Source organism: Streptomyces sp. 8N114 (genome assembly GCF_052245835.1).
Lineage (GTDB): Bacteria > Actinomycetota > Actinomycetes > Streptomycetales > Streptomycetaceae > Streptomyces.
On the sequence record NZ_JBQQBT010000010.1, the window covers coordinates 1 to 57,671 of the forward strand.

At 70.5% G+C, this 57,671-nt stretch carries 46 protein-coding genes and 2 pseudogenes (1 of these 48 running past the window's edge); 18 read left to right on the forward strand and 30 right to left on the reverse strand.

Going from position 1 to position 57,671, the window contains the following annotated elements; genetic code table 11:
• Window positions 1–329: 329 nt before the first annotated feature.
• Window positions 330–1,215 (reverse strand): annotated as a pseudogene (locus tag ACTWQF_RS21530) (stage II sporulation protein M).
• Between the two features lie 9 nt (window positions 1,216–1,224).
• Here ACTWQF_RS21530 and ACTWQF_RS21535 point away from each other — a divergent pair.
• Window positions 1,225–1,518 (forward strand): hypothetical protein, encoded by a 294-nt coding sequence (locus tag ACTWQF_RS21535; RefSeq protein WP_443281249.1) that lies wholly within the window; start codon window positions 1,225–1,227, stop codon window positions 1,516–1,518.
• Between the two features lie 495 nt (window positions 1,519–2,013).
• Here the strand turns inward: ACTWQF_RS21535 and ACTWQF_RS21540 are convergent, their stop codons facing one another.
• The gene (locus ACTWQF_RS21540; RefSeq protein ID WP_443281250.1) at window positions 2,014–2,628 is read right to left on the reverse strand and encodes a hypothetical protein; all 615 of its coding nucleotides are present in this window, start codon (window positions 2,626–2,628) and stop codon (window positions 2,014–2,016) included.
• A 139-nt stretch (window positions 2,629–2,767) separates the two neighbouring features.
• Entirely contained in the window at window positions 2,768–4,228 is a 1,461-nt protein-coding gene (ahcY, locus tag ACTWQF_RS21545) for an adenosylhomocysteinase (RefSeq protein WP_443281251.1), read from the reverse strand.
• A gap of 396 nt (window positions 4,229–4,624) precedes the next feature.
• Between ahcY and ACTWQF_RS21550 the strand changes: the two genes are divergently transcribed.
• Complete coding sequence (locus ACTWQF_RS21550; protein ID WP_443281252.1) at window positions 4,625–6,877, forward strand: fructose-specific PTS transporter subunit EIIC; 2,253 nt, start codon at window positions 4,625–4,627, stop codon at window positions 6,875–6,877.
• A gap of 82 nt (window positions 6,878–6,959) precedes the next feature.
• On the opposite strand, the gene ACTWQF_RS21555 is transcribed toward ACTWQF_RS21550, so the two are convergent.
• From ACTWQF_RS21555 to ACTWQF_RS21580, 6 genes are all read right to left on the reverse strand, one after another.
• A complete protein-coding gene (locus ACTWQF_RS21555) occupies window positions 6,960–7,928 on the reverse strand; it encodes a cation diffusion facilitator family transporter (RefSeq protein WP_443281253.1) in 969 nt (322 codons plus the stop codon).
• A gap of 38 nt (window positions 7,929–7,966) precedes the next feature.
• On the reverse strand, window positions 7,967–9,178 hold the full coding sequence (gene manA / locus ACTWQF_RS21560) for a mannose-6-phosphate isomerase, class I (protein ID WP_443281254.1): 1,212 nt from the start codon (window positions 9,176–9,178) through the stop codon (window positions 7,967–7,969).
• Window positions 9,179–9,276: 98 nt separating this feature from the next.
• On the reverse strand, window positions 9,277–10,575 hold the full coding sequence (locus tag ACTWQF_RS21565) for an SIS domain-containing protein (protein WP_443281419.1): 1,299 nt from the start codon (window positions 10,573–10,575) through the stop codon (window positions 9,277–9,279).
• Window positions 10,576–10,669: 94 nt separating this feature from the next.
• The gene (locus ACTWQF_RS21570; protein ID WP_209237390.1) at window positions 10,670–10,843 is read right to left on the reverse strand and encodes a Trm112 family protein; all 174 of its coding nucleotides are present in this window, start codon (window positions 10,841–10,843) and stop codon (window positions 10,670–10,672) included.
• A 109-nt stretch (window positions 10,844–10,952) separates the two neighbouring features.
• The gene (locus ACTWQF_RS21575) at window positions 10,953–12,338 is read right to left on the reverse strand and encodes a phosphomannomutase/phosphoglucomutase (protein ID WP_443281255.1); all 1,386 of its coding nucleotides are present in this window, start codon (window positions 12,336–12,338) and stop codon (window positions 10,953–10,955) included.
• A gap of 85 nt (window positions 12,339–12,423) precedes the next feature.
• Window positions 12,424–12,870, reverse strand: coding sequence for a DUF3499 domain-containing protein (locus ACTWQF_RS21580; protein ID WP_443247917.1), 447 nt, complete (start codon window positions 12,868–12,870; stop codon window positions 12,424–12,426).
• A 289-nt stretch (window positions 12,871–13,159) separates the two neighbouring features.
• On the opposite strand from ACTWQF_RS21580, the gene ACTWQF_RS21585 reads away from it, so the two are divergent.
• A complete protein-coding gene (locus ACTWQF_RS21585) occupies window positions 13,160–13,609 on the forward strand; it encodes a metallopeptidase family protein (protein ID WP_443281256.1) in 450 nt (149 codons plus the stop codon).
• Window positions 13,610–13,687: 78 nt separating this feature from the next.
• Here ACTWQF_RS21585 and ACTWQF_RS21590 read toward each other — a convergent pair.
• From ACTWQF_RS21590 to ACTWQF_RS21600, 3 genes and pseudogenes are all read right to left on the reverse strand, one after another.
• A pseudogene (locus ACTWQF_RS21590) lies at window positions 13,688–15,317 on the reverse strand (DUF5719 family protein).
• On the reverse strand, window positions 15,314–19,084 hold the full coding sequence (locus ACTWQF_RS21595; protein ID WP_443281257.1) for a glycosyltransferase family 2 protein: 3,771 nt from the start codon (window positions 19,082–19,084) through the stop codon (window positions 15,314–15,316). The pseudogene ACTWQF_RS21590 and the gene ACTWQF_RS21595 overlap by 4 nt, the downstream one beginning before the upstream one ends.
• A gap of 282 nt (window positions 19,085–19,366) precedes the next feature.
• The gene (locus ACTWQF_RS21600) at window positions 19,367–19,630 is read right to left on the reverse strand and encodes a WhiB family transcriptional regulator (RefSeq protein ID WP_004952403.1); all 264 of its coding nucleotides are present in this window, start codon (window positions 19,628–19,630) and stop codon (window positions 19,367–19,369) included.
• 798 nt (window positions 19,631–20,428) lie between these two features.
• On the opposite strand from ACTWQF_RS21600, the gene ACTWQF_RS21605 reads away from it, so the two are divergent.
• From ACTWQF_RS21605 to ACTWQF_RS21615, 3 genes are all read left to right on the forward strand, one after another.
• Complete coding sequence (locus ACTWQF_RS21605) at window positions 20,429–20,926, forward strand: cysteine dioxygenase (protein ID WP_443281258.1); 498 nt, start codon at window positions 20,429–20,431, stop codon at window positions 20,924–20,926.
• 95 nt (window positions 20,927–21,021) lie between these two features.
• On the forward strand, window positions 21,022–22,026 hold the full coding sequence (gene cofD, locus ACTWQF_RS21610) for a 2-phospho-L-lactate transferase (protein WP_443281259.1): 1,005 nt from the start codon (window positions 21,022–21,024) through the stop codon (window positions 22,024–22,026).
• A gap of 56 nt (window positions 22,027–22,082) precedes the next feature.
• Window positions 22,083–23,450, forward strand: coding sequence for a coenzyme F420-0:L-glutamate ligase (locus tag ACTWQF_RS21615; RefSeq protein ID WP_443281420.1), 1,368 nt, complete (start codon window positions 22,083–22,085; stop codon window positions 23,448–23,450).
• Between the two features lie 16 nt (window positions 23,451–23,466).
• Here ACTWQF_RS21615 and ACTWQF_RS21620 read toward each other — a convergent pair whose 3' ends face one another.
• From ACTWQF_RS21620 to ACTWQF_RS21630, 3 genes are all read right to left on the reverse strand, one after another.
• Window positions 23,467–24,381: a DNA-3-methyladenine glycosylase family protein gene (locus ACTWQF_RS21620; protein ID WP_443281260.1), complete on the reverse strand. Its 915-nt coding sequence runs from the start codon at window positions 24,379–24,381 to the stop codon at window positions 23,467–23,469.
• A gap of 56 nt (window positions 24,382–24,437) precedes the next feature.
• Window positions 24,438–25,520, reverse strand: a complete 1,083-nt coding sequence (locus ACTWQF_RS21625; RefSeq protein ID WP_443281261.1) for a sugar phosphate nucleotidyltransferase — start codon at window positions 25,518–25,520, stop codon at window positions 24,438–24,440.
• A gap of 175 nt (window positions 25,521–25,695) precedes the next feature.
• Window positions 25,696–26,898 carry an N-acetylmuramoyl-L-alanine amidase gene (locus tag ACTWQF_RS21630; RefSeq protein ID WP_443281262.1) on the reverse strand — a complete coding sequence of 401 codons (1,203 nt, stop codon included), beginning with the start codon at window positions 26,896–26,898 and terminating at the stop codon, window positions 25,696–25,698.
• 31 nt (window positions 26,899–26,929) lie between these two features.
• Here ACTWQF_RS21630 and ACTWQF_RS21635 point away from each other — a divergent pair, with 31 nt between their 5' ends.
• From ACTWQF_RS21635 to ACTWQF_RS21655, 5 genes are all read left to right on the forward strand, one after another.
• The gene (locus tag ACTWQF_RS21635; RefSeq protein WP_443281263.1) at window positions 26,930–27,178 is read left to right on the forward strand and encodes a hypothetical protein; all 249 of its coding nucleotides are present in this window, start codon (window positions 26,930–26,932) and stop codon (window positions 27,176–27,178) included.
• A gap of 95 nt (window positions 27,179–27,273) precedes the next feature.
• Window positions 27,274–28,029, forward strand: coding sequence for a TIGR03089 family protein (locus ACTWQF_RS21640; RefSeq protein WP_443281264.1), 756 nt, complete (start codon window positions 27,274–27,276; stop codon window positions 28,027–28,029).
• A 158-nt stretch (window positions 28,030–28,187) separates the two neighbouring features.
• Window positions 28,188–29,339 (forward strand): LCP family protein, encoded by a 1,152-nt coding sequence (locus ACTWQF_RS21645; protein ID WP_443281265.1) that lies wholly within the window; start codon window positions 28,188–28,190, stop codon window positions 29,337–29,339.
• 147 nt (window positions 29,340–29,486) lie between these two features.
• Window positions 29,487–31,304, forward strand: coding sequence for an LCP family glycopolymer transferase (locus tag ACTWQF_RS21650; protein WP_443281266.1), 1,818 nt, complete (start codon window positions 29,487–29,489; stop codon window positions 31,302–31,304).
• A 70-nt stretch (window positions 31,305–31,374) separates the two neighbouring features.
• Window positions 31,375–33,132, forward strand: a complete 1,758-nt coding sequence (locus tag ACTWQF_RS21655; RefSeq protein ID WP_443281267.1) for an LCP family protein — start codon at window positions 31,375–31,377, stop codon at window positions 33,130–33,132.
• Between the two features lie 88 nt (window positions 33,133–33,220).
• On the opposite strand, the gene ACTWQF_RS21660 is transcribed toward ACTWQF_RS21655, so the two are convergent.
• Entirely contained in the window at window positions 33,221–34,276 is a 1,056-nt protein-coding gene (locus tag ACTWQF_RS21660; protein ID WP_443281268.1) for a glycosyltransferase family 2 protein, read from the reverse strand.
• Between the two features lie 192 nt (window positions 34,277–34,468).
• Here ACTWQF_RS21660 and ACTWQF_RS21665 point away from each other — a divergent pair, with 192 nt between their 5' ends.
• Window positions 34,469–35,887: an LCP family protein gene (locus tag ACTWQF_RS21665; protein WP_443281269.1), complete on the forward strand. Its 1,419-nt coding sequence runs from the start codon at window positions 34,469–34,471 to the stop codon at window positions 35,885–35,887.
• Between the two features lie 46 nt (window positions 35,888–35,933).
• Here ACTWQF_RS21665 and ACTWQF_RS21670 read toward each other — a convergent pair whose 3' ends face one another.
• On the reverse strand, window positions 35,934–36,470 hold the full coding sequence (locus tag ACTWQF_RS21670) for an acyl-CoA thioesterase (RefSeq protein ID WP_443281270.1): 537 nt from the start codon (window positions 36,468–36,470) through the stop codon (window positions 35,934–35,936).
• Window positions 36,471–36,599: 129 nt separating this feature from the next.
• On the opposite strand from ACTWQF_RS21670, the gene ACTWQF_RS21675 reads away from it, so the two are divergent.
• Window positions 36,600–37,871, forward strand: coding sequence for an LCP family protein (locus ACTWQF_RS21675; protein WP_443281271.1), 1,272 nt, complete (start codon window positions 36,600–36,602; stop codon window positions 37,869–37,871).
• 108 nt (window positions 37,872–37,979) lie between these two features.
• On the opposite strand, the gene ACTWQF_RS21680 is transcribed toward ACTWQF_RS21675, so the two are convergent.
• Window positions 37,980–38,363: a VOC family protein gene (locus ACTWQF_RS21680; protein WP_443281272.1), complete on the reverse strand. Its 384-nt coding sequence runs from the start codon at window positions 38,361–38,363 to the stop codon at window positions 37,980–37,982.
• 123 nt (window positions 38,364–38,486) lie between these two features.
• On the opposite strand from ACTWQF_RS21680, the gene ACTWQF_RS21685 reads away from it, so the two are divergent.
• A complete protein-coding gene (locus tag ACTWQF_RS21685) occupies window positions 38,487–39,032 on the forward strand; it encodes a CGNR zinc finger domain-containing protein (protein WP_443281273.1) in 546 nt (181 codons plus the stop codon).
• A 40-nt stretch (window positions 39,033–39,072) separates the two neighbouring features.
• Here the strand turns inward: ACTWQF_RS21685 and ACTWQF_RS21690 are convergent, their stop codons facing one another.
• Window positions 39,073–40,416, reverse strand: coding sequence for a UDP-glucose dehydrogenase family protein (locus ACTWQF_RS21690; protein WP_443281274.1), 1,344 nt, complete (start codon window positions 40,414–40,416; stop codon window positions 39,073–39,075).
• 184 nt (window positions 40,417–40,600) lie between these two features.
• On the opposite strand from ACTWQF_RS21690, the gene ACTWQF_RS21695 reads away from it, so the two are divergent.
• Window positions 40,601–41,767: an acyl-CoA dehydrogenase gene (locus tag ACTWQF_RS21695; protein WP_443281275.1), complete on the forward strand. Its 1,167-nt coding sequence runs from the start codon at window positions 40,601–40,603 to the stop codon at window positions 41,765–41,767.
• Window positions 41,768–41,827: 60 nt separating this feature from the next.
• Here the strand turns inward: ACTWQF_RS21695 and ACTWQF_RS21700 are convergent, their stop codons facing one another.
• From ACTWQF_RS21700 to ACTWQF_RS21715, 4 genes are all read right to left on the reverse strand, one after another.
• Complete coding sequence (locus ACTWQF_RS21700; protein WP_443281276.1) at window positions 41,828–45,124, reverse strand: amidohydrolase family protein; 3,297 nt, start codon at window positions 45,122–45,124, stop codon at window positions 41,828–41,830.
• Between the two features lie 134 nt (window positions 45,125–45,258).
• Window positions 45,259–46,479: a dipeptidase gene (locus tag ACTWQF_RS21705; RefSeq protein ID WP_443281277.1), complete on the reverse strand. Its 1,221-nt coding sequence runs from the start codon at window positions 46,477–46,479 to the stop codon at window positions 45,259–45,261.
• The gene (gene purE, locus ACTWQF_RS21710; protein WP_443281421.1) at window positions 46,476–46,994 is read right to left on the reverse strand and encodes a 5-(carboxyamino)imidazole ribonucleotide mutase; all 519 of its coding nucleotides are present in this window, start codon (window positions 46,992–46,994) and stop codon (window positions 46,476–46,478) included. The genes ACTWQF_RS21705 and purE overlap by 4 nt, the downstream gene beginning before the upstream one ends.
• A gap of 72 nt (window positions 46,995–47,066) precedes the next feature.
• Window positions 47,067–48,227, reverse strand: coding sequence for a 5-(carboxyamino)imidazole ribonucleotide synthase (locus ACTWQF_RS21715; protein WP_443281278.1), 1,161 nt, complete (start codon window positions 48,225–48,227; stop codon window positions 47,067–47,069).
• 362 nt (window positions 48,228–48,589) lie between these two features.
• Between ACTWQF_RS21715 and ACTWQF_RS21720 the strand changes: the two genes are divergently transcribed.
• Complete coding sequence (locus tag ACTWQF_RS21720) at window positions 48,590–49,189, forward strand: GtrA family protein (protein WP_443281279.1); 600 nt, start codon at window positions 48,590–48,592, stop codon at window positions 49,187–49,189.
• Here ACTWQF_RS21720 and ACTWQF_RS21725 read toward each other — a convergent pair.
• Window positions 49,109–50,395 (reverse strand): ATP-binding protein, encoded by a 1,287-nt coding sequence (locus ACTWQF_RS21725; RefSeq protein WP_443281280.1) that lies wholly within the window; start codon window positions 50,393–50,395, stop codon window positions 49,109–49,111. The genes ACTWQF_RS21720 and ACTWQF_RS21725 overlap by 81 nt on opposite strands.
• A 66-nt stretch (window positions 50,396–50,461) precedes the next feature.
• Entirely contained in the window at window positions 50,462–51,142 is a 681-nt protein-coding gene (locus tag ACTWQF_RS21730; RefSeq protein ID WP_243085427.1) for a response regulator transcription factor, read from the reverse strand.
• A 322-nt stretch (window positions 51,143–51,464) separates the two neighbouring features.
• On the opposite strand from ACTWQF_RS21730, the gene ACTWQF_RS21735 reads away from it, so the two are divergent.
• Window positions 51,465–52,991 (forward strand): peptide MFS transporter, encoded by a 1,527-nt coding sequence (locus tag ACTWQF_RS21735; protein WP_443281281.1) that lies wholly within the window; start codon window positions 51,465–51,467, stop codon window positions 52,989–52,991.
• Between the two features lie 72 nt (window positions 52,992–53,063).
• Here the strand turns inward: ACTWQF_RS21735 and ACTWQF_RS21740 are convergent, their stop codons facing one another.
• The 5 genes from ACTWQF_RS21740 to ACTWQF_RS21760 all read right to left on the reverse strand — a co-directional run bounded on the left by ACTWQF_RS21740 (window position 53,064) and on the right by ACTWQF_RS21760 (window position 57,376).
• Window positions 53,064–54,014, reverse strand: a complete 951-nt coding sequence (locus ACTWQF_RS21740) for a neocarzinostatin apoprotein domain-containing protein (protein ID WP_443281282.1) — start codon at window positions 54,012–54,014, stop codon at window positions 53,064–53,066.
• Window positions 54,011–54,994, reverse strand: a complete 984-nt coding sequence (locus ACTWQF_RS21745) for a COG1470 family protein (protein ID WP_443281283.1) — start codon at window positions 54,992–54,994, stop codon at window positions 54,011–54,013. Before ACTWQF_RS21745 ends, ACTWQF_RS21740 begins: the two co-directional genes overlap by 4 nt.
• 90 nt (window positions 54,995–55,084) lie before the next feature.
• Entirely contained in the window at window positions 55,085–55,852 is a 768-nt protein-coding gene (locus tag ACTWQF_RS21750) for an LPXTG cell wall anchor domain-containing protein (protein WP_443281284.1), read from the reverse strand.
• 230 nt (window positions 55,853–56,082) lie between these two features.
• Entirely contained in the window at window positions 56,083–56,559 is a 477-nt protein-coding gene (locus ACTWQF_RS21755; protein ID WP_443281285.1) for an ATP-binding protein, read from the reverse strand.
• 418 nt (window positions 56,560–56,977) lie between these two features.
• Complete coding sequence (locus tag ACTWQF_RS21760) at window positions 56,978–57,376, reverse strand: STAS domain-containing protein (protein ID WP_443281286.1); 399 nt, start codon at window positions 57,374–57,376, stop codon at window positions 56,978–56,980.
• A 260-nt stretch (window positions 57,377–57,636) separates the two neighbouring features.
• Here ACTWQF_RS21760 and ACTWQF_RS21765 point away from each other — a divergent pair, with 260 nt between their 5' ends.
• Window positions 57,637–57,671, forward strand: partial view of an RNA polymerase sigma factor SigF gene (locus ACTWQF_RS21765; protein WP_443281287.1) — the 5' end (the start) only. 955 nt of this gene lie beyond the right edge of the window; 35 of the gene's 990 nt are visible here — the first part of the coding sequence; it begins with the start codon at window positions 57,637–57,639; the stop codon falls past the right edge of the window.

Here is a 57,671-nt window from a genome sequence, read left to right on the forward strand (position 1 = left end):
TATCAACATATCTGGCGTTGACTTTTGGCACGCTGTTGAGTTCTCAAGGAACGGACGCTTCCTTCGAAACCGTCTCACCGGCTTCTCCGGACGTTTGCCCTTTCGGTGTTTCCGACTCTATCAGATCGAATCTGCTTGGAGTTCGGAGGGCTTCTTGCGCAAGAATTCCGTCGCCGAATTTCTTGGTTCGAAGCGGAGAAGAAACTAACTGCTGCTGCCGAGCTTGTCCAACTCTAGGCAACTGTTCGAATCTACTGCCCTCGGTTCACCGCGTCAACGGCTTTCCGGGGCGGAGAGGACAGTAGCAGGTTCCCTGCTGTCCGCGCACATCATGCGGCAGTCGGCAGGTCTGCGGAGCGGTCCGACACGGCGATGTCACCGGTTTCGCCCAGCTTCACCGCTCGTCGGCCGACGACATAGACGTAGGTCAGGGAGGCCAGTTCTGCCAGGAGGCCGATGAGAACGCGTGCCCAGGTTGGCAGGCCGGACGGGGTCACGAAGGCTTCGATGACCCCGGACACCAGCAGGACGGGGTCAGCCCGAGGGCCATGCCGGGGGCGGAACGGCTCCTGCGCCAGTGCTGTTTGCCGGCTTCGTGGGCCCGGGTCTTGTCCAGCCAAGGCGGAGCCCTGTCCCTGCGGCGACGAAGACGGTCGTCAGTTCGAGGAAGCCGTGCGGGAGCAGGAGGACGAGGAAGGTGTTGAGGCGGCCGGCCGACTCCATGAGGCCAATGCCGACGCCGAGGTTGAGGACGTTCTGGAAGAGGAGTCAGAGCACCGGGATACCGAGGAGTGCGCCGAAGACGAGGCAGATGGCGGCGGCCTGGGCGTTGTTCGCCCGGACCTGGGCGGCGAAGGACGTGGCCGGGTGGCGCGAGTAGTAGGTCTCGTACTGGCCGCCTGGCCGAGTCATCTCGCGCAACTCTTCCGGGGCACCGATGGTGGCGCGGACTTCTGGGTGAGTGTCCACCCACCCTGCGACGAGCCGGTCGGCACCCACCAGTTGCGGGAGCGGTAGACAGCTTCAGGAAAACTGGCGGCGAAGAAGTGTGCGACGTTGCGCCATGAGGCGGTGTGTGCCCCCCGGTGACCACGCTGCGGGCACGGGCGACAAGGCAGGTGAGACGGTCGGTGACGGCTGGGTCCGGGCACTCGACTGAACCTGGGAGAGATGCGTGGCGGCGCGGTGGGCCGAGACGAAGACATCCAGGTCCATGGAGAGAGCTTGGCAGATCGCCGTACTGGAAGACTGGGGCTGACGTGCCAGGCGGTCCAAGGCGTACGGGTCCGGGGCCGGGGGTGTGCGGCGAGTGAACTGGTGACAGAGGACGCTGTTGTGTTCGGGTTGCGCCCGGCGCGGCTGCCGAGTAGGGCGCTGGCGGTCTGCGTGGATCTCGTGCTCGACGGGGCCATCTACATTGCCTTGGCGCTCGCGCTGCTCACGGCCGTGGCTTCTCTGGACGTGGCGGCGATCGTCGTCCCGTACGCCCCGCAGACCCGCTGCCGTCTTCCCCATTGAGCGTCCCCGGTGAGCATGGGCGGCCTCGCTGGTGTCGGAGCGGGGCGGCGGCTGGGCGCGTGTTCGCCGGGACGCTGGTGGTGCGGGAACGCGTTCCTGTGGCGGAGGAGATGGCGGTGCAGCCTCCCCCGCAGTGGCTCGAGGGGAGTTCGCCGAGCTCGATCTGTCGAGCGTTCCGGACTCGCTGTGGCTCGCGGTCCGGCAGTTTCCGTTGCGGGCCGAGCAGTTGGCGAACGACGTCAGGGAATGGACCGGGGCGCCGGCACCGTACGGGATCACTGCCGCCGACTATCTGACGGGTGTTGTGGCGGAGCGTCGGCAGCGGGACAGCTTCCACTCCCCCCCTCTTCCCCTGCCCTCTTCCCCGGCTCCTCCCGCTTCCTCCGGCCCCGGTTCCCCCAGTTCGAAGGGGGACGGGAGCGGGCCGAGTCCTCCGCGTACGGGCTTCGTGCCGCCGTCGTAGGCCCGTCAGCCTCAAGGAGCGTGTCGCGGCCGTCAGTTGAACGTCGACGGCGGTGACTCGAGGTCTTCCAACTCGATGCCCGGGGCCGCGAGAACGACGTCGCCGGCGATGTGCACCGCGTGCTGCTCCCCCGTCTCCAGGTCGTTGACCTGGTAGTTCTCCACTACGAGGGGGCCGTTGTCAGTGGCGTGTGTTTCTCTGTTCAGCAGCGCCCAGGACTGGTCGAGAGTGCGGGGGGCGAGGACGGGGGGTGTGAACGCGACGAGGCGGATGCGAGTGGCCCTGTCACCGGGAGACGGGCGCAGCAGCCGTGAGGTCGCGACGAGGAATGCGGGGGATGCCCCGGTGAAGGAGTGGGCGGCGACGTTGCCCTCCTGGGCTTGCTCGCCCGCGGGGTCGGAGCGCACCCAGGTGACGCCCTCCAGTGCCGCGCCGCGGATCTGCCAGTTCGCGGCGTGGAGTTCGAGTCGGATCGGGCGGCCGAGTTCGTCGAGGGTGAGGTCGACGGAGCCCGCGTGCTCTCCCGAAGGGGTGGTGAGCTGGGAGACGTAGCGCCAGCCGGAGGGGCCGGTGGCGCAGTGGAAGTGCTCTTCGCCGAGGAAGGTGTGGTCGTGCGGGTCGTGCAGCGAATATCGGCCGCGGGGCATGGGCGGTGTCCGGGGTCGGTGCGGTGACGCCCAGGCCCCCGCCGGGGCGGGGGCCTGGGGCCGGTCTGCCTCACGGCCTGCCCGGCGGTTGTGCCGCCGGGCCCGGCGCGGGAGGGTCAGAAGCGGATCGTCGCCTGGATCAGTAGCGGTAGTGGTCCGGCTTGTACGGGCCCTCGACCGGGACGCCGATGTAGGCCGCCTGCTCCGGGCGAAGCGTGGTCAGCTTGGCGCCGAGTGCCTCGAGGTGGAGGCGGGCGACCTTCTCGTCGAGGTGCTTGGGCAGGACGTAGACGTCGGTCGGGTACGACTCCGGCTTGGTGAACAGCTCGATCTGGGCGATCGTCTGGTTCGCGAAGCTGTTGGACATCACGAACGAGGGGTGTCCGGTGGCGTTGCCCAGGTTCAGCAGACGGCCCTCGGACAGGACGATGATGGTCTTGCCGTCCGGCCAGGTCCAGGTGTGGACCTGCGGCTTGACCTCGTCCTTGACGATGCCGTCGATGGCGGCGAGACCGGCCATGTCGATTTCGTTGTCGAAGTGGCCGATGTTGCCGACGATGGCCTGGTGCTTCATCTTGGCCATGTCCGAGGCCATGATGATGTCCTTGTTGCCCGTGGTGGTGATGAAGATGTCGGCGGTCCCGACGACGTCGTCCAGGGTCACCACCTGGTAGCCGTCCATCGCCGCCTGAAGGGCACAGATGGGGTCGATCTCGGTGATCAGGACGCGGGCGCCCTGGCCGCGCAGGGACTCGGCGCAGCCCTTGCCGACGTCGCCGTAGCCGCAGACGACGGCGGTCTTGCCGCCGATGAGGACGTCAGTGGCGCGGTTGATGCCGTCGATCAGGGAGTGGCGGCAGCCGTACTTGTTGTCGAACTTCGACTTGGTGACGGCGTCGTTGACGTTGATCGCCGGGAAGAGCAGCGTGCCTGCCTGCTGCATCTCGTAGAGGCGGTGGACGCCGGTGGTGGTCTCCTCGGTGACGCCGCGGATCTCGGAGGAGAGCTGCGTCCACTTCTGCGGGTTCTCGCTCAGAGTGCGGTTGAGGAGCTGGAGGACGACGCGGTGCTCGTCGTTCTCGGCGGTGTCCACCGAGGGCGCGGCGCCGGCCTTCTCGTACTCGACGCCCTTGTGGACGAGGAGGGTGGCGTCACCGCCGTCGTCGAGGATCATGTTCGGGCCGCCGGTGGTGGCGTTCGGCCAGGTGAGGGCCTGCTCCGTGCACCACCAGTACTCCTCCAGGGTCTCGCCCTTCCAGGCGAAGACCGGGATGCCCTGCGGGTTGTCCGGGGTGCCGCCGGGACCGACGGCGACGGCTGCGGCGGCGTGGTCCTGGGTGGAGAAGATGTTGCAGGAGGCCCAGCGGACCTCGGCTCCCAGAGCGACCAGAGTTTCGATCAGCACAGCCGTCTGCACGGTCATGTGCAGGGAGCCGGTGACGCGGGCGCCTGCCAGGGGCTGGTCCGCGGCGTATTCCTTGCGGATCGCCATCAGGCCGGGCATCTCATGCTCGGCCAGCGTGATCTCCTTGCGGCCGAAGGCCGCCAGCGAGAGGTCCGCGACCTTGAAGTCCTGGCCGGTCGTGGAGGTCGTCGTCATTGCGAGCTGCTCCTCGGTGTCGAGAAATAAGGCTGGCTGGTCCGTGCTGCGGCGCGGGACGGTGTGGTGCCGGTCGCGCGGAGGCGCACATCGTCGCCGGGCACACTCGTCCCCTGCTCGCAGCTCAGTCCGTCGGAGGCCCTCTCTCCCTCGGTAGCCCGCGATGCGGGCCGCCCGACCGCCATCAGCAGCGACGTCTGGCTCTACGAATCTACACCGCCCGTCCAGGGGACCGGACGGGCGCCGCTGACAGCAAGTACGCCTCGGGGTCGGTTTTCGGCCGCTTGCTTTTTTGGCCATCCGGCTGGTTCGGTGCACCCTGCGGCCTCTGCGACTGCGACTGCAACGGCGCGAGAACGCACCCCTCCACACACTGGCCGAGCTAGGAGTTTCCACGTGACCAGTCCTGCCGATCCCCGTGACGGAGCGGCTCCCCCGGCCGGACCGGGGCTGAAACTGCTTGCCGTGACGGCGTGCCCCACCGGTATCGCTCATACGTATATGGCCGCGGAAAAACTGACCCAGGCCGCACAGGCCCGTGGTATCGCCATGCAGGTGGAGACGCAGGGCTCCATCGGGGCAGAGAACGTCTTGACCGACAACGATGTCATAGCTGCTGACGGCGTCATCGTCGCCGCTGACAAGGACGTGGACCTCAGCCGGTTCGGGGGCAAGCGCGTGCTGGTCGTCGGGGTGGCGGAAGGCATCAGCGACCCCGACGGCCTCATCGACCGCGTACACCAGGCGCCCGTCCACCAGGGCGGAGCAGCCCGGGCCGGGAGCGGAGACGGCCAGGGCGGCAACGGAGGCAGCGGAGGGTCCGGAGGAGACGGCACGGGCGGCGCGGGAGCCGACGGAGCACCGTCGGGTCCCGCGGGTGCCAGGAGCCGGGAGCGCAGCATCGGATACAAGGCGCTGATGAACGGGGTCTCGTACATGATCCCGTTCGTGGTCGTCGGCGGGTTGCTGATAGCCGTCTCGCTCGCCCTCGGCGGGCACCCGCAGGCTGACGGCGGTCTGGTGATACCGGACGGCAGCTTCTGGAAGCACGTCAACGACATCGGCACCATCGGGTTCACGCTGATGGTCCCGATCCTCTCCGGCTACATCGCCTATGCGATCGGCGACCGCCCCGCTCTGGTGCCGGGCATGATCGGCGGATGGATCGCCAATACGGGCGAGCTGTACGACTCCAAGTCCGGGGCGGGCTTCATCGGGGCGATCGTGACCGGGTTCCTGGCCGGGTATCTGGTCCGCTGGATCAAGCTGGTGCCGGTGTCCCGGTTCGTGCGGCCGATCATGCCGATCATCGTGATCCCGATCGTGGCGACGTCCGCGCTGGGGCTGTTCTTCATCTATGTCATCGGCAAGCCGATCTCCTGGGTCTTCGAGAATCTCACCGATTTCCTCGGCGGCATGACCGGCACCAGTGCCGCGCTGCTGGGCGTGGTGCTCGGGATGATGATCGCGTTCGACATGGGTGGCCCGGTCAACAAGACCGCGTTCCTGTTCGGCACCGGGCTCGTCTCCAAGAGCCCCGAGGTGATGGGTATGTGCGCGGCGGCCATTCCGGTACCGCCGCTGGGCCAGGGTCTGGCGACGCTGCTGCGCCGCAAGTTCTACTCCGACCAGGAGCGGGAGACCGGGCTGGCGGCGCTGTTCATGGGCTTCTTCGGCATCACCGAGGGCGCCATCCCGTTCGCCGCCGCCCGGCCGGCCACGGTGATCCCGGCCAACATGCTCGGTGGCGCCGTCGCGGGCTGTATCGCAGGACTGGCCGCGGTCGGGGACAACGTGCCGCACGGCGGGCCGATCGTGGCGGTGCTGGGCGCGGTCGACGGTGTGGCGATGTTCTTCGTGGCAGTGCTGATCGGTACGGCCGTCACGGCGCTGACCACGGCCGGCCTGGTGACGCTCGGGGCACGTCGTTCCCGGACCGGATCACCCCAAACGCGCGGCCCGGACGGTACGGACAGCGCCGTACGAGCAGGCGCACCAGCAACGCGCAAGCCGGACAGTGCGGACCGCGCCGGCAGCGCACAGAGCGACGGCGACGAGCGTGCGAAGGCGGAGCCTCCTGCCGCGGCGGTGCAGCAGTCCGTCGTACCGCCTCAAGGCGGTGCAGCAGTACCCCCTCGGAGCGAGGCAGCAGAGGGCGCAGCAGAAGGCACGGAAGCCGCCGGGGCGGCGGCCGAAGTGCTCTCCGGATACCTCACCGCGGAGACCGTCAGCGAGCAGCTCTCAGCTGTCGACAAGGACGCCGGTATCCGGGAGATGGCCGCACTGCTGGAGCGCAGCGGCAAGGTTGCCGACAGTGCGGCGCTCGTGCAGGCAGCGCTCGCCCGGGAGGAGCAGGGCACCACGGGGCTCGGCGAGGAGATCGCCATCCCGCACGCCAAGACGGACGCGGTCACCGCACCGGTCGTCGGGTTCGCACGGTCGGCCGAGGGCATCGAGTGGGGCGCACTGGACGGGACGAAGGCGCGGCTGGTGTTCATGATCGCGGTGCCCGAGGCGGCAGCCGGTGACGAGCATCTGCGCATCCTGGCCCTGCTGTCCCGCAAGCTGATGGACCCCGCGTTCCGCACGCGTCTGCTGGAGGCGCCCGACAAGGAGGCCGTGCTGGACGCGCTGGCCGAGATCCAATGAGGCAGCCGCACAGCTGAAGCACGTCACGAGGAGGGCCCGCCCCGAAACCCTAGGGCGGGCCCTCCTCGTGCTGTGGCTGTGGTCAGGCGCTCGGGCCCGTCACGTCAGACGGTTCGGAGACGGACTCCGCACCGGCCTCCTGGGCGCGGTAGATGTCCGGCTCCAGGTAGATGACCCGGGCGATCGGCACGGCTTCGCGGATGCGGTGCTCGGCCGCGTCGATGGCGCGGGCGATCTGTGTGGCCGTGTCGTCGTGCTGGACAGCCACCTTGGCGGCCACCAGGAGCTCTTCCGGGCCGAGGTGCAGCGTGCGCATGTGGATGACGCGGGTGACGGTCTCGCCGTCGACGAGCGCGGCGTTGATCTTCTCCCGTTCGGCCGGGTCGGCGGACTCGCCCAGCAGCAGCGACTTGGTCTCCACCGCCAGCACCAGCGCGATGACGACCAGCAGCGCACCGATGCACATGGTGCCGATGCCGTCCCAGACGCCGTTGCCCGTCAGCAGCGCGAGGCCGACACCGCCGAGGGCGAGGAAGAGGCCGACGAGCGCGCCGAGGTCCTCCAGCAGGACGACGGGGAGCTCCGGCGCCTTGGCGCGGCGGACGAACTGGCCCCAGCTGAGCTTGCCGCGGACCTGGTTGGACTCCTGGATGGCGGTACGGAAGGAGAAGGTCTCGGCGATGATGGCGAAGACGAGTACGCCGACCGGCCAGTACCAGTGCTCGACTTCGTGTGGGTGAGCAATCTTCTCGTAGCCCTCGTAGAGCGCGAAGACGCCACCGACGGTGAACAGGACGATGGAGACGAGGAAGCCGTAGATATAACGCTCACGACCGTATCCGAACGGGTGCTCCTCGCTGGCTTCCTTCTTGGCCTTCTTCCCGCCAAGCAGGAGGAGCGCCTGGTTTCCGGAGTCGGCGACGGAGTGGACGCCTTCCGCAAGCATCGAGGCCGAGCCGCTGAAGCCCGCCGCGACGAACTTGGCGACGGCGATGGCCAGGTTGGCGCCCAGCGCGGCGACGATCGCCTTTGTTCCGCCTGATGCACTCACGAGTCCCGGGTCCTTCCTACTGCTGTGCGACCGTCCGGTCAGACGGCCACGGTGGCGCGGAAGAGCGTACCGTCACCCGAGATTCGTACCGGCTCCCCTGCCGGAACGTACGCGGACTTCCCGGGGCCGAGGCTGAGTTCCTCCCCGCCGCCCGCTCTGGCGTCATCCTGCCCGTTGTCCTCACCTGCGTGCAGTACGACGGCTCCCGCGGTGCACAGCAGGATCTGCGGGGCAGGCGTGTGCAGGGTGTGCGGACGGGCGCCGGGGACGAGGAGGAAGCGGGAGAGCCGGAACTCGCCGACGGGTGTCTCGTAGACCTCCTCGCCGCCCGCGTCGTCCGCCTCGGGGCGCAGGATGCCGGGTTCCGTCGGCTCGAAGCGGACGATGCGCAGCAGTTCGGGCACATCCACATGCTTGGGCGTCAAGCCGCAGCGCAGCACGTTGTCGGAGCTGGCCATGATCTCGACGCCGAGGCCGCTGAGGTAGGCGTGCGGAACGCCGGCGGCGAGGAACAGCGCTTCGCCCGGGCGCAGGACGACGTGGTTGAGGAGCATCGCGGCGAGCACCCCGGGGTCGCCCGGGTAGTGGTGCGCGAGGTCCGCGTACACGGCGTACTCAGGGCGCTCGGAGGCCGCCTCGGCGGCTTCGGTGACCGTGGCGGCCATCGCGTCCTTGTCGGCCGTCAGAAGGGCCGTCAGGACCTCACGCAGCGCCTCGCTCTCGGGGCGGGCTCGCAGGATGTCGACGTACGGCTTCAGACCGTTCACGCCGAGGCCCTCCAGCAGCGCCGCGGCCTCCTGGGGGTGACGGAAGCCGCACAGCCCCTCGAACGGGGTGAGGGCGCAGATGAGTTCGGGCTTGTGGCTGTCGTCCTTGTAGTTGCGCTCCGGGGCGTCCAGCGGGATGCCGCGTGCCTCCTCATCGGCGTACCCCTGGACCGCCTGCGTGCTGTCGGGATGCACCTGGAGGGAGAGCGGGGCCGCGGCTGCAAGCAGCTTCAGCAGGAACGGCAGTCGGGGCCCGAACGTGCGCACTGCCGGGACGCCCAGTTCGCGCTCCGGGTCGGAGGCGATCGCCTCGGACAGCGGGAGCGGTCCGGCGCCCCGGTCGATGCGGGAGGGCGCACCTGGATGGGCACCCATCCACAGCTCGGCCTGGGGCTGACCGGTGGGCTTCTCGCCGAGCAGTTCCGGGATGGCGGTGGTGGAACCCCAGGCGTACGGCCTGACGGTGTTCTCCAGACGGTCCATGAGGTGTGCTGTTTCCTGTCGTGCTCAGAGGAGTCCGTGCGGGCTGCGGAAGTCCATTGGGGCTGCGGGATGTCGGGTAGGGGGCGGCAGGTACTCGGTCACGCCCAAGGGGAGTCGCTGTCGGCGAGCGTGAGGTAAACGGCGGAGAAATCAGCGGTGGCGATCAGCTCGGCCGCCGCCTCCAGCGGGCTGCTGCCTTCGGCCGGTTCCAGCTCACTGAGTGCCGCCTCGTGCGCGTAGGCCAGATCGCGGGCTGCCACGGTCGCGGACTCGCTGCCGGGTGCTTCCTCGCGCAGCAGGACGATACGGGCGCGGGTCGTCTCCGGCTCCTCGACCCGGTCGCGGAAGAAGTCGTCCGGGTCGGAGCCCGGCGCGAAAGGACCCGACAGCAGTGCGCCGTGCGCGGTCATGGCCTCGGGCAGTTCGGCCGCGAGGGCCGGCCGGCCGCAGAGCGCGGCGAGGACGGCGGACCAGTGGCGCGCAGCGGCGCCCGCGATGCCGCCCTCGCTCCACAGCAGCGGCACCGCACCCGACAGTTCGACAGCCAGGGTCTTGCCGGGGTTGCTGTAGGGCGGGATGGCGGGGCCGCAGCGTTCCGCGATCTCGTCCAGCCGGTCGGCGACCGCCGTAACGGCTGACGGTCCGGTCTGGGTGAGCCCGAGACGGTCGGTCAGAAGCAGCAGCGGAGTCAGCAGCGCCCAGAACGTGCCGGGGGCGCCGACGGGCTGTCCGGCCAGCGTCGCGGGGGTCCGTCGCGACCCGCGGTCGCTGTCCTGGCCGTCCCGGTCGGTCTCGCCGTTCCGGTCGCTGCCACCGTTCGGGCCGTTCCCGCCGAGCGGCCCATCGGCAACATCCGCCTCCAGCGGGTGCTCGGGGACGTCCGGCGAGGCGTACACCTCGTACGGGCCCGGCGCCAGCGGCACCGCGAGGCCCCGGGTCTCACCCAGCGCTTCGGCAAGCGGCGCGCCCTGCGGGGTGACGGCGACGACGGTGCAGCCGCGGCGGTACGCCTGGTCGACCAGGGCCATGAGGCCGGGTTCGGTGCCGTCCGGAGTGACGAGCAGCAGGAGGTCCACCGGGCCCGCCCAGCCGGGCAGCGGCCAGCGCAGTGCTCCGGTGGCCGCATGGGCGCCGGAGGGGCGCAGTCTGGTGACGGGTACGGCGCCGTTGGTGAGAGCGCCGAGCAGGTCGGTGACACACGCGGTGGCCGGCCCCGGTCCGGCGACCAGGAGCGCGCGGGGGCGGCCCTCCGGCTGGAGCTTGTCCAGACCTGCCTCGGTGGCCTGGCGCAGCCCCGTTCGAACGCGTGCTCCGGCCTGTGCGGCGCCGCGCAGCAGACCGCGTACGTCGGCGCGGGCGAGAGCCTCGGGGGCGTCGAGGAGCGTCTCGTCGAGCATCTTCCGTGGCCTCCGATCGGCTTCCGGTGCTGCGCGTACGGGCGCCTGCTGGGCGTCCCGGCCGTCGCGCACCGGAACTCAACTGTGCGCCGGGTCAGGCGGGGCGGCGGGCCTCGTCCACCAGGAGCACCGGGATGCCGTCGCGCACCGGATACACCAGGCCGCACTCCGCGTCCCCGGTGCACAGCAGTTCGTCGCCCTCCTCGCGCAGCGGCGCGTGGCACGCCGGACAGGCGAGGATCTCAAGGAGTCCGGCTTCGAGCGGCATGTGTTCCTCCAGGTGCGGTGCGCGGCAGCTGTGGGCTGACTGTGCAGCTGTGTGCTGGCTTGTGCGGTCAGGGTACCGCCGGGGGCGGCCGACGGTACCGGGGCGGCTGTCAGACCGCGGAGGTGGTTTCGCCCTCCGCCCGGACGATGGCCAGCACCTCGTCGCGGATGCGCTCGACAGTGGCGACGTCACGGGCCTCCACGTTCAGCCGCAGCAGCGGTTCGGTGTTGGAGGGGCGGAGGTTGAACCACCAGTTGACGCCGGTCACGGTGAGTCCGTCCAGCTCGTCGATGGTGACGCCCTCGCGCCCGGCGAAGACCGCCTTGACGGCTGCTGTGCGGTTGAACTGGTCCTGGACGGTGCTGTTGATCTCGCCGGAGGCGGCGTAGCGGTCGTAGCGGGCGACGAGCTGGGAAAGCGGGCCCTCCTGCCCGCCGAGCGCGGCCAGTACGTGCAGGGCCGCGAGCATGCCGGTGTCGGCGTTCCAGAAGTCGCGGAAGTAGTAGTGCGCCGAGTGCTCCCCGCCGAAGATCGCCCCGGTCCTGGCCATCTCCTGCTTGATGAAGGAGTGACCGACCCGGGTACGGACGGGCAGGCCGCCGCTCTCCCTGATGACCTCCGGGACGGACCAGGAGGTGATCAGGTTGTGGATCACGGTGGAGCCCGGCTCCTTGGCCAGCTCGCGGGAGGCGACCAGCGCTGTGATCGCGGACGGGGAGACAGGGTCGCCGTTCTCGTCCACCACGAAGCAGCGGTCGGCGTCGCCGTCGAAGGCCAGGCCGATGTCGGCGCCGACCTCGCGCACCTTGTGCTGGAGGTCGACCAGGTTCTTCGGATCGAGCGGGTTGGCCTCGTGGTTGGGGAAGCTGCCGTCCAGCTCGAAGTACATCTCGTGCAGTTCGACCGGCAGCCCGGCAAGCACGAAGGGGACGGTGAGGCCGCCCATCCCGTTGCCCGCGTCGACCACGACCTTGAGGGTGCGGATGTCCGACAGGTCGACCAGGGAGTGCAGGTGTGCCGCGTACTCCTCCAGCATGTTCCGTTCGTTGACGGTGCCTTGGGGCTTGTCGGAGGCAGGCGCGCCGCCCGCGGCGGACCACTGCTCCGCCAGGGAGCGGATCTCGGCAAGTCCGGTCTCCTCGCCCACCGGTGTCGCGCCGGCACGGCACATCTTGATGCCGTTGTACTGGGCGGGGTTGTGGCTGGCCGTGAACATCGCACCGGGCAGGCCGAGTTTGCCGCTGGCGAAATAGAGCTCGTCGGTGGAGCACAGTCCGATCTCGGTGACGTCGGCGCCCTGGCCGGCCGCGCCCTTTCCGAACGCCCGGACGAGGCCGGGAGAGGAGGGCCGCATGTCGTGTCCGACGACGATGGCGGAGGCCCGGGTGATGCGGACGAACGCGGCGCCGAAGAGCTCCGCTGTCGTCTCGTCCCACTGGTCCGGCACCACACCGCGCACGTCGTACGCCTTAACGATCTGAGACAGATCAGCCACGGCCAGCCTCTCCTGGGGTCGTCGGTCGGCAACGGCCCCAAATCTACCCGCGGGGGTGAGGGCCGCCGCCAGGCAGCACGGTGTGCTACGACTCCGGGGACCGCAGGACCCTCAGATGGCCGCGCCGGGCGACCTCCATCGGGTCGGCGTCACGTCCGTGCGGTCCGCTGAGCCGGTCCTTGGGGGCGGGGTCCTGCGGCTCGTGCCGTGGCGTCCGGGCCGCCTCGCGAACGGCGTTGGCGAGGGCTTCCAGGTCGTCACTGCTGGGGCGGGCCGCCGCCGTGTCGACGGCGAGCCTGACCACCTCCCAGCCGCGGGGTGCCGTGAGCCGCTCGGAGTGCTCGGCGCACAGGTCGTAGCAGTGCGGCTCGGCGTAGGTGGCGAGGGGGCCCAGAACGGCGGTGGAGTCCGCGTAGACGTACGTCAGCGTCGCGACGGCGGGACGACCGCAAGCGGTGCGCGAACAGCGACGTACAGGGCTCACGACGTTGGACCGTACCGCACTCTTGAGCGGGCTGCGACGACTCTCCATGACGTCACCCTGCCGTGTCGTCCGCGTTCGCCGGAAACGCCTGATCTGCTGAAAGGCGCGCACGGCGACCGGGTGAGCGCCCCCTGACCGAGAGCCCGTGATCAGGGTCACCTCGCGAAGCGTTCGCCATTCACCTGATTCCGGTCATTTCCCATGCTCAGCTCCACCAAAAAAGGCGATCAAAGCGACAGAAAGGGCGAAGAGTCTTCATGCGCTGATATGCGGGAGATGCTCCGCACGCGCCCGTCGTGCCCCGCGTGGGACCTGCGGCGGGCTAGGCTCGGAGGTGATGGACAGCCCCGTACCGCCGCGCCGGGCCGATTCCCGGCCGCGCCGCCGAGACCGCCACGGCCGTGGCATGCGCGGCCCCATCGCACCTCCCCAAGTGCCCCTCGCCATCAGCCGGGCAGAGGCGTTCGACGACCTGGTGCGTGACTCGGTGGTCCGCCTGGAGCGGCACTGGCCGCAGCTGGCCGGCGTCGAGTTCGCCGTCCAGGAGGTGCCGCGGTCGGACAACGGCGAGGTGCGCGAGGGCGACGACGCCGTGCCGCTCGGACGGGTCACCGAGGGCGTGGGCGAGCGCCCGGACCGGGTGATCGTCTTCCGGCGCCCGGTGGAGATCCGCAGCCGGACCAGGGACGAGCGGGCTCTTCTCGTGCACGAGGTCGTGGTGGAGCAGGTGGCCGAACTGCTGGGGCTCGCACCGGAGTCGGTCGACCCTCGGTACGGGCAGGACTGACGGTCCTGCCCTTCCCTGTGCCCACCGCACCTCAGGCGTGTGCCCAAGCGCGGCCAAGCGGTTCGCTGTCCGCAGGGCTCACTTGTCGTCGTTCAGTACCGACAGGTCCTGCGTCGAGCCGGGTACCGCCACCATGCTCCTGTCGTCCGGGAGCGTCTGCACGGTGAAGGCCGGAAGTCCGGACTGTTCGCGCTCCAGGGTGCGGGAGGCGTACACCGGGCCGCCGGAGAGGCACTCCACCGTCACCGCGTAGGTGCCCTTGGCGCCGGTGGGGCGGGGCGGGGTGAACGCCTTGGTGGTGTGCGCCTTGACGGAGACGGTGGTGCTCTTGGGGCTGCCGCCGCTGCCAGGTGACGCGGTCACCCGCACCCTCGCCCCGGTCTCCGGCGCGGTCAGCGCCAGGGTGGCGCCGGTCGGACTGGTGCCGGCGGCAGTGGCCTGCTTCCGCACCGGCTCCGTAGCGGGGATGAACGCCGTCTCCTGCTTGCTGCCCTTGCCGCGGAGGACCCGTGCTGCCGCCACCACGCCGGGAGCGTCCTCGCCACCCTCCGCGGAAGAGAGCACCAGCGAACCGGCCTCGCCCTTGGTGAGGTCCTTGAAGGTCGACAGTGGTCACCATGCCCGCCTTCACATGCAGGGTCTCGTACCCGGCGGGGCTGATCTGCCCGGTACGGCCCGCGAGCTTCACCTTGAGGTCGGCGTCTTCGTCCCCCGGCGCGAAGACGGCCAGCCGGACCGAGGCCGCGTCCTTGGGGATTCCCGGCAGCACCAGGCGGGGGCTCGGGTCGGTGGCGGGCGGCAGCCAGTCACCGCCCAACTTACGATCGAGGGCCTGTACTTGTGCTCCCACCCGGCCGGTCCGCGCAGTGACGTGCAGTGTCACATTGGTCACCGGTTCGGCGGTGAGAGTGGACAGCAGTACGGGGACGGTGGAGTGCGGCGGAACGGTCACGTCCTCACCGGCGCCCTCGCTCGCCTTTTCCTTGCCCTTCTTGTCGTACAGCTCCAGGTCGACGACCGCGGTGGTGCTGTCCGGGTTGACGAGGTGCACGTAGTCCTGCCGGTCCTCGGCCGTGCTGGCACCGGGGAACCAGAACGAGGTGTCCGGCACCGAGCAGGACGTGCCCTGCAGACCGCGCCCCGCACCGGCACCGATACTCGTCGTCTGCTGCACCGTCCAGCCGGGTGCGAAGGGGCCGTCAGCAGTGCCGGTGAGTGCGGGCGCTTTCGGGTCGTCCGTGTCGGCGGTCACAGGCGTGCCGGGGCTGCTGAGAGGGAGGAAGGGTTTTCCGCTTCCCTTGTCGGCCGTCCCGGCGTCCTGGTGCTGCTCGGTCTGCTCGCCCTGTTTTCCGGCGTCCCTCCTACCCTTCTCGTTCTTCTTGCCCTTCTTCCCGTCCTTGCCGCGGTCCTTGTCGTCGTCGGGGCTCTGCGGGGTGTCCGTTTCGGCGAGTTCAGCGGGGTACAGGGCCGCGCTGCCCTTCTTGCCGGGGCCGCCCTTGGGCGTGAACGCCTCGTAGGAGGTCTCCGCGACGTCGGACGCGCTCGGCTGCGGGCAGACCAGCGTGGAGCGCTCCACGGGCTTGTGAGCGGCTGCCTTGGCGCTCTCACCGCTCTGCGCCGCCTCGTCCGGTGCGGAGAGCGCGGCGACCCCGGTCACCGCGGCGAGCGCGACGGCGACGGCTCCGAAGCTGAGGACTGTGCGGTTCACTGCTGCTCGCTCCCGTTGCCGTTGCCGTACCTGCTGTCGTAGCCGGGTGCGCCCGGCCCCTCGTATCCCTGCTGGTAGCCGTAGGGGTCGGCGGGCTGCTGGGCCGGGTACTGCTGGGCCTGCCAGTCCTCGTAGGAGGCAGGCTGCTGGTACGCGTCGTATGCGGACTGCTGGTCGTAGGGCGGCTGCTCGTAGGGCTGCTGTTGCTCGTACGGCTGCTGCTCGTACGGCTGCTGCTGCGGGACCTGGCCGTAGGAGGGCTCGCCGTAGGCGTCGTAGGAGGGCTGCTCGTACGGGGCTGTCTGACCGTAGCCCGCCTGGTCCGCGTACGGGGCCTGCTGCGGCACGTAGGGCTGCTGCTGGCCGTACGGGTCGTACTCCGGCTGCCCGGGCACGGGCGGCGGACCCTGCGGCGCGGGCGGGGCCGGGGGTGCAGGCGGGGCCTCGGCCGCCTCGGCGGCGGCGCGGAGCCTGCGGGCCCTGCGGCCGTCACCGGCGGCGGACAGCTCAGGCGCCGGCGGGGCGTCCGGGAGGTCGTCGTCCACGTCGCGACGGCGGCCCGGCAGCGCGAGGACGAGAACGACGAGCAGGAGGAAGCCCTGCGTCCAGACCCAGGCCGTGTGCGTGAGCGGGGTCTCGTAGCTGAGCTCCAGCTTGCCGCCATCGGTGGGCAGTTCGAAGCCCTGCGCCCAGCCGTCGACGGTGACGCTCTTGAGCGGGCTGCCGTCGAGCGTGGCCTGCCAGCCGCTGTCGGCGCGGTCCGCGAGCCGCAGGACCCGCCCCGAGGGGCCGGACGGCAGCGTCGCGTGCGAGTCGACGGGCCCAGCCGGAACAGCCACCGGGGCGGTCACCGCGCCGGCTGAGCCGTTCTCCTGCCGGCCGGGGACGATGGAGAGACGGGAGACCTGCCGGTCGACGCGCCACAGGGCGCTGCCGTCCGCCTGGCTGAGCCGGGTCAGCCCTGGCGTGGCGTCCAGGGTGCGGCTCGTCTCGCGTGAGGCGCCGTCGCGCAGCAGGACGTACCGCACGGCGTAACCGCCCAGCTGGCTGGACTGGTCGGCGCCGGAGCCCGCGACGAGATTGGAGACCACGTGGTCCAGGCGCGTGCCCTCCCCGTCGGCTGCTGCGAGCTCGGCGTCACCCAGCCGGGCGCCGGAGCCGCGCGCCAGCGTGTATGTGATGCCTGAGGTGCCCTCGGGCTGGTCGAGCACCAGGGTGCGCGCCTGGTCACTGGTGGTGCTCTCCTCCGCGACGAAGGCGGGCACCTGCACCGGGTCGCGCCGCGAGAGGGGACCGTCGGCGCCGCGCACCATCCAGCCGATGGCGGCGCCCAGCGGGGCCAGCACACAGGCTGCAGCGATCAGGGCGGCAACCGGCTGGCGCCAGCCGAAGCTCTGCGCGGCCACCCGTTCCTTAGCCCCCTCGGCACCGACCGCGGCGGCGCACAGCAGCGCGAGCCCGTAAACGAGAGTGGCAGGCCCGGCCCAGGCCGAACGGTTGGACAGCGCTGCGGCAAGCAGCGCTGCCAGGGCTACGGCCCAGGCAGCCCGTACGGCCAGCTGCCGTTCGGTGCGCAGCAGTGCGGCGAGTCCGGCCAGCACCAGGCCGACGAGGAACAGCCCGTCAGTGGTGCCCGGTCCACCTGGCGTGAGGGTCAGCAGATCGACGGCGGAAGCCGCACCCGTGCCGTACTCCAGGCCCGCCTCGCCGAGGAACTGCCCGGGGTCGGTGAACAGCGACAGCGACCAGGGGGCCAGCAGCACCAGCGGCGTCACCAGGGCGGTGGTCAGCCGGGCGGCGAGCGCACCGAACGAGGCACCGTCCGCCCTGCGCACCCCGAGCGCCGCGACCGCGAGCACAGCGGCAAGCAGCCACACGACAGGGGTGAACGCCATCGTGAGGGTCAGCAGCAGCGCGTACGCCCACGCCGCCCGCCAGCCGCCCCTGCCGCGCAGCCCGCTGGCCGCCACAGCGGCACGGGCCATCAGGGGCAGCAGTACGGCGAGCACGGCGGTGCCGATCCGCCCCTGGGCGAGCGCGCCGGTGGCGGCGGGCAGGAACGCGTACGCGACGCTCCCCCAGGCGCGTACCAGGCGCGAGTCGACCAGTGGACGGGAGGCGAAGTAGGCGGTGACCCCGGCGAGCGGGACGGAGCACACCAGCAGCAGCGTCAGCGCGAGGCTCGTACTGCCGAACAGCAGGGTGGCGAACGCGGCGAGGACGGCCAGATAGGGCGGCGCCGACTGGGTGCCGCCCGTGCCGACGGGATGCCAGCCTTCCGCGTACCGCGCCCACAGGCCAGACACTCCGTCAGGCACCGGCAACAGCGCACCGCCGGCCAGTGCGCCACCGCCGAGCAGCGCCCGGCAGGCCACCAGCGAGACGACGAGCAGTACGGCGAAGAGGACGGGGCCCGGCTTCTGCGCGAGCCGCTTGAGGCGCGCGAACTGTTCGACCTCCAGGAAGTCCGCGTCCTCGTCCCCGGGGCCCGACTCCACGGCGCCGTGCCGGCCCCCGGCGGAGGATTCCGGCTCGGAGCGTCCGGTGAAGTTGCTGGTGACCTGTTCCACGGTCGCCCGCAGAGTGGCTCCGGGCGGCGGGAAGAGCGGGCGCAGGTCCTTGTGCGTCACCGCCGGTCTGCCCCGCCTGCGGCGTGCGGTCAGGATGCGCCCGCCGAGCAGCAGGGTGCCGGACAGTCCGGCGATCTCGTCCAGTGCTTGCCGGGGCACCTTGCCGACCAGATAGGCGAGGGTGCGCAGCAGTGTGCCGACAACGAGGCGCAGCAGTACCCACGGCAGCAGTGCGCCCGGCATGTTGGCGAGCAGTGTGTAGACGGCGCCCGCCTTGTCGACCCGGTGCGGGCTTGCACCGCCCCGGCTGGCGCGGCCGACGCAGTCGACCGGGCGGCGCTCCCGCGAGGCCGCCTCGGCATGCCGCATCACGGCGTCCGGCGCCGTCAGCACCCGGTGCCCGGCGGCCTGGGCGCGCCAGCACAGATCGACGTCGTCCCGCATCAGGGGCAGTCGGCGGTCGAACCCGCCGAGCTGGTCGAAGACGTCGCGGCGGATGAGCATTCCGGCGGAGGAGACGGCCAGCACGGGGCGCACCTGGTCGTGCTGGCCCTGGTCCTGCTCGCGCCGCTCGATACCCGTCCAGCGCCGGCCGCTGTTCGCGATGGTGACGCCCGCCTCCAGCAGCTGTCTGCGGTCGTACCAGCCGCGCAGCTTGGGCCCCGTGATGGTGACCGACGGATCGGCGTCCACGACGCGCAGCAGCTGCGCCAGGGTGTCCGGTTCGGGCGCGCAGTCGTCGTGCAGCAGCCACAGCCACTGCACGGGTTCGCCGTAGGGCAGTTCAGGCATGTCGTAGGCGTCGTCGCGCCAGGTGCGGTTGACCGGGTCCCAGCCGCTGGGCCGCTTGAGATACGGGAGGTCCTCTGGGGTGAGCCAGCGCGCGGTGCGGGCTGCCTCCTCGACGGCGGTACCGAAGCCGGTGCGTCGCGCCATGTGCAGTACGCGTTCGGCGCCGAGCGCGTCGGTCAGCAACTGGGCGGAGCTGTCCGCGCTGCCGGTGTCGGCGGCGATGATGTTCTGCACCGGGCGGCTCTGCTCCAGCAGCCCGCTCAGCGCGTCAGGAAGCCAGCGTGCGCCGTCGTGGGCGACGAGGACGGCAGTGACGACGTGCCGGGGGAACTCGGGTGGCTCCAAGGGGGCCAACCCTGCTGCGGCCGCCTCGTAGTGGGCCGCCATGTGGCTGTGCACGGACATCGAGGTAGGGGCCCTCCCCGGGTGCCGGGGCGCCTCGCGGCAGTGCCGCGGTGGCTGCAAGCCCCCGGAAGACGCGTATCGGAGCGGTGAACGCACGCCCTTGCCAGGGTGGTGCGTCGCGGACGGCCCCACACTAACGGCTAGTCCTTACGCGTCCGGCGGTCCGTCGCAACAGCCCGGGGCGGGCTCGATGATTCTCCGGGCGAGCGGTGCGAGGGGCACGGCTCGGGTTGCTGGGGTGTTGCCAGCTTCGGCTGGTCGGCAGTCCGGTACGGATCCGGGTCAGACAGCGGCTTTCTTCAGACGGCGCCGCTCACGTTCGGACAGGCCGCCCCAAATGCCGAAACGCTCGTCATTGGCGAGCGCGTATTCGAGGCATTCGGAGCGGACTTCACACGCGAGACAGACTTTCTTCGCCTCGCGGGTAGATCCGCCCTTCTCGGGGAAGAACGACTCAGGATCGGTCTGAGCGCACAAGGCGCGCTCCTGCCAGCCCAGCTCCTCGTCCGCCTCTTCGACCAGCAGTTGTTGGAACAGCTCGGTCATGTGCGCCCCTCGATCCGTCTCTTCGACCCCGTGATGCTGTCGTTATCGAACCCTCTTGAACGACACGAGTGAAATTACAAGTGTGCCGATCCGGGGCAGTCAAGCCGAGATCTGCTATTGAGCCCGTTATTCACCCGGCGGAACCAAGCCTTCGCAGTAAGTGTTCAAATCACTACGAACTATGACACTCGCGGTTGGCGCCGGGGGGTTTTGCCCGACTCCTGATTTCAGAACGTGGTGACCTGCGATCACGTTCCGCACCACCCCCCGGATGGCCCTGATCACACTCTGATCACGGAAGTGCAACGGCGTACGGGCGTGGCTGGTGCGCCATCTCTCCGGCGCCGGTGGGCACAAACCTTTCGCCACCCATAGGGGCCGGAACGGATGAAAGATTCGCCACAAACGCGACAACAGGTTGACACCTGGGGCACGGGGGCGCTGTTCTGGAGCGCATGGCAGTGACCTCTGAGACCCGTACGGCCCGTGGCGCCCTCGCCGCGCGGTCTGCCGGGGGTGCGTCCGTGCTCCCCCGCGTCGCTTCTCACGTCCTGGAGCCCCACCGCTGTCGCTGTCCGCGCGGCTGTCACGCACGCTGTTGCTGAGGCCCGGCTCGGCCTGAGCCGAGCGTCGGCCCCGCCGCCGTCGAGCATCTGCTCCGGCTGAGCGTGCCGCGTTCTTCCGCACTCCCCGCCGCGCCCTTGCGCACTTCCCGCCGCCGTGTCCGGCCTCCCGCCGGCGCCGGCATCCGATTCGTCCCGGCGTCTGGCCGGCTCTCGTACAAAGGCACTCCCGCACGTGAACAGCGACCTCGAAATCGCGGGCGACCCGCTCGCCATTCCGCACCTTCTCCCCCCTGCCCCCGCGCACCCCGCCACCGTCGCGGACTTCGCCGGGCTGATCCGTGAACTCGCCGCCGACCGCACCGCTTGGGCGCCACTGGTGCGCTACGACCCGACCCTGCGCTGGTACCACCGGCTGCGCACGGGGCCCGGATACGAGGTATGGCTGCTCAGCTGGCTGCCCGGACAGGGCAGTGGACGACACGATCACGGACGCTCGTTCGGTGTGTTCGGCGTGCTCGAGGGCGAGTTGACCGAACACGGGCGAGGTAAACGTGTGCTCGACGCCGGAACGGTGCGGGTCTTCGCTCCCGGATATGTGCACGAAGTGGTCAACGACGGGCTGGATCCGGCCGTGAGCGTGCACGTCTACGCACCCGGGCTGACCGAGATGCCGCAGCACTGCTCCGTCGGCCCCGCCGCGCGCGATGTCGCGCAGGGCGCCCTGGCCTGATGCCGTGACGTGATGCCGGATGCGGGGCGGGCCGACGCCGGTGACGCGGCGGACCTGATGTCGGGGGCGGGCGCCGGGCTGCGAGACTGGTGCCCATGCAGCGCATTGTGGTTCTGGCCGGGGGCATCGGCGGTGCCCGCTTTCTGCGCGGGCTCAGGTCCGCGGTGCCCGACGCGGAGATCACCGTCGTCGGCAACACCGGTGATGACATCCATCTGTTCGGCCTGAAGGTCTGTCCCGACCTCGACACCGTGATGTACACCCTGGGCGGGGGCATCCACGAGGAACAGGGCTGGGGACGGGCGGACGAGTCCTTCGTGGTGAAGGAGGAACTGGCCGCCTACGGCGTGGGCCCCGAGTGGTTCGGGCTGGGTGACCGGGACTTCGCCACGCACATCGTCCGCACCCAGATGATCTCCGCCGGGTATCCGCTCAGCGCCGTCACCGAGGCGCTGTGCGCGCGCTGGCAGCCCGGGGTGCGGCTGCTGCCGATGACGGACGACCGGGTCGAGACGCACGTGCTGATCGACGACCCGGACGCGGAGGACGGCGAGGGCGGCGCGGACGGCCAAGGCGGCAAGGGCGGCCGCAAGGCGGTGCACTTCCAGGAGTACTGGGTGCGGCTGCGGGCCTCCGTGGACGCACACGCCGTGGTACCGGTCGGCGCCGACGCCGCCAAGCCGGCGCCGGGTGTGCTGGAAGCCATCGCCGGGGCCGACACCATTGTCTTCCCGCCGTCCAACCCCGTCGTCAGCATCGGCACGATCCTGGCCGTACCGGGCATCCGCGAGGCCATCGCCGACGCGGGCGTGCCCGTCGTCGGGCTCTCGCCCATAGTGGGCGACGCGCCGGTGCGCGGGATGGCGGACAAGGTGCTGGCGGCCGTCGGGGTGGAGACCAGCGCCGCGGCCGTCGCCATGCACTACGGCTCGGGGCTGCTGGACGGCTGGCTCGTCGACACGGTGGACGCGGGCGCCGTCCAGGCTGTCGAAGACGCGGGCATCCGCTGCCGTGCCGTACCGCTGCTGATGCGCGACGAGCAGGCCACGGCTCAAATGGCGCGGCAGGCGCTGGAGCTGGCCGAGGAGGTACGGGCGTGACGGCGGCGGTGACCACGGAGGCGGCCGGGACGACGGACACGGCTGAGGCCGCGGAGGTGACGGAGAGGGCGGGCGCCGGCGGGAGCGTTCCCGGCACCTCGTACGAGGTGTGGGCGCTGCCCGGTATTCCGGAAGTGCACCCCGGCGACGACCTGGTCGGGCTCGTCGTGGATGCCGCCGCGACTCCCGGCGGGCGGGGGCTGGTGGACGGCGACGTGCTCGTCGTCACCTCGAAGATCGTGAGCAAGGCCGAGGGCCGCATCGTGCAGGCCGACGACCGCGAGGCCGCCATCGACGCCGAGACCGTACGCGTCGTCGCGCGGCGCGGTCCGGCACGGATCGTGGAGTCCCGGCACGGCTTCGTGATGGCCGCAGCCGGGGTCGACGCCTCCAACACGCCCAAAGGCACCGTGCTGCTGCTGCCCGAGGACCCCGATGCCACGGCCCGGCAGATACGGGACGGGGTGACGGAGGCGCTCGGCATCACCGTCGGCGTCGTCGTCACCGACACCTTCGGGCGGCCCTGGCGCGAGGGGCAGACCGACGTGGCGATCGGCGCCGCAGGGGTGCGGGTCCTGGAGGACCTGCGCGGCAGCGTCGACATGTACGGCAACCCGCTGGGGGTGACCGTCACCGCCGTCGGCGACGAGCTGGCGGCGGCGGGCGAACTGGTCAAGGGCAAGGCGAGCGGGCTGCCGGTCGCGGTGGTGCGCGGGCTGTCCCACCATGTGCTGCCCGCGGACGAGCGGAGCGGCGCCGGCCACGCGGAGACGGCGCGGGCGCTGGTGCGCGACGCCGCCAACGACATGTTCCGGCTGGGCACTTCGGAGGCCGTACGCGAAGCGGTGACGCTACGCCGGACCGTACGGGAGTTCACCGCGGAACCGGTGGACGGACAGGCCGTACGGCGCGCGGTCGCCGCCGCCGTGACCGCTCCGGCGCCGCACCACACCACTCCGTGGCGGTTCGTCCTGCTGGAGAGCGCCGAGTCCCGGACCCGGCTGCTGGACGCCATGCGGGACGCCTGGACCGCCGATCTGCGCGGCGACGGCAAGAGCGAACAGAGCATCGCCAAGCGCGTCAAGCGCGGCGACGTACTGCGCAACGCTCCCTGTCTGGCCGTGCCCTGCCTGGTGATGGACGGCTCGCACACCTATCCGGACGACCGCCGCAACGCCGCCGAGCGGGAGATGTTCGTGGTGGCGACCGGCGCGGGCATCCAGAACTTCCTTGTCGCCCTGGCCGGGGAGCGGCTGGGCTCTGCCTGGATCTCCTCCACGATGTTCTGCCGCGACGTGGTGCGCGAGGTGCTCGATCTGCCCGCGGGCTGGGACCCGATGGGCGCCGTCGCAATCGGCCACCCGGCGGCCCCGCCCCGGGAGCGCCCGGCGCGGTCAGCGGCGGACTTCGTCGTCGAGCGCTGACCCGCGCTCCTGCGCCTTACAGCGGGGCTATGTTCCCCACCGGGAAGCGGGGCTGACGGCGCGGCATGCGCGGGCCGCCCAGCAGGATGAGACGGCCGGCGCGGTGCCGCTGTCCCTCGTAGGGGGCCAGCAGCTCCAGCATGCCGTCGTCGTCGGTGCCCCGGGCGCCGGTGAGGGCGTAGCCGATCAGGCGCGGCAGATGCAGATCTCCGACCGTGATGGCGTCCGGCTCCCCGTTCGAGCGCTGCAGGACCTCGGCTGCCGTCCAGGGACCGATGCCGGGGATGGCCTGGAGTCGGGCCAGCGCGGCTTGGAGGTCCATGTGTGCCGCCTCCTCCATCCGGCCGGCCCGCTGGAGGGCGCGCAGGATCGCGGCGGAGCGCTTCTGGTCGACACCGGCGCGGTGCCACTCCCAGGAGGGGATGCGCAGCCAGTCGCGGGGGTGCGGCATCACCCAGAGATTCGGGTGCGGTCCCGGGGCGCGCTCGCCGAACCGGCGGACGAGCAGCAGCCAGGCGCGGTATGCCTCCTCGGTGGTGATCTTCTGCTCCAGGACGCTGGGGATCAGCGCCTCCAGCACCCGCCCCGTACGGATGAGCCGCAGCCCGGGGTTGCGGCGGTGCGCCTCGTAGGCGATGTCGTGGTGCGGGACGAAGGCGGCCGGGTCGTCCTCGGCGCCGAGCAGTGCGGGCAGTCCGTCCAGCAGCCACGCTGCCCCCGGCCCCCACGCCTGAGCACATACGACGCCGTGCGTGCCGCCCTGTTGCATGCCCACCCGGAGCGTCGCCGGGCCGTCCGGGGTGCGGGTGCCGCGCCAGATCGTGCCGCCCTCGGTGCGGTACGTCGGGTCGTACGGGCCCCGGCGCAGCACACGCAGGTTGCCGTACAGGTCGTACGGGCCCGGCGGGGTCCAGGTGCGGGTGAGTGACACGGGCAGCAAGCGTACGGGCCGGCACTGACAGCCCCGCCGCCCGGCCGCCGGGAGGGCTACTGGTCCGAGGAGAAGCGCACCGCGCCGGCCGGTATACGGGCGTCGCACCACACGCGGATGCCGCCGCGCAGTTCGTTGCCCTCACCGATGACGGCCCCGTCGCCGATGACAGCGCCGTCCAGCACGGTGTCGGCTCCGATACGCGCTCCTGCGCCGATCAGCGAGTCCCGGATCCGTGCTCCGGGTGCCACTACCGCACCGTCCAACAGTGCGCTGCCGTCGATCCGGGCCCCCGCTCCGACCTCGGCTCCCGCCCCGGCGACCGTTCCACCGGTGAGCTTCGCGTCCCCCGCCACTGCTGCGCTCTCCAGTATCAGCCGCTCACCGCATCTGCCCGGTACGGCGGGCGAGGGGGCGCGGCCCAGTACGAGATCGGCCGAGCCGCGTACGAACGACTCGGGGGTGCCCAGGTCGAGCCAGTAGGTCGAGTCGACCATACCGTGGAGCTGCGCTCCGGCCGCCAGCAGCCCGGGGAAGGTCTCCCGCTCCACGGAGACGGGCCGCCCCGCGGGGATGGTGTCGATGACGGAACGGGTGAAGACGTAGGCACCGGCGTTGATCTGGTCGGTGACGATCTCCTCCGGCGTCTGCGGCTTCTCCAGGAACGCCGTCACGCGGCCCGTGCTGTCCGTGGGGACGAGCCCGAAGGCGCGCGGGTCGGTCACCCGCGTCAGATGCAGCGAGACATCGGCACCGGCCTGGGTGTGCTGGTCGACCAGGGCACGGATGTCGAGGCCGGAGAGGATGTCGCCGTTGAAGACGAGCACCGGTTCGTCGGGGCGCGAGTAGAGCCGGGAAGCGACATTGCGGATGGCTCCGCCGGTGCCGAGCGGCTCCTCCTCGGTGACGTACTCCAGGTGCAGTCCCAGCTGGGACCCGTCTCCGAAGTACGGCTCGAAGACCTCGGCGAGGTAGGAGGTTGCCATCACCACGTGGTCGACGCCCGCGGCGCGGGCCCGGGCCAGCTGGTGGCTGAGGAAGGGCACACCTGCGGCGGGGACCATCGGCTTGGGGGTGTTCACCGTGAGCGGACGCAGCCGGGTGCCCTTGCCCCCGACCAGAAGGATCGCTTCTGTCACCTGTTGTCTCTGCTTCCTGCCGGGGTCCGCCGACCGCCCTTCGGGTGGCCGCCGGACAGTGTATGCAGACACGTACGGACGCGTGGGCGGCCCCTTACGCCCGTCCCCGGCAGACGCCGTCGGCGGCTCGGTGGTTCACCGGTCCAGCTGCTGAGCCGTTGGCCGGGCCGGTGACTCAGCGGCCTTGCAGGCGTGCTGCCGCGGTGCGGATCACGCCGAGCTTGCCGTAGAGACGGGCGCCGGGGCACTCGGTGACATACCCGTCCTTGTGCCCGGAGACCGTGTGGAACCTGATCTTGCTTCCCTTCTTGAACTTGCCGCCGCCGGATTTGAGCCAGGTCTTCCCGCCCGCGCTGACGCCGAAGAGGCCCAGCTTCCAGGCGCTGAGCCGGGCGATGGCTTTGACGGCGCGCTTGGGGGGCTTCTTCTTGTCGAAGGAGCCGAGGACAGCGATTCCTGTGCTGCTTCTGTTGAACCCGTAAGTGTGGGCTCCCCTCACGGCCTTGGCCACACCGCCGGCCCGGCCCTCGTAGATGGTTCCGCACTTGTCGACCAGGAAGTTGTAGCCGATGTCCCGCCACTTGCTGCTCTTGACGTGGTAGCGGTACATCGCGCGAATGATGGAGGGCACCTGACGGCACGCGTAGGCGTTCGTCATTGCGGTGTGGTGCACGAAGGCGGCCTTCACGGTCTTGGTGTAGGCGTATCCGGCCTCGCGGAGCTTCTCGTCGGCGCCCCAGCCCTTTCGGGTGACGATGCGCGGGCGGGGACCGACGAGCGACTGGGTGGTCGGGTACTGAGCCTGGGTCGCGTCCTTGGAGAGCTCAGGCAGTACGGCGCCGCTCGCGACCTGGGGGCTCGCGGCGCCGATGCCGGTGTCGGCCCCGGTGCCGGGTTCGGTTCCGGGCTCCGACTTGGGCTCGGCCGCGGGATCGGTTCCCGGTTCGGTTCCGGGGCCGGTCCCCGGTTCCGTTCCGGTTCCGGCTCCGTCGGCGCCGGAACCGGCCGCCGCGTTGTCCCGTGCCCCGTCCTTGGGTGTTCCGCCTGTGCCGGGCGCCTTGTCGGGGTCGGGGGTCTCGCCCGCTCCTGGGTCGACCAGTTCCAGCCGGAGCCCTTCCGGCAGCGGCTGGTGAGAGGCGGTTCCCTCGGGCAGGAGGCGGGCCGCGACCCCGTCGGAGGGCCCGACCCACAGCGGGGCCGTCGCGCCCCGTGCCTGACGGCCCTCTCCGGTGCCCCGTGCGTCGCCGGGGTGGACGTCCAGTTGCTGCCACCCCGACCAGCGGCCGGTGTCTGCATTGCGCGTGCGGACCTGGACGCGCCCTGGCAACAGTTCGTCCGCGCGGTCCCAGACGGCGCCCACCAGGGAGTACGGGCGCACCGTACGGGCCCCGAGCCGTACCGCTGAGCCTGTGTCACCCGGCGCACGGGCCCCGGCCGACCCCTCGGCCGACTCGCCGAAGGAGAGCGACTGGGTGTGGCCGGGGACCCCGGACGGGGCGGGTGGGGAGTTCGACGACAAGGAGGAGGACGAGGACGACAAGGCGGTAGAGGCAGCCGAGGAGGCCCGGGAGGCCGTGGAGGGGGACAGCGCGACTGCCGTGGCGAGGGGGGTGAGCGGCAGCAGGAGGGCCGCCGCACTCGCGACACCGATCGATTGAGCCAGATTCGCACGCATACCCGTGATCATGGACATATGTGATCATTCCTGTCTATTGACGCACCGCCAGCTGGGCGCCCGCGTACGCTTGCGCGGATGAACGACTCCGCTCGCACCCCCGCCGATCTACTACGGACCGCACTGTCCGATGACCCGTCACGTCCCCTGGTGACCTACTACGACGACGCCACGGGTGAGCGTGTCGAGCTGTCCGTGGCGACGTTCGCCAACTGGGTGTCGAAGACCGCGAACCTCCTTCAGGACGAGCTCTCGGCCGAGCCGGGCGACCGGCTCGCGCTGCTGCTGCCCGCGCACTGGCAGACCGCCGTCTGGCTGCTGGCCTGCTCCTCGGTGGGCGTCGTCGCCGAGCTGGGTGGCGACGCCGCCCGCGCCGACCTGGCGGTGAGCGGGCCGGACACACTGGAGGCGGCCCGCACCTGCTCCGGCGAGCGGGTGGCCCTCAGCCTGCGGCCGATGGGCGGGCGGTTTCCGCAGCCGCCGGAGGGGTTCATGGACTACGCGGTGGAGGTACCGGGACAGGGCGACCAGTTCGCCCCGTACGTTCCCGTTGATCCGGAAGCTCCCGCGCTGGTGCTGTCCGGGGGCAGTGAGCTGACGGGCGCTCAGGTGGTGGAGCGGGCGCGGGCGGATGCCGCGGCGCGCGGGCTGGGGCCTGGTGCGCGGCTGCTGTCGGCGCTGCCGTACGACGGCTGGGACGGCATCAGCGCGGGGCTGCTGGCGCCGCTGGCGGCGGGCGGGTCGGTGGTGCTCGCACCGCGGCTGGAGCGGCTGGACGCCGCTTCTCTCGAGCAGCGCAAGGAGAACGAGCGGGTGACGCACACCGCCGGGTGACGTCCCCGGCCGAGCGGGCGCCCTGGCCCGCGGGCCGGTGGCCCGTACAACCTTGCGAGCGGTTCGGGCGTCTGTCTTCGTGACCGGCGCGCCCGTACGTGTGTACGCCCTGTACTCCGTGTGCTCCGGTGTCGCCGCCACCCGAGGGATGAACAGCCGTGACCGACCCCGGCACCACCGAAGCCGATCCCGACGCGTCCAGCACGGCTTCCGCCCGCCCTCATGGGCGCCGCTGGCTGCGCTGGACCGCGCTGGGCGCCTCGGTGCTCGTACTGGCCGTCGCCGCCACCGGCTGGTCCCTCTACCGGAAGCTGGACGGGAACATCCGTACCGACTCGGGCACCGCACAGGCGCTGGCGCCGTACGAGAAGGAGCGCCCCGTGCCGGCACGGGCGGCGGGTGAGGCGCGCAACATTCTCCTCCTCGGCTCGGACAACCGCGGCAACGGCAACGGCGCCTACGGCCGTGACGAGGGCAGCCAGCGCTCGGACACCGCGATCCTGCTGCACATAGCGGCCGACGGGCGCAGCGCGACGGGAATGTCGATACCGCGCGATCTGATGGTGCACATCCCGGACTGCCGGCGGCCGGACGGTTCGCTCAGCCGCGCACAGTTCGCGCAGTTCAACTGGGCGTTCCAGACGGGCGGCGCGGCCTGCGCCATCCGTACGGTGGAAAAGATGACGGACATCCGCGTCGATCACCACCTGGTCGTGGACTTCCGCGGCTTCAAGAAGCTGGTGGACGCGGTGGGCGGGGTGGAAGTCTGTCTGGCGGAGCCGGTGCACGACCGGGAGGCGAAGCTCGATCTGCCGGCCGGGCGGCAGACGCTGGACGGTGAGGACGCACTCGGATATGTCCGGGCGCGTCACGGCCTGGGTAACGGCAGCGATACGCAGCGTATCGACCGGCAGCAACGATTCCTGGGGTCTCTGGTGAAGAAGGTGCGCAGCAAGGGAGTACTACTGAACCCGACGCGGGCCTATCCCGTACTTGATGCTGCGACCTCGTCATTGACTGCGGATTCCGGTCTTGATTCCCTCTCGGAACTGTACGAACTGGCGCGGAGCATCCGGGATATCCCGGAAGACCGCATCCGCTTTCTTACGGTGCCCAGACAGTCGTACGAACTGGACATCAACCGTGACGAGCTGGTGCAGCCCGACGCCGACGAGCTCTTCACCACACTGCGCGAGGACCGACCGGTGCGGGTGACGGACAGGGATGAGGAGAAGGAGGACGGAAAGCAGAAGCAGGACGGGTCGTACCGCGGGACGACGGCGGACCTGGACATCTGCGCGAACGAATGACGCTGGGAATGAGGCGAATTGACCGTTTCTGGTCGTACTGAATTTGTCACCGGCGTCGCTAGCCGCAGAACCTGCCGGATAGTGTGAGCGCTCCGGTCGGCCCCGGGGCGGCATCAGCAGCCGGTTCTATGGAGGACTTTCGCAATCGTGGACGCGCAAGGCCGTGGGCATGCGGGAGATGTCGACCCCGCAGATCAGTGGGTGTTCAACCCGAACACCGGCAGCTACGAGCTGCGACTGAACCCCGTCGCCGACGACTCTCAGAGTCGGTACGGCTCCCGCCACACCTCCGCCCCGCGCCAGAGAAGTACTTCCCCCGGCGAGAGCGCCACTACACCTGCCGAGCCCGGCGCCGGGGAGCGCCCGGGCGGACGGGCCGGCGATCGGGCGCGTACCCGCGCCGGGGAACGCTCCGGTGAGCGTGCCGGCGACCGCCCCGGGTCCCGCTCGGCGCGGCGCGCCGAGTCCCGGCTTCCCTCCCAGCGACGGGGCCGCGCCGCCGAACGGGCCGGCTCCGCCGATGGCAAGGGCGGCGGCCGGGGGCGCAGGAAGGCCAAGCGGCAGCTCTCGGGCAAGCAGAAGGCGCTCCGTATCGGCGGCGGCATCGTCGGCTTCGCGCTGGTGGCCGGGTGCATCAGCGGCTACGTCTGGTACCAGCGGCTGAACGGCAACATAAACAAGGTCGACGTCGGTGAGAACAACCCCGCGGTCAAGAACGGCCCGGTCAACATCCTGGTCATCGGCACCGACGCCCGTTCGGGCAAGGGCAACACCGGCTACGGGGACAAGGGCAGCGTCGGCCACGCGGACACCACGTTCCTCTTCCACGTCTCCAAGGACCGCACCAACGCCACCGCGCTGTCCATTCCGCGCGACATGATCACCGACATCCCCAACTGCGAGCTCCGGGAGCAGGGCCGCGTCAAGAAGACCATCCCCGGAGAACAGGGCGTGCGTTTCAACACCAGCCTGGGCCAGGAGGAGCGGGACCCGGGCTGCACCTGGCGCACCGTCGAGAAGCTGACCGGGGTGCAGATCGACCATTTCATGATGGCGGACTTCAACGCCGTCAAGGAGCTGTCCACGGCGGTCGGCGGCGTCGAGGTCTGCACGCGGAAGCCGATAAAGGACCCCAAGTCCCATCTGAACCTGAAGGCGGGCAAGCACACCGTCAAGGGCGAGCAGGCCCTCGCGTTCGTGCGGACCCGGCACGCGGTGGGCTTCGGCAGCGACCTGGACCGGATCAAGCTGCAGCAGCAGTTCCTCAGCTCGATGATCCGCAAGATGAAGTCCGGTGACACGCTCTCCAGCCCGTCCAAGCTCCTCGACCTGAGCGACGTGGCGACCAAGGCGCTGACGGTGGACGAGGGCATTGGCAGCGTCAAGAAGCTGATGGCCCTGGCGAACGACCTCAAGCGGGTGAACGTCAAGAACATCACGTTTGCCACGGTTCCGGTCATCGACAACCCGAACGACCCGGCCACGGTCATTCTGAACAAGCAGAAGGCAGAGCCGCTGTTCAAGATGGTCCAGCAGGACAAGTCCATGACGGGGAAGGCCAAGAAGCAGGCAGCGGCCAAGCCGAAGGCGAAGAAGGCCCCCGCGTCCAAGGTGAACGTGTCCATCCTCAACGGTGGCGGGCCCTCCGGCGCGGCGGCCACGACAGCAGACTACCTGCTGAACAAGGGCGCGGGCAGCGCGGCGTCCGGCGGCAACGCGCCGCAAGAGCTGGAGAAGACCCGGCTGGAGTTCGCCCCCTCGAAGGAGGGCGAGGCGGCCAGGCTTGCCGACATGCTGAAGCTGCCGGCCTCCGCGCTGAAGAAGTCCGACAGCCTGGGCAAGAGCATGGCGCTGACGCTGGGCAGGGACTTCACGGCGCCGGGCAAGCCGCTCGGCGCACCCGACAAGGCGCCTTCCGGAGTCGAGAAGGTCAATGCCAATGACAAGAAAGTGTGTGCGAAGTGACTCCGACCCCTCCGGTACGTCCCGCCAGGCGGCCGAGGGCAGCACAACCTGAACATCTCGGGGAGGTCCCGTGCGGCAGAACGACACCGACGGCGGCAGGGGGGCGCAGCGCGGCGCCCCCACCGCCGCCGACCGCGGCTGGGACGAGAGCCTGTACGAGGAGCACCCGGCGCAGCAGGGCCCGAACCCCGAGAACGCATCCGTATCCGCTTCCCGGCCCGGGACCGGTGGCGATCGCGGTCGCCGGCGCAGGCAGAACGGCGGGGGCACGAACGGCGCCGTGGCCGGATCCGGCAAGGCCGGCGAGAGCGCTGCGGCGGTGAGCCGGGCCAAGCGTCCGAGCCGAGGCAGGCGCCTGCTGCGCTGGTCAGCCGCCGTCCTCGCGGTACTCATACTCGGCACCGCGGGAGCGGGCTATCTCTACTACCAACACCTCAACGGCAATCTCAACAAGGACGAACTGAACCTCGGGGACAACAAGCTCCACCGGTCCGACCCCAACGCCGCGGGCCAGACCCCGATGAACATCCTGCTGCTGGGCTCCGACTCACGCGCCTCCAAGGAGAACGTGCGGCTCGGCGGCTCCCGCGCCGACCGCGACCGCCCGCCGCTGGCGGACGTACAGATGCTGCTGCACGTCTCGGCCGACCGGAGCAACATGTCGGTCCTCTCGGTGCCTCGTGACACCAGGACGACGATTCCCAAGTGCACCGACCCGGACGACGGGAAGGTCTATCCGGAGACGACCGACAGGATCAACGCCAGCCTCCAGCACGGCGGCCCGGGATGCACCGTGGCCACCTGGGAGGAGATGACGGGCATTCCGGTCGACCACTTCATGATGATCGACTTCTCGGGTGTGGTCTCCATGGCCGACGCGGTCGGCGGTGTCCCGGTCTGCGTCGACAAGAACATCCACGACCCCAAGTCGAAGCTGAAGCTGAAGAAGGGCAGCTCGGTCGTCAAGGGCGAGCAGGCGCTGCACTGGCTGCGCACCCGGCACGGCTTCGGCGACGGTACGGACATCGGCCGCGCCAAGGCGCAGCACATGTACATGAACTCGATGGTGCGCCAGCTCAAGGCGGGCACCAAGCTGACCGATCCGGGCAAGCTGCGCGGCCTGGCTGAGGCCGCCACCAAGGCGCTCACCGTCGACAAGGGCATCGGCTCGGTCAAGAAGCTCTACGACCTGGGCAACGACCTCAAGCGCGTACCCACCAAGCGCATCACCATGGCCACCATGCCGTGGGAGTACGGGTCCGGCGGCAGCTATGTGCTGCCCAAGAAGAACGACTCGGACCAGATCTTCTCCCTCATCCGCAACGATGTGGCGCTGGACGGCAAGGACAAGAAGAAGGCGGAGGCCAGCAAGTCGGCGCAGCCCACGGAGCCGTCGCAGCCGAAGGCCGAGATCCAGGTCAACGTGATGAACGGCACCGGTACCGCGCTCCAGCAGCCGGTCACCGGCCGGGCGAGCGTCGTCGCGGACGCCCTGGCCCGCAAGGGCTTCAGCCAGGCCACGGCGGACCAGACGCCGCAGTCACGGGCGGACACCACCATCAGCTACCCGCGCGAGGAGCAGCGCGGCGACGCCCTGGCCGTCGCCAAGGCGCTGGGTGTCCCCGAGCGGCTGGTCAAGCACTCCACGGGCGTGCAGAGCGTCACCCTCATCGTCGGCGCCGACTGGCGGGACGGCACGGTCTACCCCAAGAGCGACAAGGGCGGCGACGGCAAGAAGGACGACCAGAAGGCACCGGACAGCGCGGACGCGCTGCGGGGGGACAACAAGAAGGCGTGCATGGAGGTCAACCCGAACTACACGTGGTGACGCTCCACACGTGTCCGGGGATAGACGTAAGAGGACAGATGTAAGGGGCGCCCTCCCAGGGAGGGCGCCCCTTACCTTCGTTTGTCCGCTACTGAATTGCGGGAACCGGTTGGCGGCGGCTCGCGATGACCTTGCGGGCCAGCTTTTTCGGGCTCGTCAGGAAGCCCCACCCCCAGCACATGTGCATGGTGGCGAGCGCGACGGGGATCTGGGCACGGGCCTTCAGCGGCAGTCCCCGCCCCGCGGGCAGCGAACCGGCGACGATGGCCGCCAGATAACCCCCGGGCACCAGCAGCCCCCACGGGGTGACGGCGACGCCCACCACGAGGCCCGCCGCGATGGCGCACACGGCGACCGGCGGCGCCAGGTAGCGCAGGTTGATGGAGCCCGCGTGGTAGCGGGCCACCACGTGCCGCCAGCGGCCGTAGTTGCGGTACTGCTTGGCCAGGGCCCGCACGCTGGGCCGGGGCCGGTAGGAGACCCGGAGCTCGGGCGAGAACCAGACCAGCCCGCCCGCCTCGCGGATGCGGAAGTTCAGCTCCCAGTCCTGGGCGCGGATGAACTCCTCGTTGTAACCGCCCTGCTGCTCCAGCACGTCGCGGCGGAAGACGCCCAGATAGACCGTCTCGGCCTCGCCCGCTGTGCCACCGGTGTGGAAAGCGGCGTTGCCCACACCGATCTTCGAGGTCATCGCCGCCGCGACAGCGTGTTCCCAGGCGTTCTCGCCCTCGGCATGCATGATGCCGCCGACGTTGGCCGCGCCGGTCTCCTGCAGGAGCCGTACGGCCGTGGCGATGTAGTCGGCGGAGAGCATGCCGTGCCCGTCGACGCGCACCACCACCGGATGACGGGACGCCTTGATCGCGGCGTTCAGGCCGGCCGGGGTGCGGCCCGTGGGGTTGGGCACGGTGTGCACGCGGGGGTCCTCGGCGACCAGCTCGGCGGCGATCTCGTCCGTGCGGTCCGTGGAGGGCCCCAGCGCGATGACCACCTCCAGTTCACCGTCGTAGCGCTGCTCCAGGATGTGCCGCACAGAGCTGCGCAGGTGCCGCTCCTCGTTGAGGACCGGCATGATCACGGAGACGGGAGGCTGGGCTGCGTCCGGGGAGGAGTCCGGGGAAGGACGTCGGTTCTCGCGAGTCACGGCGCTCACGTTACCGCGATCGGGCGAACTGTCCGTACGTACGCGCCCCTCCGGAGGCCGGTCCGGGGACGCGACGGCGTGTACTCACGATCCGGAGATCGTACCGGCATACAGTGTGGGAACTCTAAGTGACGAAATTGTTACGCTGAGTACTGTTCTTGTTCACACTCCCTCTGTGGAAGGTGGCCACCGTTGCCTCGTCGCGCCTCCTCCCCCCACAAAGGCCCGCGCTGGGGCCTGCGGATCGCCACGGGCACCTCCGTGCTGCTGCTGGCCGCCGGCGGCATCGGGCACGCGATGGTGACGGGGCTGAGCGCGGACGTGCGCAGGGTCGACCCGTTCCATGGTCTCGACAGCCGCCCCAAGAGTGACAACGGCATCAACTTCCTCGTCGTCGGCACCGACCGGAGGGACGGACTCTCGGCGGGCCAGAAGGAGACATACAAACTCGGCGGCACGGCCTGCGACTGCACGGACACGATGCTGCTGGTACACCTCTCCGGCAACCGGCACCGCGCCACCGTCGTCAGCCTCCCCCGCGACACCTATACCCGGCTGCCCCCGCACAAGGACCGCGCAACCGGCAAACAGGTGACCGGGCGGTCCGCGAAGCTCAACGCCGCCTACACGGCCGGCGGCGCCCCACTGACCGTACGGGCCGTGGAGAAGCTGACCGATGTGCACGTCGACCACTATCTGGAGGTCGACTTCACCAGCTTCATGAGCACCGTGGACGTGCTCGGCGGCGTGCCGGTCTGTACGACCAAACCGCTCAAGGACAGCTACTCGGGTCTCGATCTGCCCAAGGGCACCAACAAGCTGAGCGGTGGACAGGCGCTCCAGTACGTACGGGCGCGGCATCTGGACGGCGGCTCGGACCTGAGCCGGATGAAGCGCCAGCAGCACTTCCTCGCCTCGTTCATCTCGCGGGCCACCGACACCGGGGTGCTGATGAACCCGGTGCGCTTCAACAAGGTCGCCGCCACCCTGCTGGAGTCCGTACGCGCCGACCAGGGCTTCGGCACCGAGCAGATGATGGCCCTGGGGCAGGCGATGCGCGGCTTCCGCCCGGCCTCCTCGGAGTTCGCCTCCGTGCCCCTGGCCGACCCGGACCACCAGGTGCCCGGCCTCGGCTCGACGGTCAAATGGGACGCGAGCAAGGCGGCCGAACTCTTCGACGCGCTGCGCGAGGACCGGCCGCTCTCCGCACCGCCGACGCCACCCGGGCGAGGCGGCCGGCCGCAGGTCGACGTCGCCCCGCGCAACATCAGCGTCGAGGTCGCCAACGCCACCGGACGGCAGGGGCTCGGGGCCCGGACCGACCGGAGACTGCGCGGCATCGGCTTCGCCACCACCGGCGTCCCCGCCAACGCCCCGCACACCGAGCGCGACCGTACGACGATCACCTACGACCCCCGCTGGGACCGCTCCGCCCGTTCCCTGGCCGCCGCCCTGCCCGGAGCAAAGCTGGTGAAGGCCGAACACCGGGGCGCGCGGATGAAGGTCACGATCGGCGACCCGTACCAGCCCGTGCGCCCCGTCCGCCCCCCGGCCGGAAACAGCAGCCCGGGCGAGGCCCCGATGCGGGGGGACGAGGTCGACTGCGACTAAGGCTTGTCCAGAGTGTCTTGCGCACCCGGCATGGGGGTGCGCCGCGTCACCCCGCGGAGCGGCTGGCGCGGAGTTCCTTGATGGCGCGGCGGCGGGCCAGCCGGTGGGTCCGCCGGATCTGCGCCTCCTGGTAGCGGCGCCGGTCCACGTCGGTCTCGGGTATCACCGGCGAGACGGACCGCGGCTTGCCGTTCTCGTCGATCGCCGCGAAGACGAGATAGGCCGAGCCGACCTGGGTGGCGGGCGTCGACTCGTTCCAGCGCTCGGCGAGCACCCGTACACCGACCTCCATGGAGGTTCGCCCGGTCCAGTTGACCTGCGCTTTCACATGCACAAGATCGCCCACCCGGACCGGTTCGAGGAAAACCATCTCGTCCATGGAGGCGGTGACGGCCGGGCCCTCCGAGTGGCGCCCCGCGACGGCACCGGCCGCGTCGTCGGCCAGCTTCATGATCACGCCGCCGTGCACGGTCCCGAGGAGGTTGGTGTCGCTCGCCGTCATGATGTGGGACAGGGTCGTGCGGGAGGCGGCCGTCGGCTTGCCCGGGAGCTCGCCGTGCGCCGTGTGCGCCTGGTGGGTCATGGCCACCACCTTATGCGCGGGGAAGAAGCCCCTCAGACCGAAGCATTTTGCATCAGAACTGCTACAGCCTTACCCCGAAGTGGTACCCACCCTGTGTTCCTCCGTCCGGGTGCAGGCACACTGCGGTGCATGAATGAGTGGCCCGATGCTTGGAACGACAGCTCGCGGGGCCGGGAAGGTCGTGGCCGCGACGCGTCCCGTCCCGACCCCACACGTGTCATGCCCCATACATCGGCCCCCGGTGTCCCTCCGCAGACCCGAGGCCCAGGTCAGGGTGGTTACGGCCAGGGAGGGCCCGGATACGACCCCGGCCACGGTCAGCCGCAGGACGGCTACGACTCCGGATACAGCGAGGGCCAGGTCTACGGCGGTGGCCGGGGCGGCGGTCGCGGCGACTACGACGACCGGCCCCGGCCGGACTGGCGCCGCCGCACCAAGTGGACGGTGATCACACTTGTGGTCGTCGTGCTCGCATGGTCGATCGGCACCTACTTCTGGGCCGACTCCAAGCTGCGCCGTGAGGTGGATCTCAGCATCGTCGAGGACCGCCCCGAGGGCGGTGACGGCACCAACTACCTCATCGTCGGCTCGGACAGCCGCGAAGGCATGAGTGACGAGGAAAAGCAGAAGCTGCACACCGGCGGGCCCACCGACGAGGGCCGTACCGACTCGATCATGATCCTGCACGTCGGCAGCAGCGGGAACACCATGATCTCGCTGCCGCGTGACTCGGACGTCGAGATTCCCTCCTTCACCGGCTCCGATTCCGGCAAGCACTACGCGGCGCAGGGCAAGCACACGAAGATCAACGCGACCTACGCGATGGACGGGCCCGAGCTCCTCGTCCGTACGGTCGAGCACAACACCGGGCTGAAGATCGACCACTACGCGGAGATCGGCTTCGGCGGCTTCGCGAAGATCGTGGACTCGGTCGGCGGCGTGGAGATGGACATTCCGCGCGACATCAAGGACGAGAAGTCCGGCGCCGACTTGAAGAAGGGCAAGCAGACCCTCAACGGTCAGGAAGCCCTCGCGTTCGTCCGCACCCGGTACGCGCTGCCCGGCAGCGACCTGGACCGCACCAAGAACCAGCAGAAGTTCCTCTCCGCGCTGGCGAACCAGACGGCGACGCCGAGCACCATCCTCAACCCGTTCAAGCTCTACCCGACGATGGGCGCCGGCCTGGACACCCTCAAGGTCGACAAGGACATGAGCCTGTGGAACGTCGCCTCGATGTTCTGGGCCATGAAGGGCGTCTCGGGCGGCGAGGGCAAGTCGATGAACATGCCGATCTCCGGTTCGGCGCCGGGCGGCAATCTCCAGTGGGACAAGGCGAAGGTCAAGCAGCTCGTCAGCCAGCTCAACAACGACGAGAAGGTCACGGTGACGTCCGACCGCTGAGGCGCGACCGCGCACCGCTGAGGCGCGGCATGTGATCCGAGCACTGTGCGGCCAGGCCCTGCATACGGGGCCTGGCCGCAGTGTTTCCGGCTGCTGCTCCCGCCCGGCTCAGCGGTCGCACAGACACAGGCAGAAGGGGTGCCCCGCCGGGTCGAGATAGACGCGCCAGTCGCGCGCACCGTCCCCGTCGCCCTGGAGCAGCCGCGCGCCCAGGGCCAGCACCTCCTGCTCGGCCTCCTCGATCCGCGCCCGCGGCACGTCCAGGTCGAGATGGAACTGCTGCGAGTGCTCCTCGCTCGGCCACTGGGGCGGGATGAACCCCGGCGCCTGCTGGAACGCCAGCCGCCTGCGGCCGTCCTCGTCGAGCACCTCCGTCCACTCGCTGTCGCCGTCCGGGTCGACCTTCCAGCCCAGCATCTGTGCGTAGAACTCAGCCAGACGCCCGGTGTCGGGGCAGTCCAGCACGACAACGCCCATCTTGGGGATGGCCATCGTGAATCCTCTCTCGGTCGCTCGCCGTCTGCGGCTGCGGGCGCGGTGGTTACCGCTATAGGACTTCTAGGGGTAACGGCTTCGGTTACCTCATGATGGCCATAGACCGGTAACGTCGCAAGAGTGGGAGACAGACAAGCGCCGGAATCACTCCTTTTGGTGCAGGAGTTGGCGAACACCCTGGACATCGAGTCCGGTACGGACCGCCTCGCCACGCCGGAGGATCTGGACCGGTTCGCCGACGACCACGAGTTGACGCGGTTCCGGCTGGGCAAACCCGATCTGGCGGGGCTGCGTGAGCTCCGCGAGGCGCTGCGTGCCGCCTGTCTGGCCCATACGGGCGCTCCGGTGCCGCCGGAAGCGGCCGAAGCGCTGGAGCGGCGCCTGCGCGCGGCACCGCTCGCCCTGCGGATCGGTGCGCAGGGCGAGGCCGTACTGGCGGCTGCTCCGGGCCTCGCGGGCCTCCCAGCGCTGACCGCCCATCTGGCCGCCCGGATCGCCACCGCGGCGGGCGACGGCACCTGGCAGCGCCTGAAGGCATGCGAAGCACACGACTGCCAATGGGTCTACTACGACCGCAGCCCGGCCGGCCGCAGCCGCTGGTGCACCATGGCCGTCTGCGGCAGCCGCGCGAAAATGCGCACCTATCGAGCGCGCCGAGCTCGATAGCACTCCGAGAGGGGGCGCCTTCAGGGGTGGGTGTGCGGGATCACAGCGTGGGCCGTCCGAGGGCGCGGAAGGTCCAGCCTTCCTTGCGCCAGAGAACGGGATCCAGGGTGTTGCGGCCGTCGAGGATGTGGCGGGTGGCGACGACCTCGCCCACCCTCGCCGGGTCGAGCTCCTTGAACTCGGACCACTCCGTCAGGTGCAGCACCACATCGGCCCCGCGGGCGGCGTCCAGGGCGCTGTCCGCGTAGCCCAGCGTGGGGAAGACGGCCCGCGCGTTCTGCATCCCCTTCGGGTCGTACACCGTCACCTGCGCGCCCTGGAGGTGCAGCTGGCCCGCGACGTTGAGCGCGGGCGAGTCGCGTACGTCGTCGGAGTCGGGCTTGAAGGTGGCGCCCAGGACGGCGATGCGCTTGCCCAGCAGCGCGCCGCCCAGCGCGTCGCGCGCCAGCTCGACCATCTGGGCGCGGCGGCGCATGTTGATGGAGTCGACCTCGCGCAGGAAGGTGAGCGCCTCGGAGGCGCCCAGCTCACCGGCGCGGGCCATGAAGGCGCGGATGTCCTTGGGCAGGCAGCCGCCGCCGAAGCCGATCCCGGCGCGGAGGAACTTGCGGCCGATGCGGTCGTCGTAGCCGATGGCCTCCGCGAGCTTCACGACGTCGCCGCCCGCGGCCTCGCAGACCTCGGCCATGGCGTTGATGAAGGAGATCTTCGTGGCCAGGAACGAATTGGCGGAGGTCTTCACCAGCTCGGCCGTCGGGAAGTCGGTGACCAGGAACGGCGTGCCCTCGCTGATGGGCCGTGCGTACACCTCTCGCAGCAGCCCCTCGCCGCGCGGCCCGCCGACTCCGACGACGAGGCGGTCGGGGTGCAGGGTGTCCTTGACGGCGAAGCCCTCCCGAAGGAACTCGGGGTTCCAGGCCAGCTCGGCCTCCTCGCCCGCGGGCGCCAGCCCGGCGATCCGGGCCGCGAGCCGCTCCGCGCTGCCGACCGGAACGGTCGACTTGCCGACGACGAGCGCGGGCCCGTGCAGATGCGGCGCGAGGGAGTCGACGGCACGCTCGACGTAGCTCATGTCGGCGGCGAACTCGCCGTGCTTCTGCGGGGTGTTGACGCATACGAAGTGGATGTCACCGAAGGCGCCGATCTCCTCCCAGGAGTCGGTGAAGCGCAGTCGCCCGGTGGACCCCTCGACGCCGGCCACGTGGGCCCGCAGCAGCTCCTCCAGGCCCGGCTCGAACATGGGCGTCTGCCCCTGCTCCAGCTTGCGCATCTTCTCCGGGACGACATCCAGGCCCAGCACCTCGAAGCCCAGCTCGGCCATGGCGGCCGCGTGGGTGGCGCCGAGATAGCCGAGGCCAATCACGGTGATCTTGGGCGAGGCCATGCGGGTAGCTCCTTGTGACGGCGGAACGCTGTCCGCGAGCATAACGGGGCCTCCGCTGTCGTGAACCTCACGTACCCCCAGGGAGCCCCAGACCACTAAAATCGGGGTTACTTAACGGTAATTAGCAATCCCCGAACAGGCACCCCCGCAGGCATTCCGCATGCTCTCAAAGGAGTGAGACACCTTGGCGTCTGATTTCGACCTCTACCGGCCGTCCGAGGAGCACGAGATGCTCCGCGACTCGGTGCGCGCGCTCGCCGAGGCGAAGATCGCGCCGTACGCCGCCGAGGTGGACGAGGAGGCACGGTTCCCGCAGGAGGCGCTGGACGCGCTGGTCGCCAACGACCTGCACGCGGTGCACGTGCCGGAGGCGTACGGGGGCGCGGGCGCCGACGCGCTGGCCACCGTGATCGTCATCGAGGAGGTCGCCCGGGTCTGCGGCTCCTCCTCCCTCATCCCGGCCGTCAACAAGCTCGGCTCGCTCCCGGTGATCCTCTCCGCCTCGGAGGAGCTCAAGAAGCGCTGTCTGACGCCGCTGGCCAAGGGCGACGCGATGTTCTCGTACTGCCTGAGCGAGCCGGACGCCGGTTCGGACGCGGGCGGTATGAAGACCAAGGCGGTACGGGACGGGGACAGCTGGGTCCTCAACGGCGTCAAGCGCTGGATCACCAACGCCGGCGTCTCCGACTACTACACGGTGATGGCCGTCACCGATCCGGACAAGCGCACCAAGGGCATCTCCGCGTTCGTCGTGGAGAAGGACGACGAAGGCGTCTCCTTCGGCGCTCCGGAGAAGAAGCTGGGCATCAAGGGCTCCCCCACGCGCGAGGTCTATCTGGACAACGTGCGGATCCCGGCCGACCGGATGATCGGCGCCGAGGGCACCGGCTTCGCCACCGCCATGAAGACCCTGGACCACACCCGCATCACCATCGCCGCGCAGGCCCTCGGTATCGCGCAGGGCGCGCTGGACTACGCGAAGGGGTATGTGCAGGAGCGCAAGCAGTTCGGCAAGCCCATCGGCGACTTCCAGGGCGTGCAGTTCATGCTCGCCGACATGGCCATGAAGATCGAGGCGGCCCGGCAGCTGACCTACGCGGCTGCCGCGCGCTCCGAGCGGGTCTCCGAAGGCAGCGACAAGGAGGATCTGACCTTCTTCGGCGCCGCCGCCAAGTGCTACGCCTCGGACGCCGCCATGGAGATCACCACGGACGCCGTCCAGCTGCTCGGCGGCTACGGCTACACCCGTGACTACCCGGTCGAGCGGATGATGCGGGACGCGAAGATCACGCAGATCTACGAGGGCACCAACCAGGTGCAGCGCATCGTGATGGCGCGCAACTTGCCGTGAGGGGTCCCGTGTGACCAGCGGTGAGGGGCCGACGTGCGGAACGTCGGCCCCTCACGCACGTCAGTGCCCCATGTCGCAGCAGCCGTCCCGGCGCAGTTGGCGGCTCACCTGCCGCCAGTGCTCCTGTTGTCCCTCCTGTGCCTCGTCTTGTCCGTCGCCGTGTGCGCGCAGTTGCTTGTCGGTGCTGTACGCGTCGATCAGATCCTGCTGCTCGTACGGGACGCCGCCGCGTACGACCGTCACGGTGCGCACCAGTGAGTCGAAGTCGGTCAGCGGGTTGCCGTCCACCAGGGTGAGGTCGGCCAGCTTGCCCTCCTCCACGGTGCCCAGTTCGCGCTCGGCGCCGAACACCTTGGCGGGCAGCACAGTGGCCGTACGCAGCGCCTCGTGCGGCTTGAGCCCGGCGCGGAGCAGGGCGCGCAGCGCCAGGTGGAGGTGGAGCCCGACCGGCACCAGGGGCTGGTCGGTGCCGAGCGCGACGATGCCGCCCGCGGCAAGAACGCGCCGGTAGACGGCGGTCTCCACATCGAGGGTGGCCAGCTGCTCCGCGGTGGGCGGAGTGGCCGCGCCCTGGCGTACGAGCTGCACGTCCCACGGCGGCAGCAGCCGGGTCACCCGCTCGTCCTCGGCCAGCTCCGGGTGGGCGCCCAGCAGCGGGGCCGCGGTGAAGGGCGTGGCGACGAGGTGGAAGTCGCCCGGCGTTGAGTAGATCCCGACGACGTCCTCGTCGACGTGCCCGGTGCCGGTCGTGGCGTGCCCGAACTCCAGCCGCTGGGTGGCCTGGAGGTGCGTCGTCAGATCCTGGCCGACCTGTATGCCGGGGGTGCACAGGTGGCTGCCGGAGCGGACGCCGAGTTCCTCGTGCGCGTACTGCGCCGCCTGGCGCATCGCCGTGGCGGATGCGCGTACGTACGTCTTGACGAAGTCCCAGTCGAGCGCGCCTGCCCGCTCCAGGGAGCGCCGTAGCCCCTCGGCCGTGCGGTGGGCCCTGCCCATGCTGTAGGCGACGCGGGCGCCGTCCAGCAGTTCGCCGGTGGCCAGCAGCCGTGGTCCGGCCAGCTGTCCGGCGGCCACCGCCTCACGCAGCCGGGCTTGTTCGTAGGAGAAGCCCCCGAAGGAGACGGCTGTGGTGATGCCGTAGGCGAGCTGGGCGACCGTCTGCCTGCCGCCGTAGGTGGTCTGCCAGGGGTGGGTGTGGGTGTCCCACAGGCCCGGCAGTACGGTCAGCTCGGAGGCGTCCAGGCGGCGCTCCGCGCGGCGGCCTGAGCGGTGCGGGGCGATCTCGGCGATCCGGCCGTCCCGCAGCACCAGATCGACGTCCTCGCGTACGCCCTCTCCTGTGCCGTCCCACAGCCGTCCTGCGTGCACGACGGTCTGCTTGGGAGCGGGCCGCCGCCAGGACATCTCCAGCCGGACGGTGCGCGCTTTTCCACCCTTCACATCGCGCAGCCGCAGCTTGCCCGCTGACAGGTACAGCAGGGTGCGGGAATCGCCGGACCAGGAGGGGTGGTCGGCGCTCTCGTCGGACAGCCGGCGGGCCTCCCCCGCCGGACTGCCGTCTTCGCGTACGGGCAGCACCCACAGTGCCGACTCGGACACGGCCGCCATCCACTTCCCGTCCGGTGACCAGACGGGCCCGGCGGCGTAGCGGTCGGCGAGTGAGGCGTGCGGGGCGAGGGGGTGTAGGGCCTCAGCGCCGCTGTCGGCGTCGAGGACACGGATGAGGTTGTAGCCCTCGCGGAAGCGGTAGTTGAGCCGGTTGCGGTCGCACAGTGCCAGGCGGCGGCCGTCCGGCGACCAGCTGGGCGGGCCAGGGATGCCGCCGCCGCCCAGGGGTTTGGCCAGGGTGCGCTCCTGGCCGCCGGCCAGGTCCTTGACGAGCAGGTTGCCCGCCATGTCCAGGCAGGCCAGCCTGTCGCCGTCCGGGGAGAGCGCGCCGAAGACACGTCCTCCTGCGGCGAGTTCCTTCTCCTTGCCGGAGTCGAGTTCTCTACGGCGTACGGCCAGCAGTCCGTCCCGGTCGTCGCTGTAGAGCAGCGCTTTGCCGTCCCGCGTGAAGGAGGGCGCGCAGATGTAGCGGGACTCGGGCGCCTGGACGAGCTTGCGGGGGCGGCCTCCGCCGTCTGTGCGGGCCAGCCAGAGCGCGTTGAGGGCGACGAAGGCGAGGTGCTTGCCGTCCGGGGAGAGCACGGGCTGCTGCACCCCGCGCACCCGGTGGCTGCCGGGCGCCTCGAAACCGTAGTCCTTGACGCGGTAGCGGGGCCGCTGGATGGGGAGTTCGGCGGTGAAGGGGATGCGCTCGGCCGACTCGGGGCGGGCCGGGCGCAGCAGCCGGAAGGTGCCGGAAACGGTCAGCAGCAGCGTCTCGCGGTCGGTCCAGCGGGGCGGCACCGGCGCCAGGTCGCCCTCGATCCGTACGGCCTTCCCCTCGACGACCAGCGTGCAGGACGCCTTGGGGGCGGCAGTGGTGCGCAGGTAAGCCACCTTGCCGGAGGGCGAGACGGCGGGCGTCATCAGCGAGACGCCCTCGGTGCCGTCCTCGTGCTCGGTGCGGACGTCTCCGGAGCCGTCCGCGGCGACGGAGACCAGGGTGCGCGCCTGGAGTTGCGGCCCGGTCTCACCCTTGACGACACTGCCGCGTACGCACAGCACCCGCTCACCGTCCGGTGACCAGGCCGGGTCGAAGTCCTCCCAGGCGCCGTCCTGGAGCGGCCCTTCCTGGCCCTTGCGGCCGGTGATGCGGGTCAGTTCGCCGGTGCGGACATCCAGCACCCAGATGCGGTACGGGCTGCCCTTGACCGGGTCGCCCTCGCGCTCGGAGGCGAACGCGATCCGGTTGCCGTCGGGCGACCAGGCGGGGCCGCGGTCGTCCCACGGCCCGTCGGTGCGCTGCTTCAGGCCGGAGCCGTCCGGGCGCAGGGTCCAGATATGGAAGCCGCCGTCGTGGTAGGCGCACGCGGCCACGGTCTTGCCGTCGGGCGCGAGTACGGGACGGGTGGGCTCCAGCCCCGGGACGGTCAGTGCGCGGGCGGCACCTCCCGAACGGGGGATGGACCACAGGATGTTCTGCATCTCCGCGATCAACCGGTCGGCGCCGGGCACGAGCGTTGCGGCACCGTTGGTGGCGGCGGAGAAGGAGACGGTGCGGGCCTTGGTGGCGGCCTTCGCGAGGTCGGCGGCCGGAGGAGCTGGTGCGGCGGCGGCCGGGGCCGTGAGGGCGGTGCCTCCCACGGCCAGGGCGCCGCCCGCGGCGGCGGATGCCTTGAGGAGACGGCGCCGGGCGAGGGCGCCGGAGGAATCGGAGGAGGAGAAAGTTGCGGGAGTGGTGTGCGAGCCGGACGGTTCCGAGGTGGCCAATGGTCCTCCCTGGACACAAGGAGTGGGCCCGCTGATGCTCGCGGGCCCCGGGGGCAAGGTCAAGACCGCTCGCCGCCTCGGGGCCCGCTGCCGCGATGCCGCAGTGCCCAGGGAGTTGACGCCAGTTCAGCCCGTCAGCCGTCCAGCTGACCGATCGTGGCAATCGAGGGCCCGCGCTGCGTCTGGAGCGTCCGGGCCACCTCCTCCGCCTCGCGCAGCACCCGCAGGGCGTTGGACCATGTGAGCTTGGCCAGATCCGTCTCGGACCACTTACGGTCCAGCAGCTCTGCCACCAGGTGCGGATAGCCGGAGACGTCCTCCAGCTGGGCCGGGGTGAAGGCGGTGCCGTCGTAGTCGCCGCCGATGCCGATGTGGTCGATACCGGCGACCTCGCGCATGTGGTCGAGGTGGTCGGCGACCGTACCGGCGTCCGGGACCGGCCGCGGGTTGGCCTGCTCGAACTCGCGCTGCACCTTGCGGCCCTCGTCGCTCAGGTCCAGATGGTCCAGGCCGTGCGCGCGCATGTTCTCGTCGGCAGCCCGGGTCCAGGCCACCGCCTCGGGGAGGACGAACTTGGGCACGAAGGTGGCCATCGCGACGCCGCCGTTGGCGGGAAGCCGGCCCAGCACGTCGTCGGGGATGTTGCGCGGGTGGTCGCAGACGGCCCGCGCGGAGGAGTGCGAGAAGATCACGGGTGCCTCGGTCACCCGCAGCGCGTCCCGCATCGTCTCGGCCGCCACATGCGAGAGATCCACCAGCATGCCGAGCCGGTTCATCTCGCGGACGACCTCTTCGCCGAAGCGGCTCAGCCCGCCCGCGCGCGATGCGTCGGTGGCCGAGTCGGCCCAGTCCAGCGAGTTGTTGTGGGTGAGCGTCAGATAGCGCACCCCGAGCTGGTAGAGGGCGCGCAGCGCGGCCAGCGAGTTGTTGATCGAGTGCCCGCCCTCGGCGCCCATCAGCGAGGCGATGCGGCGCTGGGCGTGGGCGGCCTCCACGTCCTCTGCGGTGAAGGCCAACTGGAGGTCGTCGGGGTAGCGCGCCGCCAGCAGCCGTACGGCGTCGATCTGCTCCAGGGTCGCGCTCACCGCGTCGTCCCCGGTCAGCTCGCCCGGGACGTAGACGGACCAGAACTGCGCCCCGACGCCGCCCGCGCGCAGCCGCGCGAGGTCGGTGTGCAGCTTCTCGCGCTGGTCCTGGGAGATGTCGAGCTTGTCGAGGTCGTAGTGCGCCTGTTCGCGCAGTGCCCACGGCAGATCGTTGTGGCCGTCCACGACAGGGTGCTCGGTCAGCAGCGCGCGGGCGCGCTCCAGGTTGGGGCTGTCGGGTCGGCGCCCGGGGCCGTCGGCAGGCGTCACCGGTTGCCCCCCGCCGGGCTGCCGAAGCCGAACCCCGTCTCCCCGGCGGCCTTGGCACGCAGCCGCTTGCCCTTCTCGGTGGCCTGCGCGTTGAGCTCCTGCTGGAAGTCGCGCATCTTCTCACGCAGTTCGCCGGCCTCGTGCGCGGCGAGCATCCGTACGGCCAGCAGCCCGGCGTTGCGCGCTCCGCCCACCGAGACGGTGGCGACCGGCACGCCCGCGGGCATCTGCACGATCGAGAGCAACGAGTCCATGCCGTCCAGGTACTTGAGCGGCACGGGTACGCCGATGACGGGCAACGGGGTGACCGAGGCCAGCATGCCCGGCAGATGTGCCGCGCCGCCGGCGCCCGCGATGATCGCCCTCAGGCCGCGGTCGGCGGCGTCCTCGCCGTAGGCGATCATCTCGCGGGGCATCCGGTGCGCGGAGACGACATCGACCTCGTACGGCACCTCGAACTCGTCCAGCGCCTTGGCCGCCTCTTCCATGACGGGCCAGTCCGAGTCGGACCCCATGACGATCCCCACGAGAGGGCTGGCTGTACTCAATGCGGCTCCTAGAAAGAGAGAAACGGCTCAGCGGGACGCTCACTCCGCGATGGTGCCCCGCAAGTATCCCGCGGCGTGCGCTGCGCGTTCCCGTACGTCGGCGAGGTCGTCCCCGTAGACGTTGACGTGCCCCACCTTGCGGCCGGGCTTCACGTCCTTCCCGTACATATGGATCTTGAGCTGGGGGTCGCGCGCCATGCAGTGCAGATACGCCGCGTACATGTCGGGGTAGTCACCGCCCAGCACGTTGGCCATCACGGTCCAGCGCTCCCGGCAGCGCGGATCGCCCAGCGGCAGGTCGAGCACGGCCCGCACATGGTTGGCGAACTGCGAGGTGACGGCGCCGTCCTGGGTCCAGTGCCCGGAGTTGTGCGGCCGCATGGCCAGCTCGTTGACGAGCAGCCGGCCGTCCTTGGTCTCGAACAGCTCGACGGCCAGATGTCCGACCACGCCCAGCTCGTGCGCGATGCGCAGCGCCATCTCCTGGGCGCGCAGCGCGGCGTCCTCGGCCAGCTCGGGCGCGGGGGCGATCACGGTGTCGCAGACGCCGTCGACCTGGACGGACTCCACGACGGGGTAGGCGACGGCCTGTCCGTGCGGGGAGCGGACGACGTTCGCGGCCAGCTCGCGCGCGAAGTCGACCTTCTCTTCGGCGAGCACGGGGACGCCCGCCTTGAAGGGCTCGGCCGCGATCGGGTCCTCGGCGCCGCGCACCACCCATACGCCCTTGCCGTCGTAGCCGCCGCGCACCGTCTTGAGGATCACGGGGAAGCCGCGGTCCTCTCCTTCAGCGCCCTCCGCCGCGAACGCGGCGACGTCGTCCGGACCGCTCACGATCCGGTTGCGCGGCGCGGGCACCCCGAGCTCGGCGAGCCGGGCGCGCATCACGCCCTTGTCCTGCGCGTGGACGAGCGCTCCCGGGCCCGGGCGGACGGGGATGCCGTCCGCCTCCAGCGCGCGAAGGTGCTCGGTGGGCACATGCTCGTGATCGAAGGTGATCACATCGCAGCCCTCGGCGAAGCGCCGCAGCGTGTCCAGATCTCGGTAGTCACCAACGACAACATCGTTGACCACTTGTGCCGCCGAGTCCTGCGCCGTATCGGAAAGGAGCTTGAATCTGATGCCGAGCGGGATGCCTGCCTCGTGCGTCATACGAGCGAGCTGGCCGCCGCCGACCATGCCGACTACCGGGAATGTCACGGTTCCAGGGTACGGGGCCCAGGGGAGCGCTCCGCCCGCCCCGTCCGCCTCCCCGCGCCTCCTCGCATGCTCGGCGCGCTCGATCGGGAGAGGGAGCTGCGGACTTCGGGGGACGATGTGCGGCGTATGAAACCAGCCACACTGGCGGTCGCCGTTCCGCCGGCCGCCACAGCGTGCGGCGGCAGCTACCGGCAATGACGGCGGCGCAGGTATGCCCCGCCCGCTGAGCGGCCCCTCGCAACCGTGTTCGCTCCGGCTGCGTCAATCGCCATACAGAGCGAATGTACGGCTGGTTAGCATGGGTCAGCCTTCGACGACCGAACGAAACGGGGCTCAGTATCGCTATGGGGAAATGGCGCACGATGCGCCCGGGACTGGAACGACTCGTGCGCGAACTGGCCAAGTTCGGCGCCGTGGGTGCGCTGGGCTTCCTGGTGAACGTCGCGATCTTCAATCTGTGCATCCACACGTTCCAGCTCGCCCCCATCCGCTCCGGTGTCATCTCGCAGGTCGTCGCGATCGGCACCAACTATCTGGGCAACCGCTACTGGACCTACCGGCACATCGACAAGAGCCGTATCCACCGCGAGACGGTCCTCTTCTTCCTCTTCAGCGGCGTCGGGCTGGTGCTGGAGAACGGCATCCTCGCCCTGTCGCACTACGGCTTCGGGTACACCTCACCGCTCGCGGACAACATCGCCAAGAACGTCATCGGGCTCGCCATCGGCACCGCCTTCCGCTTCTGGGCGTACCGCACCTGGGTGTTCCGGGTGGGCGCCCAGACCGGCACCGACACCGACGCCGAGGCGGACGGTGAACCCTCCCCCAGGCTTCGCCCGGGAGGTGCCCCCAGCGGCCGCGTCCCCGTCGAACCGGCGACCTCAGCCGGAGGCGGACGCATCGAGATCGGCGGCCTCGCGGCTGAGGAACAGCGCGAAGACCGGAGGCAACTGCTGAAGTAGCTCCAGCCGCCCGCCGTCCGCCTCCGCGAGATCGCGGGCGACGGCGAGGCCGAGGCCGGTGGAGTTGTGGCCGCTGACGGTCCGCTCGAAGACCCGCGAGCCCAGCGCCTCGTCCACCCCGGGGCCCTCATCCGTGACCTCGACCACCACCTGGTTGCCGGTGACCCGGGTGCGCAGCGCGACCGTACCGTCGCCGTGCATCAGCGAGTTCTCGATCAGCGTCGCCAGCACCTGCGCCACCGCGCCGGGCGTACCCACCGCGCGCAGTCCGGTCTTTCCGGAGCGCACGATGGCCCTGCCCGAGCTGCGATAGGCGGGCTTCCACTCCTCCATCTGCTGCTTGACGACCTCGTCCAGGTCGAAGCTGACGGCCGAGCCGGTACGCGGGTCCCGGGAGTTGGTCAGCAGCCGCTGCACCACGTCCGTGAGCCGTTCGACCTGGGCGAGCGCGATGGTCGCCTCCTCCTTGACGACGGCACGGTTCTCCGGCTCATCCCCGTCGGCCATCGCGATGATCTCCTCCAGCCGCATGGACAGCGCCGTCAGCGGGGTGCGCAGCTGGTGCGAGGCGTCGGCCGCCAGCCGTCGCTCGGCGGTGAGCATCCGGCCGATCCGGTCCGCGCTGGCGTCCAGCACGTCCGCGACCCGGTCCAGCTCCGGCACCCCGTAGCGGCGGTGCCGCGGGCGCGGGTCGCCGGAGCCGAGCCGTTCGGCGGTCTCGGCCAGGTCGGTGAGCGGCGCCGCGACCCGGTGGGCCTGGCGTACGGCCAGCACGGCGGCGGCGATCACGGCGAGCAGCGCGACCGCGAGGATGATCAGCAGGGTGCGGCCGACCTCGGCCCGCACCGCGGACCGCGACGCCTGTACGGTGACGCGCTCGCCGTGCGCACCGGTCTCCTGCGCCTCGACGACGTCGCCCGAGGGCCGGTGGCCGACCTCGATGGACGGCCGGCCGGGCAGGTCGATGCGGATATAGCGGACTATGCGGTCCTTGGAGGTGGTGACGCCGATGGACTCCTTCGTCACCTGCTCCTCGGCCATCAGCCGGCTCTCGACGGTGGAGACCAGGCGGACCGCCTCGGAGCGGACGTTCTCCCTGGTGCTGTTCTCGATCGTGCGGGACTCGACGATGACGAGCGAGACACCGAAGACCGCGACAACGACGAGGACGACGGCGAGGATGGAGAGGATGAGCCGACGACGCACGTGCTGGCTTCTTTCCTAGCTGTAACAGGGGGCGTACCCCAAACGTACGACTCCGCCGGAGCGGCCCTAGCTCTTCTCGAAGCGGAAGCCGACGCCCCGCACGGTGGCGATGTAGCGCGGGTTGGCCGCGTCGTCGCCGAGCTTCTTGCGCAGCCAGGAGATGTGCATGTCGAGAGTCTTGGTCGACGACCACCAGGTGGTGTCCCACACCTCGCGCATCAGCTGGTCCCGGGTGACGACCCGGCCCGCGTCCCGCACCAGCACCCGCAGCAGGTCGAACTCCTTGGCGGTCAGCTGCAGCTCCTCGTCGCCCATCCAGGCCCGGTGCGACTCGACGTCGATCCGTACGCCATGAGTGGCCGGGGGCTGGGCCGGTTCGGCGGGCGTACCGCGGCGCAGCAGGGCGCGGACCCGCGCCAGCAGCTCAGCGAGCCGGAAGGGCTTGGTGACGTAGTCGTCGGCCCCCGCGTCGAGCCCGACGACGGTGTCCACCTCGTCGGCGCGCGCGGTCAGGACGAGGACGGGGAAGGCGTGGCCCTCGTTGCGCAGCCTGCGGCATACCTCGAGACCGTCCATGCCGGGCAGTCCCAGATCGAGCACGACCAGATCGATGCCCTCGCGCAGTCCCGCGTCGAGCGCGGTGGGGCCGTCCTCGCGCACCTCGACCTCGTATCCCTCCCGGCGCAGGGCGCGGGCCAGGGGCTCCGAGATCGACGCGTCATCCTCGGCGAGCAGTACACGGGTCATGCACCGATGGTAGTCCGCGTGGCCGAGCGCAAGTGGGGACACGGTGCGCTCCTCCAGCGACACCGACGATCTCCAGGTGAGACGGACACGACGCCAAGGAAAGTCGGGGCAGGTTGCACGGTTCACCTGTGATGTATCTCGCAAGCTCTTCCCCGGAGCCGTGGCCGGTGACTTATGGTGAATGCACTTATGTAAGTGAACGTCGAGGACTCCTGACGCCACGCACCATCGGCCAGGGGTCCTTTCCCGTGTACGGGTCCCGCCTGCGAGCAGCGCCGCTGAGCAGCGCGGCCCCTGCAGCGCAATGGCAAGGAACACCGATATGGCGCCCAGCCTGACGAAGGACGCTCCCGGCACCACCGGCGACAGGACCTTCTTCGGCCACCCACGAGGTCTGGCCACGCTCTTCATGACGGAGATGTGGGAGCGCTTCAGCTTCTACGGGCTTCGCGCACTGCTCGTCGTCTACCTCGTGGCCGGCGGGCCCGACGCGGGCGAGGGCGGCGCGGGCCACCAGGGCGGCGGCCTCGCCATGACCCTGGCCACGGCCACGGCGATCTACTCCGTCTACAACGCCATGGTCTATCTGCTGACCATGCCGGGCGGCTGGTTCGGCGACCGGCTCTGGGGCCCCCGCAAGACCGTCACGGTCGGCGCCGGCATCATCATGATCGGCCACCTCACCCTGGCGATGCCGGGCGAGGCATCGTTCTTCATCGGCCTCGCCTGCGTGGCCACCGGCTCCGGGCTGCTGAAGGCCAACATCTCCAAGATGGTCGGCGACCTGTACAACGGCCCCGAGGACCCGCGCCGTGACGGCGGCTTCACGGTCTTCTACATGGGCATCAACGCGGGTTCGTTCCTCGCCCCGTTCGCCATCGGCACCGTCGGCCAGACCGTCAACTGGCACCTGGGCTTCGGCATGGCCGCCGTCGGTATGGGCCTCGGCCTGATCCAGTTCCTGGTCGGCTCGCGCCACCTGGACCCCAGGAGCAGCCAGGTCCCCTCGCCGCTGACGGCGCAGGAGAAGACGACCGTGCTGCGCAAGGCGCTGCTGTGGCTGGTCGTCGCCGTGATCTTCTACGGCGTCGTGGTCGCCACCGGCACCTTCACCCTGAACTGGGCGATGATCCCGCTCACCGTCCTGGGCCTGCTCATCCCGCTCGCGATGCTGGTGCGGATCAAGCGCGACAAGGACCTCACCCAGGTCGAGCAGGGCCGGATGACCGGGTACATCTGGTTCTTCGCCGCCGCGGCGATCTTCTGGATGATCTACGACCAGGGTGCCTCGACCGTGCAGGCGTTCGGTGACGCGAAGACGTCCACCTCGGTTCTGGGCTGGCACTTCCCCTCGACCTGGTTCCAGTCGGTCAACCCGCTCTTCATCATCCTGCTGGCCCCGGTCTTCGCCGCGCTGTGGCTGTCCCTCAACCGGCGCAGCAAGGAGCCGACCACCACCGCGAAGTTCGCCTTCGCGCTGGTGGTGACCGGCCTGTCGTTCTTCGTCTTCGTCATCCCGATGGGCATGGCATCCGACGGTACGAAGGTGAGCCCGATGTGGCTGGTCCTCATCTTCCTGCTGCACACCGTCGCGGAGCTGTGCCTGTCGCCGGTGGGCTTGTCGGTGACCACCAAGCTGGCCCCCGCGAAGTATGCGAGCCAGCTGATGGGTGTCTGGTTCCTCGCCGTGACCGCGGGTGACAGCATCACCGGCCTGCTGTCCATCGGCGGCGCCGACCTCAGCACCACGGGCGTCGTCGCCGTCGAAGCGGCACTCGCTGCGCTGGCCGGCTTCGCGGTGTACATGTACCGGCGGCAGATCACCGCGACGATGACAGAAGTGAAGTAGTCACTGGGGGGTCTGGGGGCACCGCCCGGCCGGAGGCTGGGGGAGGAATTCGCGACTGGTTCAGCGACGTCGTCATTCCGCCGGATTCTCGCCGTCTTCCTTCCCACCGTTGCGGCGGGAAGGAGTGGCGGCCCCACGAGAGGGGGCGCCCTCACTGGGAGAACGCGTCCGCGCAACCAGCACCATCCCCAGCCGAAAGACGGCGAGCGGCACCACCGCACACAGCAGCACCCAGAAAAGAGTCACCCCCCAGGGGCGCCCCACCTCCCAGGGCTGCTCGGTCAGTACGCGCCGGTCGAGCTTGGCCGCGACCGTGTACTCCCCGTGAGCCCCCGAGGCCAGCTCGACCGGCAGCTCGACCCGCGCCTTCTTGCCCGGATCGATCGTGCCCCGCCACTGCTGGCGCTCCCACCCGGGGGCGAGGACGCCGTGCGAGGTGCCCACCTCGAAGACCGGGTCGCGGGCGCGGTCGGCGCCCAGATTGCCGACCGTCAGCACCAGCTTCCGCTGCTCGGGGGCGCCGAACCAGTTGAGCAGCCCGCTGTCGCCCTCCAGCCGCGCCGCCAGCACACTGAGCCGTCCGCCCGTGCGCTTCTCGGGCAGCGGTTCCACCGGGTGTCCCGCGACGCGGAGTTTCGCGTTCGCCGCCGCGTAGGCGCCGGTCACCGTGGTGGCCCGTACGACGCACGGGCAGGGCTTCGGCGGCTCCGCGACGGGGATCTTCTTGCGGAAGCGGCCGTTCTTGTCCGTGGTGACGGCCCGCCCTTCGGCGTTGGCGCAGGCGTTGGTGCCGCCGATCGCGTTCTGGCCGCACATCAGCAGGGTGAGCAGGGTGTCGGGGCGCCAGCCGCTGCCGCGGACCGTGACGTTCGCCCCGGCGCCCGCCTCGCTCCGGGAGAGCGTGATCTTAGGCTGCGGCGTTCTGGCGGTGCCTGCCGGCGCTTCGTTCGGTACGGCCACCGTGACGAGGCAGCCCACCAAGGCGCCCAACAGGCATGCGGTTCGCCGGATGTTCGTCCTCACTTCGCGGCTCCTGTGGTTGGCGCCGGACGTCGGGGTTGAGGCCGTCGTGTCGTCCGTCCCTGGCCTCCGGCCGGGGTAGGCCGCTCGCGCTCGCCCGATGAGGCGCGGCGTCTGCGACGGGCGTACCAAGCGACACATCCACCCGCCAGGGCGAGCAGCGCTCCGGCTGCCCAGCCCCAGGGCACGGCCGTGTAAGAGGTCGCGGCGGAATCCCGTGCTCCGTCTTCGGCCGTCACCGTGAGGCGGACGTCCGCCACATCCGCAGCGGGCGGGTGGGGCCACCGTTCCTGGCGGGTGATGCGCTGGCCGGGGAGCAGTTCGACGGGCAGGGCACGGGCCGGTTGCCGGATCAGCGGGCCGAACAGCCCGTCCGCGTCGACGGCGAGCCGGGGCCGCAACGCGGTGTTGCCACGGTTGACCAAGGTGTAGCCGATCACCGCGGCGCCGTCGTCCGCCTCCTCGACTCGGACGTTCTCGACGCCCAGCGCCGCCAGGGTCGGCCCGCTCACCCGCAGATGCATCCGTACCCCCACCCTCCGCTTGCCGTCGCTGATGACGACCGCGGCGGGATGGTCACCCGGGACGGCGCTGTCGGGGACGGTGACGCTCAGCGGCACCTCGGCCCGGGTGTGCGGCGGCACCTCGACGGTGTCCTCGGCGAGGGCGATCCACCTGCCGGGCCCCCGGCTGCGACCCTCGTCCCGTACGGCGAACCCGCCGCCGCGTGCGTTGTACGCATCGGCACCGCGCAGCCGGAAGGTACGGGGCGCGTCGCTCTCGTTGGTGAGCGCGACGGAGTCCTTCAGCACGGTGCCCGGGTCGCCCTCCAGATAGAAGTACGAGCGCGCGTCGGCCGTGGCCGTACCCGCGGGCGGGGAGGGTGCCGCCGACCACGGAGGCTCGCCCTTGCCGGGCGGCGCCGAGGCTGCGGGGCTGCCCGCTCCCAGCAGGCAGAGCACCACGAGTGCACAGACCAGCACCCCCCGGGTGCGGCCCGGGAGCACTCCCCGGGTGCGGGGGGTCGGTGCGATGCCGGCGCCATGATGGGGCGGGGTGCGGCCCACCACGGGCTAGTGCCGAACCGCGGCCCTGCGCCGCGTCACCCACAGCGCTCCGCCGACTCCGGCCAGCAGCACGGTGCCGCCGAGGGTGCCGAGGGCGACGGCGGAGTCCGCGGGACCGGTCTTGGGCAGTTCGCCGCCGCTGGGCGCCGGCTGGCTGCCGCCGGACGCCGCCGCACCACCGGAGGCGTCACCGCCGCCGCTAGCCGCGCCGCCGGAGGTGTCGCTGCCACCCGAACCGCCGCTGCCGCCCGACGCCGTCACATCGAGGGTGAGGGAGGGCTTGGGGTTGTTCTTCGGCTCGCAGGTGGTGGTCGTACCCAGCGCCTTGATGGTGAGGGTGCTGGCGGTGAAGGTGACCTTGCCGCTCTTCTTCGGCGTGTAGGTCCCGCTCAGATCCGGGATCTTGATCGGGGTGTTGGCCGGGATGGCCTTGTCGTTGGCCGGCCCGCTCACCGGCACACTGCCGGTCTCGGCGCCGCCGAGCTTGATCTTGGCGCTGGGCTTCATCGCGCCCTTGCCGATTTCGACGGGGCTGGACGAGACGCCCTTCTCGAACGACATGGTGAGCTTGTAACCGCCGCCGCTCTTGGTCGACTTGATGTCGATGGGCGAGACAGCGCCCTTGTTCCCGATGGGGGTCTTGCACTGGTAGTCGACGTCGACCGTCGTGGCGCTCGCGGCGGGGGCCGACAGCAGTACGGCCGAGCCTGCGAGGGCTGTTGCCGCCACGGTGGCGGCGGCGGTGCGGGTGTGGCGTTTCTTGCTGTGGGACACGGGGGTTCCCCCTTCATCCGGACTCGCAAGTTACTGACGACACATCAGATTTGCGCCGACAGTAGCCCCAGCCCCTTGGAGAGGGAAGAGCCCCCGCGCCGTCGAGTCAGCAGGGGGCCGGCCACGAGTTCGGTGAGAAACGCACGCGCCGACATCGCGTCAGTGCGGAGCCGTAAACTCCACCCACACGCTCGGGTCAGCGGAACGCAAGCTCCGCGCACACGCCCGCATCAGTGCGGAGCCGCGAGCTCGGCCCATACCGTCTTGCCCGGGCCCTCCGGGTTGCGTACGACGCCCCAGTCCAGGCACAGCCGCTGCACGATGAACATCCCGTGCCCGCCCGGCCGGCCGGCACGGTGCGGGGTCCGCGGGGCCGGCGAGCCGCTGCCCAGGTCGACGATCTCCAGGCGCAGCACCTTCGCGGTGGCGCCGACCCGCAGTTCCTCAGGGCCGTTGGCGTGCAGACACGCGTTGGTGACCAGTTCCGAGACGACGAGCAGGACGTCCTCCGCGGCCGCGCGCTGATCGGCCGTGGCTGCGGGCAGCCAGCCCCAGTCCTGGAGGGCCCGGCGGGTGAAGTCCCGGGCGCGCGGCACAGCACCGCTGGCGCCGACCAGCCGCAGCCTGCGGACCTGCCGCATCGGCTGCCCTGCCTGGCGTGTGGCCCCCGCGGCGGCCGAGGCCGCACTCTCCGCAGCGGTCCCCATGGCGCCGCTCCCCCCTTCGGGTTCGGGTGCGGGCGTGGAAGCGCTCCCGGAAAGGGAAGCGCCTCCGGGAGCACCGCCGGAATCGGAGATCCCGGGGGCCGACTCCCGCCCCGTGTCCGTACCGGCACGCACCCGTGCGTCGGCACCCCCGGCCGCAGCACACCCCGGGCCCGCGGTCGCCGGAGTGCCCTCGGGCTCCGGACCGCGGTCGCCCGCCGGTTGCGGCCGGGTGGTGCTCATCAGTGGTTCACCTCACCGATCACCGGTTACGTTTCGCCGTCCCGCGCCGTCCCGCGTTCGACGGGACCTTGACGCGCTGTATGCGAATGTCTGACAGATTCGAAGGACTCCTGCCCGGACGCACCGTGAGAACACTTACGGATTCAGCCGGACCTGTGTGATGCGCGTAACGCCCTGGTTACGCCTCTGGCCGGCCTTCCGCGCCCGAGGAGTTCCCCAGCGCCGACTCGAGATCGTCGTGCACGGTGAAGACCGCGCTCGCGCCGGTGATCTCGAAGACACGGGCGACTACGGGGAGCATTCCCGCCAGATGTACGCCGCCACCGGCTTCCTCCGCCTTCAGGCGGGCGCCGAGCAGCACGTTCAACCCCGTCGAGTCGCAGAACTCGAGCCGCGAGCAGTCCACGACGAGGCGGCTGTAGCCCTCCTCGACGCTTTGCTCCAGCGGCTCGCGCAACAGCTCCGCGGTGTGGTGATCGAGCTCACCCTCGGGGGTCACTACGGCACTGATTCCCTCGTGCCGTACCTCGACCGTCAGCCGGCCCTGGCTCGTGCTGCCGGGCATCCCGCGGTCCATGCACACCCCTTCTGTTTCGCGTGAGGGCCTTCACTGCTTCCCCCCGTCGAGCGGTTCGAACCCTACGCCTTCGTGGCCCTCACCGGTAGCCGAACATTGGACATATTGGTCAGATACGGACATAAGCAGCTTGCTCTTGCTGTACAGGAGCAGGTAGGTCTAGTAGGGATACCGAACCACGTCGGCTCTGGAGGCGCCGCACCCCGCAGTGCACGTCACGGCTTCGGCAGCCATATGCCGAGAAACCATGGAGGACAGCCATGTCACCCCGGCTCGACCACGGGATATCCGACCC

Excerpts from the sequence above, each read along its gene's own strand:
- ACTWQF_RS21540 (WP_443281250.1), bottom strand. The coding sequence starts at position 2,628 with ATGCCCCGCGGCCGATATTCGCTGCACGACCCGCACGACCACACCTTC.
- ahcY (WP_443281251.1), bottom strand. The coding sequence starts at position 4,228 with ATGACGACGACCTCCACGACCGGCCAGGACTTCAAGGTCGCGGACCTC.
- manA (WP_443281254.1), bottom strand. The coding sequence starts at position 9,178 with ATGGACCGTCTGGAGAACACCGTCAGGCCGTACGCCTGGGGTTCCACC.
- ACTWQF_RS21565 (WP_443281419.1), bottom strand. The coding sequence starts at position 10,575 with ATGCTCGACGAGACGCTCCTCGACGCCCCCGAGGCTCTCGCCCGCGCC.
- ACTWQF_RS21570 (WP_209237390.1), bottom strand. The coding sequence starts at position 10,843 with ATGCCGCTCGAAGCCGGACTCCTTGAGATCCTCGCCTGTCCGGCGTGC.
- ACTWQF_RS21580 (WP_443247917.1), bottom strand. The coding sequence starts at position 12,870 with ATGGAGAGTCGTCGCAGCCCGCTCAAGAGTGCGGTACGGTCCAACGTC.
- ACTWQF_RS21585 (WP_443281256.1), top strand. The coding sequence starts at position 13,160 with ATGGACAGCCCCGTACCGCCGCGCCGGGCCGATTCCCGGCCGCGCCGC.
- ACTWQF_RS21595 (WP_443281257.1), bottom strand. The coding sequence starts at position 19,084 with ATGTCCGTGCACAGCCACATGGCGGCCCACTACGAGGCGGCCGCAGCA.
- ACTWQF_RS21600 (WP_004952403.1), bottom strand. The coding sequence starts at position 19,630 with ATGACCGAGCTGTTCCAACAACTGCTGGTCGAAGAGGCGGACGAGGAG.
- cofD (WP_443281259.1), top strand. The coding sequence starts at position 21,022 with ATGCAGCGCATTGTGGTTCTGGCCGGGGGCATCGGCGGTGCCCGCTTT.
- ACTWQF_RS21640 (WP_443281264.1), top strand. The coding sequence starts at position 27,274 with ATGAACGACTCCGCTCGCACCCCCGCCGATCTACTACGGACCGCACTG.
- ACTWQF_RS21670 (WP_443281270.1), bottom strand. The coding sequence starts at position 36,470 with ATGACCCACCAGGCGCACACGGCGCACGGCGAGCTCCCGGGCAAGCCG.
- ACTWQF_RS21675 (WP_443281271.1), top strand. The coding sequence starts at position 36,600 with ATGAATGAGTGGCCCGATGCTTGGAACGACAGCTCGCGGGGCCGGGAA.
- ACTWQF_RS21680 (WP_443281272.1), bottom strand. The coding sequence starts at position 38,363 with ATGGCCATCCCCAAGATGGGCGTTGTCGTGCTGGACTGCCCCGACACC.
- ACTWQF_RS21690 (WP_443281274.1), bottom strand. The coding sequence starts at position 40,416 with ATGGCCTCGCCCAAGATCACCGTGATTGGCCTCGGCTATCTCGGCGCC.
- purE (WP_443281421.1), bottom strand. The coding sequence starts at position 46,994 with ATGGGGTCCGACTCGGACTGGCCCGTCATGGAAGAGGCGGCCAAGGCG.
- ACTWQF_RS21720 (WP_443281279.1), top strand. The coding sequence starts at position 48,590 with ATGCGCCCGGGACTGGAACGACTCGTGCGCGAACTGGCCAAGTTCGGC.
- ACTWQF_RS21730 (WP_243085427.1), bottom strand. The coding sequence starts at position 51,142 with ATGACCCGTGTACTGCTCGCCGAGGATGACGCGTCGATCTCGGAGCCC.
- ACTWQF_RS21735 (WP_443281281.1), top strand. The coding sequence starts at position 51,465 with ATGGCGCCCAGCCTGACGAAGGACGCTCCCGGCACCACCGGCGACAGG.
- ACTWQF_RS21755 (WP_443281285.1), bottom strand. The coding sequence starts at position 56,559 with ATGGGGACCGCTGCGGAGAGTGCGGCCTCGGCCGCCGCGGGGGCCACA.
- ACTWQF_RS21760 (WP_443281286.1), bottom strand. The coding sequence starts at position 57,376 with ATGGACCGCGGGATGCCCGGCAGCACGAGCCAGGGCCGGCTGACGGTC.